Source organism: Amedibacterium intestinale, assembly GCF_010537335.1.
Taxonomy (GTDB): Bacteria; Bacillota_I; Bacilli_A; order Erysipelotrichales; family Erysipelotrichaceae; genus Amedibacterium; species Amedibacterium intestinale.
Genome location: NZ_AP019711.1, coordinates 2,421,565 through 2,479,235, shown reverse-complemented (window position 1 = coordinate 2,479,235; position 57,671 = coordinate 2,421,565). Strand labels below are relative to the sequence as shown.

The window sequence follows — 57,671 nt, the reverse complement described above, 5'->3', positions numbered from 1 at the left end:
TCTGGAATATCCAAACCTTCCCTTAACAGGTTAATACCAATTAATACATCATATTTTCCTTTACGTAAATCGCGAATGATTTCTGTACGTTCAATTGTCTTTACTTCATGATGCAGCCAGGCAACCTTGAAATCCATCCCTTTTAAATAAGAGGTTAAATCTTCTGCCATACGCACTGTTAACGCCGTTATTAATGTACGCTCATTTTTCGCAATACGCGTTTTGATTTCATCTACCAAATCATCAATCTGCCCTTGTGTAGGACGTACATCAACAACTGGGTCTAACAATCCAGTTGGACGAATGATTTGTTCTACGACTTCGCCATGCGTTTTATCTAATTCATAATCTCCTGGTGTTGCAGATACAAATACAGCCTGATGAATGGTTTCTTCAAATTCTTCAAAGCGCATCGGTCGATTATCTAATGCACTAGGCAATCGAAAACCATAATTTACCAGAGTTTCTTTTCTCGCTCTATCTCCATTATACATCCCTCGAATCTGTGGCAAAGACACATGGCTTTCATCGACAACTAATAAAAAATCATCAGGGAAATAATCAAACAATGTATAGGGGCGCTCCCCTGGTTTTCTTCCATCAATATGACGGGAGTAATTTTCAATACCAGGACAAACACCAAATTCTCTTAATGCCTCTACATCATAACGTGTACGCTGTTCCAAACGCTGTTTTTCTAACAGCTTTCCTTCCTCTTCCAATACCTGCAAACGATCTTCCAATTCCTCTTCAATCGTATTTGCGGCACGATTAATAATATCTTGTTTGGTCGCATATCCACTAGCTGGATGTATCACATATACAGAATACGCATTTAACATTTTTCCTGTTAAAGGATCCACTTCACAAATCCTTTCAATTTCATCATCAAACATTTCAATACGTAAAATATACGCATCTGTATGTCCTAGTGCGACCTCTATCACATCTCCTCGTACACGAAAGGTTCCACGTACAAGATCCATATCATTTCTAGTATACTGCTGTGCTACCAGTCTTCCCATCAATTCTTTTCTATCGATGATATCACCAACACGAATACTAAAAAACATATCTCGATACTGTTCTGGATTGCTGGCACCATAAATGCAGGCAACGGATGCGATAATAATCGTATCTTTTCTTTCCAGGACAGAATTGACAGCCGCCATACGAAGCATATCCAGTTCCATATTTGTTGTCGCATTTTTATCAATATACGTATCAGAACTTGGAATATAAGCTTCCGGCTGATAATAATCAAAGTTAGAAACAAAATATTCTACTCGATTGTTCGGAAAAAACTCCTTAAATTCCGAATATAGTTGCCCTGCCAATGTTTTGTTATGGGCAAATACCAACGTTGGTTTATTTACCTGTGCAATTACATTGGAAATCGTAAACGTTTTTCCTGTTCCAGTTGCCCCAAGCAAAACCTGCTGTTTTTTTCCTTCTTTAATTCCTTCCACCAGTTTTTTAATCGCCTTAGGCTGATCTCCAGTTGGTTTATATGCTGCATGCAGATCAAATAATTTTTCCTGCATGTTGTCACCTCCTTATCATACTTATGATACACATATCTTACTCTTTTGTCTCATATTGTACTAGATTTTTCAAAATATTTCCTTACTTTGTACCTAATTCTTCCATATTATATAGAAAGAAAAGGATTTTCTGTTCTTTCTATCTTCCACAGGAAATCCTTTCATATCATATTTTTATATTTACTTTACAAGTTCTATCGCTTTTTTCATCTGTACATCATTTTTCTCTAAATTTGTATTCCATTCTTCTGATATTGTTGAAAGAAGAACATCGATAACCTCACTATCGATATTTCCATCCGCTTTCATACCATGATCTTTCTGGAATTGTTTTAATGCTTCTCCACTTTGTTTAGAGAAATATGCATCACTACGATCAACCTCATATCCTAAAAATTTCAAATACACTTGTACACTTTGTGCTGCAGGATTTACACTGTCTGGTGCATAACTTTCCCCATCTTTTAATTTTGGAGCCCCTGTTGTAAAAGCAGGATCAAGTTTTACTTCTACATCCGGCTTGATTCCTACACCATTAATTTCTTTTCCTTTTGAACTTATCCATTCCGCTGTTGTGTATTTCAACATACTTCCATCAGAGAATACCAATGGATACTGAACGGTACCCTTTCCATACGTATTTGTACCAACGATTGTCACATTATCTAAGTTCTCTTTTAATGCAGCTGTTAACACTTCTGCAGCGCTGGCAGTATCTTCATTCACAAGAAGTATAATTTTATCAAATGTGTACTGTTTTACTTTTGAAATTGTTTTATAGTCATCAATAGATCCATCACGATTTTTCTCTTTAAAAATCACGACATCTTCCCCTAGAAGATAACTTGCAATCTGCTGTGCAGACTGTAAATATCCTCCTCCATTGTTTCTTAAATCTAAAATCAGTTTTTTCGCATCTGCCTGCTTGATTTTTTCCAATGCCTTTCCTGTAGAATCTCCTACAGTTTCAGAAAAACTGCTGATTTCCAAAAGTGCATACTCATCATAGATTTCATGATAAACAGAATCATTTACTTTTTGACGTTCTAAATCATATACCAAATGTTTTCCATCACGAAGCACTTCTATCTCTACACTTGATCCTGCTTCTCCTAAAATAAGTTCTCTTACTTTATCCGCATCCATATCTTTACATACTGTATTTCCAATACGATAAATCTGATCACCTTTTTGTAATCCTGCTTTTTCTGCAGGAGAGTCATTTAAGACTCTTGTAACTCGAAAAGAATCTTCTTTTTCCTCATAATACTGTACACCAATCCCTACAAAACTTCCTTCCATGGAACTTGTAAACGTATTTGACTGCTGTGCATCTAAATACATCGTATGTACATCTTCTCCGGCATTGACCATGCCCTCAATCGCTCCACTCAATAAAGCATCGTCAAAATCTTCCTTATCCTTTCCAAAGTAAAATTCCTTGCTCATGATATTATAAATTTCAGAAAACTTCGCAAATGTCTTATCACTTAAACCACGTTGTTTATTCAATAATTCATTAACACCAAACCCTCCAAAAAAACAAACAAAACAAATCGCTATTACCATTGCCTTGCGCATTTTTCTTTTTCGATCTGCCTGTATTTCATCTGGCCAGCGATGTCTTACCAGTTTATATTTGACAACCTTTTTTCCCATGATATTCACCTCGACGTTTATATGATTTGACTCATATTATTAATCATATCATATTTCTATGCTTTTTATAACATACACTTCCATTATTTTACAAACATGCAAAAAACATATGGAAAACCCATATGCTCAGACCGTTGACAAAGTCGCTCTTTGAGCAGACTTTGTCATTCGGTCTTTTTTTATCCCCACTTTTGTATAAAAAACAGGTGATTTTAAGCTATCATTTACCAAAAATCACCTAGTAAAAGGAATCTTTCTACCACTTTTTTTAAATTGGTTTTATATATTTTCAAAATATATAGTTTGTCAACAACCTGAACATATGGAAAACCCATATGCTTTTGTTCTTATTCAATTCCTTTAATTTGCTTGATACCTTCATTATCCACATAAGATATATGAAGAACATCCCCTTTCTTCAAGAAAACCAAAGTATCTTCGTAACGACTTTGGAAAGCTACTTTAAAAATATCCTTGGATTCACTTTCAATATAATACCATGTTGTACCTTCCAGATTTACCTTTTCCACAGCAGAAACTGTAATGTCCGCTTCTTTTAACTGATCTGGATTTATGTTTTCATTGGAAGAACCTAATACGTTTAACATGGATTTTGCTAAAGACTCAAAGCTTTCATCACTGCTAATCGTTGCGACTTTCTGATAATCAATCGCAGATACCATTGCATACATTTTAATCAATCCATTATCCTTCAAAGACATTAAATAGACTGGATTACCATTTAAATTAATTAACAGTGGGAATGTAGACTGATAACCATAATTTTTTACTTCTGCTTCTGCACTCTTCATAGCACTTGTTTCATTTGCTCCCGCAGTTGCGATTTTCATTGCTTCATGAGTACGCATATTAACTAATACAAATCCAAGATTGGATTCATCAGAGTTTACAGAAGTAATTCCAGAATATAACCAGATATCTCCATCTTTTTCTAAATAATTATATCCTTCAGAAGTTACAGTAACCCCTTTTTGTCCAAATACAGAGTTAATAAATCCATCCTGTAAACTTCCATTGTCATCAAGTTCCTGTACAAGCAGAGATTCAGGGAAAACACGATCAGCCCAGGAAGGAATATTTCCAGCTTCATACTTCGTACTTTCTCCTGTAATAGGATCAAGGAAAATAGCTCCTGTTACCTGTTTTTTAGCTCCTACACCTTTATATGTATACGTTGAACAAATATACCAGGGATGCCCTTGTTCATCAATTTCAAAAGAAGGAGAACCAAAGATTTCTGTAGGATGCTGGAAACGAATCTTACGCATTAAATTTTCATTAAACATAGCGGATGGTACATATTTCATTCCACCTAAACCTAAATCTTTTAATTTTACAAGTTCTGTTTTTCCATTTGTACTGTCAACAGTTATATATGCAGGAATCCCATTCCCTCTATTTTTAAAGTATTTGATAATTCCATTATATGTCAATGGTGTTACACGATATACGCTATCTTTATAAGATATTTGCGTATATTCCTGACTTACATCAAACTGTGATACCCACTCTGTCATATTTCCCATAACTTTATCCCCTAAACGAATAGAACTATCTCTATCAATGATTGGGGTTTTTGTAAAATCTACTTCGGGTACTTCACTAAACTCAACATTTTTTATATTAATACGATTTGCATATTCTTTCGCATGAAAAACTTTTACATTTATTCCATACATAACACATGGAAAAAGAATGATAACTGCGATTGCCACAAGGCATACCCTTGTAATTGTTTTCCATTTTTTATTATCCTCACCAGCATTTACTACATTTCTATGAAACATAGAACCAAAATCTCTTGCCCCCTGAATCCCGCGAATCGTTAAGCTAGATAACAGCAAGATTATCAGTAAAGGTCCAAATCCAAAAATCAAAAACCTCCAAAATTCAGGTGCATGCCAGTTGAAAGGAGGCAATGCAACATAATAATAAATACCAAGATATAAAATATACAACGGTATAAGATATAGACTATATTTTTTCATAAATTGTTCCTCTTTTCTTATATGCTCTACTATATCACATTCCCTATTTCTTGAACAGAAAAAAGCCGTAAATATCATAAAGATACTTACGGACATTTCTATAATTCTAATAAAACGATTTTATTCTGCTTTCTTGTTTCGTTCATATCAATCAAACGCTGATTAGAAGATCCTCTAAATTTTAAACGGATATCTTTTAAATCTTCTTCGAATTTTCCATCTACCAAGACATCAAGATAAGAAAGCATTTCATCCGTCACTTCACAATGTCGTTTTCCACCTTCAATTAAATCTTTTTCCAGTGTAAAACCTGTATAGCACCAAATGTTTTTTTCTGGATATTCTTTCTTCACTCGACGGACTAACTTTATTAGTTCTTTCTGATTTTCTATTTCAAAAGGTTCTCCTCCAAGCAATGTCAATCCCTGTACATAGCTGGGGTAAAGTGCTTCTATGATTTTATCTTCTGTTTCTTTCGTATACAAACTTCCATAAGAGAAATCCCACGTTTCTTTCTGAAAACATCCCTCACAGGCATTGGTACACCCAGATACAAATAAAGTCACTCTTACTCCGCTGCCATTTGCGATATCACAAGTTTTTAATGCGCCATAATACATATGTTATACCTTATAGATGCAGAACACGTTCTTTGATTTCCTGTGTTCTTCCCTGGTTCCAAAATTGTGTACCAATGTAACCACAAGTTCTTCTTGCTACATTCATCTTATTTTGATCACGATTGTGGCAGTGTGGACATTCCCATACAAGTTTTCCATTCTCATCTTCTACGATCTGGATTTCTCCATCATATCCACATATCTGGCAATAATCACTTTTTGTATTTAACTCTGCATACATAATATGATCATAAATATGCTGCATTACCGCAAGTACCGCATCAATATTATCTTTCATATTAGGAACTTCTACATAACTAATAGCTCCTCCTGGTGAAAGTTTCTGGAACTGTGCTTCAAATGTTAACTTATCAAACGCATTGATTTCTTCTGTTACATGCACATGATAACTATTTGTTATATAGCTTCGATCTGTTACACCTTCGATGATACCAAAACGTTTCTGTAAACATTTTGAAAATTTATACGTTGTAGATTCCAAAGGTGTTCCATATAAAGAGAAATCAATATTTGTTTCTGCAGCCCATTTTTTACATACGGCATTCAAATATTCCATAACTTCCAATGCGAATGGAGTAGAAGCAGGATCGGTGTGCGGTTTTCCTGTCATATAACGTACACACTCACACAAACCAGCATATCCTAAAGAAATTGTAGAATATCCGCCATACAGCAGCTTATCGATTTTTTCTCCTTTTTTCAAACGAGCCAAAGCTCCATTCTGCCAAAGAATAGGAGCTACATCAGAAGGTGTTCCTTTCAAGCGGTTATGACGAGCCATTAACGCACGGAAACATAATTCCAATCGCTCATCCATCAGTTTCCAGAAATCATTGATATCACCATTTGATGAGCAGGCAACATCAACCAGGTTTAAAGTTACAACACCCTGATTAAAACGTCCATAAAATTTATATTTATCATTTTCATCTTTATATACCGTTAAGAAAGAACGACATCCCATGCATGTATAGCAGTTTCCTTCTTTTAACTCTTTCATAATTTTTTCGGAAATGTAATCCGGAACCATTCGTTTTGCTGTACATTCTGCCGCAAGTTTTGTTAAGTGCCAGTATTTTGTTCCTTCACGAACATTATTTTCTTCCAATACATAAATCAGTTTTGGGAAAGCTGGTGTAATATAGACACCCGCTTCATTTTTAACACCTTGAATACGCTGATGCAGCATTTCTTCAATAATCAATGCCAAGTCATCGCGTGTCTGTCCATCTTCTACTTCATTTAAATACATAAACATCGTAATAAATGGTGCCTGTCCATTCGTTGTCATTAACGTAATGACCTGATACTGAATGGTTTGTACCCCTTGCTTGATTTCACGTTTTACTCGAAGCTCTGCAATTTCATTAATCACATCATCACTGACATCCAGCCCAGCTGTCGTCATTTCATTTCGTACATCTCTGCGGAATTTTTCACGACTGATCTGTACAAAAGGAGCTAGGTGTGACATCGTAATGCTTTGTCCTCCATACTGACAGGAAGCAATCTGTGCAATTGCCTGTGTCGCAATATTGCAGGCAGTTAAAAAACTATGTGGTTTTTCAATCATGGTTTCCCCAATAACTGTCCCATTTTGCAGCATATCTTCCAAATTCACTAGACAGCAGTTATGCATATGCTGTGCAAAATAATCTGCATCATGGAAATGAATGATTCCTTTTTCATGCGCATCTACAATATCTGTTGGCAATAAGAAACGTTTGGTAATATCTTTACTAACTTCTCCTGCCATATAATCGCGCTGCACACTGCTGATGGTAGGATTTTTATTAGAGTTTTCCTGTGCAACTTCTTCATTTTCCAGTTCCAGTAAGCTTAGAATCTGCTTATCTGTTGAATTAGACTTACGAACCAGTTCTCTTTTATAACGATACGTAATATAATTGTTCGCAACCTTAAAGGCCTGCTGCTTCATGATTTCTTCTTCTACCTGGTCTTGAATTTCTTCTACAGTAGCACTTCTTCTAAGCTTTTCACAATGCGCTTCAACATTTTTAACAATTGTGTTAATTTGTTCCTTGCTCATACGATAAATTAACGTTACACTATCGTTTGCCTTTGTAACCGCATCTTCTATCTTTCTGGCATCAAACTCTACTTCTTTCCCGCTGCGCTTAATAATGTTCATCTAATCTCCCTTTCCCTTCCTGACATAAATTTATGTTCCTTAAAAGATTCCTCTTTTATAATTTCCAACAAATTATAATCCAAAAAGAAAGAGAAATAAAGAGTTATACACGTTTATTTTTTCACATAGCTAGTGAAGAGTCACACAAGTATGTTTCTATAAAAAAAGAAAAAAATATAGATTTGTTTTCATCCTAAAAAGATATGAAAAACAGTAAAGATTATTATCTTTTCAGCTATTATCCTCCCTGCACAAAATCACAATTCTATTTGTAAAATGAAAATCTTTCATACAAAATTCATAGAAATAATCTCTTGTTTCTTCCTTTTTTGTACATTCAATAGATAGAAAAAGCACATAATTCACATTTGTAAGCAGATTTTCATAAAAATATTTTTTAAAATTAGTTGAACTTTCCACTATTTTATACATACAAAAAGCCTAAAGCACACTGCTTGTATGCCTCAGGCATTAAAACACTTTATTATCAATTCGGATTTTTACTGATATTCAGCACTTTATATCCATTTGCTTCCAAGTCTTTTTCCAGCGCATCTGTCTGGAATGTATTAATACGAATAATCATATCCGTAAATCCGTTTTGCTGATTGTATACACCAAGATGTGTGATATTACAATTATTTCTTACAAATATTTCTGACAGTGCTCCAATTGTACCTAACTCATCTTTTACTTCTACACACACGCGACTTCCACTTTCTCTATAGCCTAAAATATCAAGAAAAGCAGACATAACATCATTGCTTGTTAAAATTCCTACTACATCATTTTCATCATTTACAACCGGCAAACAGCCAATATCATGCTTATACATCAATAAAGCTGCATCTTCTAAAAAACGATCTTCATGCACTGTGATGACATCACGAATCATGATGGCATCTACACTTGTTTTGGATAATAAATAATTTAACTCATAAATACTTAAACTTGTCGCCTTGCTGGCTCCATTTTTTGAAATCATGCTTTCTGTCACAAGTCCCACCAGTTTTTTTCCTGATACAACAGGAATACGATGTAGATTTTTTTCATTCATAATATCAACAACCTGTGAAATTTTACTATTCACATCGATGCATACCGGTTGTTTTGTCATTCGATTTTTTACATACATATCCTTATCCTCCTAAATAAGCCTTTTGAATTTCTTCACTATGTGCAAGTTCTTCTCCACTGCCGCACATCACAATATTTCCAGTTTCCATCACATATGCACGATCCGCAATAGACAAGGCCATTTTCGCATTTTGTTCCACTAAAAGAATCGTTGTTCCCTGTGCATTGATATCTTTGATAATAGAGAAGATTTCCTTTACAAGAATAGGCGCCAGTCCCATGCTTGGCTCATCCAGCAACAAGATTTTGGGTCTTGCCATCAAAGCTCTTCCCATAGCCAACATCTGCTGTTCTCCACCTGATAAAGTAGATGCATCCTGCGATAATCTATCTTTTAATCTTGGAAAACGCTGATACACCATTTCCAGATCCTTTTTAATGCCATCTTTGTCTTTTCGAAGATATGCCCCCATAAGCAAGTTTTCATAAACACTCATTTCCGGAAAAATATGTCTTCCCTCTGGAACCTGTGTAATTCCTGCTTTTACGATATGTTTTGCATTTGCCTTGTTTAAGGATTTCCCCATAAAAAGAATATCTCCACCTGACTTTTTCAATAAGCCGCTAATTGTTTGAAGAAGTGTTGTTTTTCCAGCACCATTTGCCCCAATCAAAGAAACAATTTCACCTTCCTCAACTTGCAGGGAAACACCTTTTAATGCCTGAATAACTCCATAATGTACACTTAAATCTTTTACTTCCAGCAACATATCAGATATCCTCCCCTAAATATGCCTTAATTACCCTTTGGTTCTTTTTGATTTCTTCCGGCAATCCATGGGCAATGCATTTTCCATAATCCAATACATAAATACGCTCACAAATTGACATTACCAAAGACATATCATGTTCAATCAAAACGATCGTCACATGAAATTCTTCTTTAATTTTATGAATCAGTTTTGTTAAGTCTGCAGTTTCCTGTGGATTCATTCCTGCTGCCGGCTCATCCAAAAATAAAATTTTAGGGTTGGTAGCCAAAGCACGCGCAATCTCTAATTTTCTTTGTTCCCCATAAGGAAGATTGCTGGCAAGCTCATCTCTTTTTTCATATAAGCCAACAACTTTCAATAATTCCTCTGCTTCTTTTTGTACTCTTTCTTCTTCTTTATAAAAAGCAGGAGTTCGAAAGATTGCCTGAAACGTTCCATACTTAATATTTTTATGCATCGCAATCTTTACGTTTGTACAGACACTTTGTGTTTTAAATAAACGAATATTTTGAAAAGTTCTCGCAAGTCCCATACGTGTAATTACATACGGCTTTTTCCCGCCTATTTCCATCATTTTTCCATCGACATTTAATTGAATAGATCCTTCACTTGGTTCATACACACCTGTTAAAAGGTTGAAAAAGGTTGTTTTACCTGCCCCATTGGGTCCAATTAAACCAATAAGTTCTTCTTCCTGGATTTCCATATGAACATTGGATACCGCACATAAACCTCCAAAGTTTTTTGTTAATCCACTAACTTTCAGTAAACTCATCCTTCAACACCCCTTTCTTTTTTCTGCTGCGCAGTTTTTTAAATAATCCAGATAATGTAAATTCTTTTGTACCTAGTAAGCCTGAAGGTCTAAATACCATGATAACTACCAAAGCAGCCCCATAAAGAATCATACGAATATCGGAGAAAGACTGTAAAAACATATTGATAAAGCCAATAACAATTGCGGATAAAATGGATCCTGTATAACTTCCCATTCCACCAAAGACTACAAAAATCAGTACATCTACAGATTTTGCCCAGGTAAACAAGTCTGGTTTTATGACATAGAAATTTGATGCATATAATGCACCGGCAAGACTGGCAAGTACAGCTCCTATGACAAACGCAATCGTTTTATATTTGGTTGTGTTAATTCCCATCGCTTCAGAAGCTATTTCATCTTCACGAATGGAAATACAGGCACGTCCTGGTGCACTTCTTGAAAAATTCAAAACAATTAAAATAGAAATAATAACGCATGCAACAAGCAAAGGCCAAGTTGTTAATTTGGGAATACCAAACAAACCAGCAGCCCCATTGGTAACTTTCATATTCAATACTACAATACGTACGATTTCTGAAAATCCTAAGGTTGCGATTGCTAAATAATCACCTTTTAGACGAAGGGTAGGAATCGCAACAACAAGTGCAACCAGTGAACTAATAAGTGCCCCGATCAATACGCCTAATAAAAATCCCAGCATCGTTGGATTACGAAGGGTAACGACTGCACAGGAATAAGCACCGATACACATAAAACCGGCATGCCCTAAAGAGAACTGTCCTGTAATACCAATAATCAAGTTTAAGGATACAGCCAAAATAATGTTAATACCAATGGTAAACAAGGTTGCCTGATAATAAGCAGTAATCACATTTCCCTGCATCAATAACGTGATGACAGTTAACACAATCGTTGTGAAAACGATCCAGCATAAGTTTAGTTTCGAAAATATATTTTTCATACGCTTACACCTTCTCTTTCTTATTTTTGCCAAGCAATCCTGCAGGCTTGATAATTAAAATTAAAATCAAAATTGCATATACCACTGCATCTTTATATAAAGAACTTCCATAGGCTGTCACCATCGTTTCCGCAATACCAATAAAGAATCCTCCAAACATTGCTCCTGGAAGAATTCCAATTCCACCAAAGACTGCCGCAACAAATGCTTTAATACCTGGAACCATCCCCATTAAAGGATTAATAGAATTATAATAAATACCAACCAGTACGCCAGCCGCTCCTGCAAGTGCACTGCCAATCGCAAACGTAATGGAAATCGTTGTATCTACATTGATTCCCATCAGTTTTGCAGCATCTGCATCGGTTGATACTGCACGCATACTTCTTCCAATCTTTGTTTTTCTTACAATAAATTGTAAAAGAACCATTAAAACAATCGTAATTACCAAAATATAAACCTGCTGCATTTTAATTTGAACACCAAATACAGCAAAACTTTCATTTCCTAAACTTGCAGGGAAAGGTCGAGCACTAGGTCCCATGATTTTCTGTGTTCCATATTCCAACACATAGCTGACACCAATGGCAGTAATCAATGCCGCAATACGTGTCGCATTACGTAAAGGCTTATAAGCAATTCTTTCAATGACAACACCAATCACAGCACACATTGCCATAGCAATAATCAATGCCGGAAAAAATCCCAAATGGAAATAGGTAATTGCGCTAAAGCCAATAAAAGCCCCTAGCATATAAATATCTCCATGAGCAAAATTGATCAATTTAATAATTCCATATACCATCGTATATCCTAAAGCAATCAATGCATAGATACTCCCAATCGATAGACCATTTACTACTTGCTGCATGAATTCTGTCATAACTTCACCCCTCATCATCTATAAAGAAACAGGAGAAAGACAGCATCTTTCTCCTATTTAACTTTTCCTTTCTATTTATTAGGATCGACTTCTACCGCTTCTTTCTGTTCACCATCAACAACTTTAACAACCAATGCTGCTTTTTTAGGTGTATGTTTTTCATCAAATGTGAATGTTCCAGTTACACCTTTAAATTCCATCTTATCTAACACTTCTTTTACAGCATCATGATCTTTTGTACCAGCTTCTTCATAAGCCTGCATCATCAAGTTTGCCGCATCATAAGCAAGTGCAGAGAACATACTTGGATCTTCTCCATATTCTTTTTTATAAGCTTCAATAAATGCTTTCAACTCATCAGAAGCATTCACTGTTGTATAAGCTGTTGTAAAATATACATCATTCAAATATTTTTTATCTCCAGCCAATTTCACAAGGTCGCTGGAATCAAAACCGTCTCCACCAATGATTGGAACATTAATTCCCATTTCACGTGCCTGTTTAATAATTGTACCTACTTCTGTATAGTATCCTGGAATATATAAGGCATCGCATCCTGAATTTTTAATTTTTGTCAAAGAGGCATTAAAATCTGTATCTTTTGACTGATAGTTTTCTTTAATTACGATATTTCCTCCCTCTTCTTTAAATTTACTTTCAAATGCTGCAGATAATCCTTTCGAATATGGTTCTGAATTATCCATTAATACAGCAGCTTTTGAAACTTTCAAAGTTTCTCTGGCGTATACTGCCATCGCAGCTCCCTGATAATCATCTTCAAAGCATACACGATATACATTTTCATACACATCTCCATTTTGTTTTGTAGTAACTCCACTACCAGTAGCACTTGGAGAAATTACAAACACATTTGCATTGTTAGCTACATCATAAATTGCCAAAGAAGCACCTGTAGTAGCAGGTCCAACAAATGCATCCACTTTATCTTCTGAAACCATCTTTGTGGCAATATTGGTAGCTTCTGCATTATCAGATTTATTATCCCCTTCTACACCAACATATTTGAATTTATTTCCTTCTTTCGCATTAAACTCTTTCATCGCAAATTTAATACCATTTAATTCGGTATTCCCATATGTTGCAGCAGCTCCAGTAAGTTCAAAATTCAAACCCAGTTTTACTTCATTGCTATCTGAACCAGCATCCTTCCCATCGGATCCACAACCGGCAAACATGGTAACTGCCATACAGGAGGCAACCCCCATCATCATAAACTTTCTAAATTTTCCCATATCCCTCTCTCCTTTAACTTTGATTTTTATGGGTTCATTATAATACCGAGATTACATTTTTTCAACACTTTTCTGCAACTTTTTCACATATTTTGAAAATACTTATGTAAAATGTTTCAAACGTTTTTCTTTCTTACATTCTATATTCAATCTTTGTTATTAAACAAAAAAAGACTCCAAAGAGTCTTAAATGAAAATACCTAAAATAGCACCTACTATATTTAAATAAACGCGTAAAATGGACGAAATTGCATGATTTAATGATGCATCCAAAACTCCAGTAAATAGAAGCAGCAGCAAACCTAAAGAAAAATACATTTCATACTGCATTAATTTAAAGTATGTTTCTTCCGGAAGAATTCCCATTAAAACCTTGGAACCATCAAGAGGAGGCAAAGGAATCAGATTAAATACCCCTAACCCAATATTCATAACCGCTGTTGTTTGGAATAATACATGTAAATAAGAAGCAATCACACCATGAAATCCTAACACAAGAAGCAAACCATCCAATAAAATAAACACAAAACCTAATACTAAATTTACCAATGGCCCAGCAACTGCCGTCCAAATCATCCCTTGTTTTTTATCCTTGAAAAAATATGGATCAACTTGTACTGGTTTTCCCCAGCCTACATGAAACAGCAGTAAACAAAGAGTTCCTGCAGGATCTAAATGACGAAATGGATTTAATGTCAATCGTCCATTTTCTTTCTGTGACAGATCTCCCATCTTATATGCTGCATATGCATGTCCAAATTCATGACAGGATAAAGCGATAAAAATAGCTGGTACCGTATAAATTAAATCCGAAATCAGTTCACTAATATTAAACATGAACACATCCTCCATTCAATAGAAATCAGTATAACAGATTCCGATATAATCGTAAAGAGAGGAAAGAAAAATCATTTTCAACAATATGCATTCTATCTATTACTCATAGGCTTTATTAATGGTATGAATTACATAACCAATACCATTTAACACCCATGATAAAACAGTCCATATACATGTAGAAACCAGTGCACCAAACGTATCGATATATACATCTGTCATACTAGAAGTTCTTCCTCCGCTAAAGGCTTGATGATATTCATCCGCAAACGCAAAACAGAAACAAAAACCAATTGTCAAAATGAAACGCAAAGTCTTATTTACTCCTAAAATTGCCAAGGTTATATACACCATCATAGCTAGACAAAAATATATGGAAAAATGTGCTAGTTTTCGAACATTTGCATTCCAGTCGCTGCCATAAGGAGAATACATAATCACTTTGTATTTAATTTTCTCAGAAAGCTTTAACCCTTTCTCACTTGTTTCCAGCTTTGTTTTTACTTCTTCTTTTATTTTTTCTGTAACCATTTCACTTCTCATTTGGGAATCAAAACCATTTTCTGATGAAAAAGAATATATAGAAAACATCACAATTCCGCTAAAACCTAAAAATAAGATTGCAGCTAAGATTCGCATACCCATATTTTTTTTCTTCATCATTCATCACCACACTATGTGCCTTATTGTAAAACGAAGTCTTTCTAAATACAAGAGCATCAAAAAAACTTCATAAAATATTAAGAAGAAAATCCATTGCCACATCAGTTATCAATCACAGATGTGTACTGATTCCTTCTAAGTTAATACTAGCAAAAAATACGGTTTCACCTATTTCTTATCTTTTATTTTGAGATAATTATGTTTTGCATAAAATATTATTTATTATTTGTAATAGCATAAACTGTATTACTATCTTTAAAAAGTATGAGATATAATATATCAAACCCTTTGTTTAACTCTACTTGTTGCCATGTATATTCCTTGTCCCAATCAATAGAATTTTCTTTTGAAATACCCATATGTTTAAGCAATTCATTCACATTCTTCTCCATTGCTTCATCTTTTGTTTTCGTTATCTCTTTTAGAAACTCTGCATTTGTATTTTTTACTTGATAAATTTCATAACTTACTCCATCATTATGAAACCCTTCTTTTGTATCTATATCATAAAGCAATTTTGTATCCTCTAACTGAATGTTAAATGTTTCTTTTATCTGATTTTGAGGTGTAGTCATTTTTTTTGAAAGATAAAAACCACCACCTAAAACTAATGCTAACGCAATTGTCATCGTGATTAGAATTTTTCGTTTCATTTGATTATTACCTCCAATTTATTCTGTGTATTACTTTTATTGAGCTAATCAACTGTAACAGAAAACTTTGAATTTTTAATGTATATATTTCTAAAGAATTCTTAAATTGATTATCTCCTCAAGAGTTTTACTCTTAATAGTTTTTAAAGGGTGTGAATGGATTTTTATGGAACGAAAACAAAAAAAGGAGTGTTTTCACACTCCCAAAAGTCTTATTTTGTTTTGTTGATGATATCTGTAAAGCTTTCTACTTTCAAGCTTGCTCCACCAATTAATGCACCATCGATATCTGGCTGAGCCATATATTCAACGATGTTTTCTGGTTTAACAGATCCACCATACTGTACACGTACTGCATCAGCAGCTTCTTTACCATACATTTTTTCAACCTGGTCACGAACGATGTGGCAGCAGTTCTGTGCAATTTCTACAGAAGCGCTTTTTCCTGTTCCGATAGCCCAGATTGGTTCATAAGCAATAACGATGTTTTTTACACAGTCAGCGCAAAGGTCTGCAAGACTTCCGCTTAACTGATCACGAATAACTTTTTCAGATTCTCCAGCATCATACTGAGCTTCTGTTTCTCCAATACAAACGATTGGAGTAATACCAGCTTTGATCAGGCGTTTTGCTTTTTTGTTTACCGTTTCATCTGTATCTCCAAACATTTCACGACGTTCAGAATGTCCAATGATACAGTATTTCACACCGATTTCTTCCAACATAGGAACACTAACTTCCCCTGTGAAAGCACCAGAGTCTTCAAAGTGGCAGTTTTCAGCTGCAACGATTAAGTTTTTCGCAAGTTTATTTGCTTCATTCAATGCCAAAAAGCTTGTACCTACACCATATGTAGCACCATCATGGCAAACAGGATCAACTGCTTTAATGAATTCAACTGCTTCCGCAATTGTTTTATTCATTTTCCAGTTTCCAACAATAATTGGTTTTCTCATGTTTCTTATCTCCTATACTCTTATTCTTATTTTTCAGAAATTACTGCAATACCAGGAAGTTCTTTTCCTTCCATGTATTCCAAAGAAGCTCCTCCACCTGTTGAGATGTGAGAGAATTTTTCTGCAAATCCCAACTGAATAGCAGCAGCAGCAGAGTCTCCACCACCGATTACTGTAGTAGCTCCTGGAAGTTCAGAAATTGCTGTACATACTTCTAATGTACCTTTTGCGAATGGTTTCATTTCGAATACACCCATTGGTCCATTCCATACAACTGTTTTAGCACCTGCTAAAGCTTCTTTGTATAGAGCTACAGATTTAGGCCCAATATCAAGTCCCATGTAATCAGCAGGAATATTTTCATTATCTGCAACAACTGTATTTGCATCTTCTGCAAATGCATCTGCACATACATGATCTACTGGAAGAATTAATTTTCCATTTGCTTTTTCCAAGTATTCTTTAGCCAATTCAATTTTATCTTCTTCAACTAAAGATTTACCAACATTGTATCCCTGTGCTTTCAAGAATGTATAAGCCATTCCTCCACCAATCAATACTTTGTCAGCTTTGTTCAACAAGTTATCAACAACTGCAATTTTATCAGAAACTTTTGCTCCACCGATGATCGCAACGAATGGACGTTCTGGTGTATCAACAGCTGCACCTAGCATTTTCACTTCTTTTTCTACCAGGAATCCTAATGCATTAGGAAGAATAGAAGGAATACCAGCAGTAGATGCGTGTGCACGGTGAACACTACCGAATGCATCTTCTACGAATAAATCCCCTAAGCTAGCCCAGTATTTAGCTAATTCAGGATCATTTTTGCTTTCTCCTTTTTCATAACGAGTGTTCTGCATAACAACGATTTCTCCATCATGTAATGCAGCTACAGCTTCTTCTAATTCAGCCCCTCTTGTAACTGGTACAAAAGTAACTTTTGTATCTACAAGTTCACTTAAACGATCAGCTACACAACGCAAATCGTTTTTAGCTTTATCTTCTTCTGTTTTAACTTTTCCAAGGTGAGACATCAAGATTACTCTAGCTTTGTTTTCTACCAAATATTTGATTGTAGGTAAAGCCTGAATAATACGGTTGTCATTTGTAATTTTTCCATCTTTTCTAGGAACGTTGAAATCACAGCGAACGATAACGCGTTTTCCTGCAACGTCCAAATCTTTTACAGTTCTTTTTGCCATTGCAAAATCCTCCTTATGTATCGGCAATATTATACCACTCAAACAAACATTCGTAAACGGATTTTCTCATTTTGCTAAAAATATCACAAATATAGAAAGTCATTACACGATAATTAAGCACAGTTATTATCGTTTCCAATTTATTTTCAAATTTAGACAATTCAAAAAGAATACTCCCTATTAAAGTCTCTTATAAAAACATATCTTGATACTCTTTTGGTGAAACACCCACCAATTTTTTAAACATTTTAGAAAAATAACTTTGGCTTTGAAATCCGCAGCAAAAAACAACTTCTTTGATACGAACATGTGCTTTCAACAAATTCTTTGCTTTTTCAATCCGACATTCATTCACTATGTCCGTAAAACTTTTCCCTAGATTATTTTTTATTATTTTACTTACATAGAACGGTGATACAGAAAATACTTTTGCAACCTCTTCTAAACTAATTGGTTTTTCATAATGCTGTTCAATATAATCAACAATTTGACGCACTAAACTACTGCTCTCTTGTTTTTTACTACTTCGCAATGGATAAAATAAACTATTAAAAATTTGTACCAATTGCAATGGCAAAGTATGTGTATATAATTCATTTTCAATAGAAAGCTTTGGTATTTGCCCAATTTCAATATTCTCTTTAAAATCTTTCTGTAATTCTTTTACAACTGCCTGTAACATCAAATTAACTTGTTCTTCAATTACCGCTAAAGGATAAAGCATTAAATATTGCGCATAATTACGAATTTCTATGTAAATAATATCATCTTTATAATTACGAAAGGCCTCAGTGCAAATATGAACAAATTGTTCCCTCTTCTCATCCATTTCTGTTTTACTCTTACTCATGTTGTTATAATTTATTTTTATACGCATATTTAATGGTTGGCAATCCCGCAAAGCATGTACATAAGAATCATAAAATTTAACGCAAGACTCTACACAACTACCAATACCTACAAAAGCCATTGGTGATAATGCTTGTGTAATAACCTGTTCAATTGCCTGTATATCCTGTATACCGAATACCTCACTGTAAAAAACAAAGAAAATATAATTTGAATTAACATAATCATGAATACAGCAATAACCTAAATCATAAATTGCCTCATGTATTTGCTGTATTTCTTCTAGCTTTACATTTTTTGGAGAAACAATAAAACATAATCCACTATTGACACGTAGATTTAGATCTTTAATATATTTTTGAATTTCCATTTCTCCTCGACGTGTTAAAATAGCATAAATACATCCTTTTTCCAAGATGGGACGTATATTTCCATACCGCTGAAACAAAGTAGATATTGCATCTTTCTGATTTTGTTGAGTTTTCACAAGTCCAATAGCTTTGGCAATTGTTTTAATGATTTGTGTCGGTGTAACTGGTTTTAAAATAAAATCTTCTATACCTAGCTGTATAGCTTTTTGTGCGTAAGAAAAATCATCATAAGATGTTACAATATAAAATATCGTTAACAAATTTTCTTTCTTTAATTCTTCAATTAACTGTAAACCATTCATACCCGGCATCTCAATATCACTTAATACAATATCATGATGAAATCGTTTATATAACTCCAATGCTTCAAGTGCATGTGCCGCAGCATATACTTTAATTGTATCTTTAAAATATCCTTGTAAAATGGATATCAGGGACTGTCGTTCAATTTCTTCGTCTTCAACAATCAAAACTGTACATTGTTTTTCCATATGTTCACCTGCTCTTATCGATTTATTTTTATATTAACTGAAAAACCACAACCAAGTGAACTATCAACCGTAGTATATACTTGATCTTTTAATAAAATTTTTAATCTTCTTGTTACATTATATAAACCTAAATGCTGTTTAGTATCATCGTAAAATTGTGACAGCATCATCTGCTCACATACCTCCTCACTTACACCTTCTCCATTATCACTAACACATAAATATACATAATTTGCATCATACGTAACAGAAACAACAATTTCCCCATCAGAAAGACAATTTTTCAATCCATGTTTTAAAGAATTTTCTATCAACGGCTGCAATATCATTCCAGGAATAACGATATTGGGTACATCTTTTTGTACTTTAATATAAAACTCAATACGCTCTCCCAACCGTTTTTTCTGAATAGCAACATAATTCTTTACTGCTTCAATTTCACTGTGAATATCACTCAATTTATCTTGCTTATCTAAACTGTAACGAAGCAAAGAGCTTGTCTTTTGAATCATTTCACTACTTACAAGAGCATTTTCCATGAGTGATAATTTATAAATCATGTTTAATGTATTAAATAGAAAATGCGGATTAATTTGATTTTGCAGCATCTTCATTTCACTTAATAATAACTGTTCCTCTTTTCTTAAATTATCATTCTCCATCAATAACAACTTTTTCTCTAATACCGCATTTTCTTTTGTCATTGCGATTTCTTTTTGTACCATATTCGCAATTTCTTCTAACGCATTGCATATTGCATACATTTCTTTATTCGTATTAGAAATTTTTGTTAAATCATAAGTCCCTTCTTTTATTTTGTTAATATTTTCTTCAATTTCATTTAAAGGTTGTTCAATTTCTCTTCTTGTTAAACGAATATAATAAAATAAAAAAGATAAAAAGATGATGGTAAAAAGAAACAATGTATAAATACTATACTGTTTTGATTTACGTAACTTCTCATTTTGTAATTCCATATTATTCGTCAATAAAGAATAGCTGTCTGCGCTGGTAGATTTAATTACATCATAAATGTTTAATAAATTATTATAAGCATTCTCATATTCAATATTATTTTCTTGATATATAGAATAGGTTTCTTCTGCTTGTGTTACATATGTATCTAACATATTTTCTAAAAGATGAATACGCCAACCTTCTTCCATCAAATTCGCATTCTGCAATGTCAATAAACTTTCCTTTGCTCTTGCAATTTCTTTTTCATAGGCATAATACGCATCTTTTGAACTTCGATATAAATAATCAATAAAATGCTCATTTGCCTGCTCCAGTGAAGTATAGAACTGCTGAATTTGATCATATTGATGAAATGCATCACTATATTTATTCATTGAAGAAAAATTCAATCCAATATAAAATGTAAAACCAACTAATGTCACAACAAAAACGATACTATGAAAATGTGCTAATTGTTCTTTTAATGTTTTTTTTACACTACTTTTCATATGGATAATCCTTTGCTTCTTCTTTTGTAAGCATTTGTATATCTACATCGAATCGTTCTTTCTTTGAATTGTCTTCATTTTCCCAATAAGATTTTAAATATTTTACTGTTTTATAACCATAATCATAAAAAGGTGTAATAATACTCCCTGTGATTCTGCCCTTCTTTAACAATTGTATAGTAGGCTGCAAATCATCAACTCCATAAATCAACATATTATCTGATTTATGCAGTTCTTTAGCACTTTCGTAACAAGATTCTACCGACTCACTTGCTAAACTTATAGATACATTGACATTTTCGTATTTTTCAAAAGTAGAAACCCATTCTTTTCTTGCTCTAACTTTATCTGATTTAGAAGATGTTACATCTACAATTTCAAAACCACCACGATGTTTTAAAAATACTTTTTCAATTTCTTCAATTTGTTGTGCAGCAATCGGAAAACTTTCTTCTGCGACTTGAATTGCCATAATAATTGGCTCATCTTCGCCCATTCTTTTTTCAATATCCGCTAATAATAACTCCGCTTGCTGTGTAAAGTTTTTACCAAAAAATGCAGTTCTAGCACTTGCAGGCATATCGTTATCTACCAAAACAACAGGTATGTTATTCTCTTTTGCTTGTTTAACTAATTGTTCATCTATAACACCCTGTGTAATAATAGCATCAGCTTTTGCAATTATACCTCGTTCCATGGTATCGTTCATTGCTGCTGTATCAATTGTTGCAGGACCAATCCAATCACAATAGTATCCTTCCTCATTACACGCATCAAATAAACCTTTTGCACTTTTTTGCCAAATAGGGTGATTTTCTAATGGTGCTACAAATAATATATATGTGAATTCTTGTAATTGTGATTTTGTGTTTGTTTTTGAGCATCCAAAAAGCATAAATAAAGTACATATTACTATAAACAAAACCTTCTTCATAACTCCCTCACAATCCTTAAACATGTATAATATTATAACATTGAATTATATTTCTTACGATTAAAACTATTTATTATTCTTAATTATAAAAATCGGGTGCTAGATATACAAAATACTTTATATCAACCCTTTGCTTATATACATACAATATTCTATAAATATGATTTGTTAGAAAACAATAAGCTAACAAAAACAGGTACTGGAATGATTGAAAAAATTAAAGATTATTATGATACTATTTTGAACAAAGCAAAAGAAAGTCTTATTATTGGCTGTCTTTTTGCTATTTAAAAATCAATTTTAAGACTGCTCTAAAAAGTTTGATTCACTGCGATATCTTATCTTTAATCATTTGAATAAATTCGTCATTTTTTCGCAAAGATATATATAATTCAGTCTGATTTGTTGCTATATAAATTCTATCGAATGAATTTGCTGATGAAGCGATTGGATTATGACTTTTCTTTATTTCTTTAATATCCTTAATATAAATTTTTTGTTTACCGAATCCATAATAAAACATGAAGTAATCATCAAATAATTCAACCCTATTTCTTAGCATAAATGGAAGAACAATTAAATTCCCACAATAATAAAGTATTAGTAATGTGATTATTACAAACTTGTTGCTTATGTTTAGTTCTTTACCAATTAAAAGAAGCGGTAATAAATTATAAATCAAAAATGACATTACAAACCATATCGCATTTTTACCTTTAAATTGTTTCATGATGATTCCCTCCATAAATTATGATTTAACTATTATTTATATATTTTGATTATACTATTTTTTAAATTTTAATAACATATATTTACGTTAAAAACATTGCTCACAATTTAACTACAGGTCATTTTTTATTCAAATTTATATTTTGAATATTACCTACTTATCGCATTATTCTAATCTTTCGCGGGTATTAGCACCCGTTGTTTATAATTAAGAATATTTATTATTTTTAACAATTTTTTATCAAATCATTTTTACATAAAAAAAAGAAGAAAAGCATTTATGATAAATGAATTTCTCCTTTTTTAATATGTTAGTTTTCTTTACGTTTTTTACTTAATACTACAAAACTTGCAAATGATAACATAGATAAGAATGCGAATGGCATTACAGTATTTTGTACACCCGTACTCACAGAATCTTTATTACCTGTTTCGTCTTCAGCATTATTCTTATCTTCATCTGGTTTTGCTGCTTCCAACTCGGCAATTGCTTTTTCCAAATGTGCTTTTAACATATCTACTTCTTCTTGTGTTAAATCACCATTCTTCAATTGTTCCGCAATTTTATCGGCAGTTTCAATCAATTTATTGTATGATTCCAATGTACATTTGTTTTTATCTAAACCATATACATAATCCAATAAACCTTCAACAATTGTTTTATCTGCTGCCTTAACTAAACTTTTCGCTGCAGTTTCAACATCACTTCTTAATTCTGCAAGACGTGTCTGGCTTACTTCACCTTCTAATTCTTTCATTACTTCAGCACATACATTTGCAAACTTTTTCCAGCTTGTCTGTGTATATGCAGTCTCCTTATAAGATGCTATCCAATCCATTAATGACTGTACTTGTTCTTTTGTTGCTTTTAGAACTAAGCCTGCTCTTGCATTCTGTAATTGTGTATATGCATTTTCTACTTGCTCCAATGTTGCATTTTCAACATTTAAAATACCATGTGCAGCTTTCAATGCTTTATTAAAAATTTCAGCTGTATCACTCATGTATAAGCTTAAATCTAATTCATCCAATTTATTATCTTCAATATATTGATTTAATAAATCTTTTGATACCTGTACTTTTTTTACTAAAGAAGCTTTTGAAGCCTGCAGTTTTTCTACCATTTCAGTAACTTCTGCTTCTGTAACATCCGCTTTCTTTAATAATTGTTCAGCTTCTTTCACAACCTCTATTAAAGCAGCATAAGAATCTTCTGTATAGTCTTCTTTATGTAGATTTGCAATACTATCCAACTCTTCTTTAATTAAAGTAAGATTGCCTGCTTTTACTAACTTATAAAATGCTGTTTCCAATTCTTCTAATGCTGTATCTAATTCTGTTTGTGTACTATTGTTATCTGCATTAATAGCCTGAGCATTATCCAATGCTTCTTTAAATACTCTATAAGATGCAATTGTATAATCTTCTTCTTTTACGTCTAAAGATTTAATAAATTCATCAAGTGCAGTATGATCTGTTCCATATTTCTTGTCTGTCAATAAAATGATTTCTGAAATTTGTGGAGCATGATTTTCTTCCCATTCAAATTTCACTTCAAATAAGTTATCCCAGAATGGCAAGTAAATTTCAGTAAATGCAGTATCTAACATGCCTAGCTGTACCCATTCTTTTTCTTCTGCATTACCAACCAATCCCATTACTTTCGCATGACTTGGTGTTCCACTTTGCACGATATTAAGTTTTTTTACTCCAAGATTTTCAGAAAGCTTGTAGCTTATATATCCTGCTTTTCCATCTGCTGGTTTGTAAGAAGTTGTTAAGTTTCCATCAAACATATTGTTCGGTCCAAACCCCTGTGCTTCTATAGTATTAGAAGTAAAGCTTGGATTGTTTTCTGTTGGAACATATTCACCATCATTGATAAAAATTTCATTAAACACAATTGCACGATTTTCATTAGATGCAGTTGCTTCTATTTTTAAATAACGTGCTGTTTGAGGCTGTTTTAATGTTCCTGCTATTGAAACTTTGTTTGGATAGGTTGAATTTGCTTTATATCCTGCATCAGAGTCTATACATTTTACAGCAGCATCATTTTTATTTTCAACTCCATCTCCGATTGTAATCACTTTTGTCCAATTCTCCAAATCATTGGAAATTGAAATTTCTCCATCTCGTAAATAATTTACTGCACTGTCTTGACATAATATTTCTAATTTTGAAATATTTCTTTTCTGTCCCAAATCATAGATTGCATATTCACCTTTGTTTGGCAATGTTCCAAATTCTGTTGTTGTATCAACGTTACCGTCAAATGCTGCACCATTATTACGACTATCTTCTGATTCTCCCCATCCTGGCTGAATACCAAATGTTGATTCTTTTAAGTATGGAGCATAAATCTCATTAGATAGAACTTCTAATTTATTAATACTAAATGTAACTGCATGATTACTGTGATTTATCAAACGAATGTAACGTGCTGTTACCTTATCGTTGTTTTTCTTATTTGCTGAATAAGCATTCCATTCAACATTATTATCAGAAATTTCAAGAGCAATATCATCTGCATTTACCAAATTAGCAGTTATTTTTTGAATATCACGAATTCTAGGTAACATTACTCCGATAAATTCGCCTGTCTGCAATGTAATATTTTCACAGTTTTCAATAGCAGCACGATCATCGTTCAACTCCATTGTTAAGTTTTGCAATTCGTCACTATTTGTAAATACTTTATCACCTTCTTCGATAATACTTACTTTAAAATCTGCCATTTTCAACCAAGTGTGTTTATCTTCTTTATTTCTAAGTCTTACATAGCGAGCTTCTATTCCATCAAAGTTCTCTTCAACAATTTTTTTATTTTCTGATTGTTCGTATGATTTAAATTCTGTATAAGTCTTTCCATCTACAGAATATTCTAAAGCATAATTACTCCAGAAATCCCCCTCGTATCCCATAATGAAACGTACATTATCGATTGGATACACTTTACGTAAATCAAATCCTACATAATCATCTGCCAAAGACATATCACCAGTTCTTGTCTGATACCACACAAAAGTATCATCTTTATCATCTAGCAATCGATCTTCACCATTTCCATTATAAATTTTATATTCATTTGTTCGGATTAATTTTAGGTTATATCCTTCTACTTGCTGAATAGCTTTCCCATTGATATAAATACCACGAATAGATAACCAGATATCCGGTGTATCCTGTGTACAGATAATACGAATACCTTTCATCTGCAAATCCAAATCACTTACAGAGAATTCTAATGCCTTATTGCCTTTTTCAGTCCCTTCAATATCTTTCCATTCTTTACCATCTTCTGTATACTGAAGTTTTGCTTTTGCAAATGTATTTTTATTGTTAGTAGCACTATCTGACATCAAGAATTTCACTTCATTCATAGTAATAGGCTGTGTATAAGTAACTCCGATATAATCTCCTGCTTTTGCAGAGTTTGGTGTTTTCCATTGTGTATATGTCGTATCACTGTCATCTAACATATTTTGCATAGGAGAAGATGGTGTATCCGTACGGTTTGTAATAGGTGTAATAATTTGCTTTGTTGGATCAACCATTGTGCTAACTTTAATAGATAAGTAAGATTCCATTTCTTTAATAAATGGTACAATGTGCTGTACACCTACCTCAGCATATTCTAAATGATCAACATAATTGAAACCATATGTTTTTGATTTTGTAAATGCTGCCTGACCTTTTGAGAAATTTTCTAAAATAACAGAACTGTCATTACCTGTATTTAATTCTTTTATAGCAGTCAAATATGCTAATGCAGCTTCTGTTGTATCATCCCAACAGTTTAACCAATAAACAATTTGATCTCTAATATTTTTATCTCCTGCTTGCTGACGATAAACTTTTGCAGCATTTTGCAATACTTCAAATTCACGAATTAAATCATCGATTTTTGCAACATCAATACTCGCATCCACACTTAATAAATCTTTTACTTCAGTTAAACGCTCACGAAGTTCAATAGATTCATCTAATGCGACAACACGACCATCCATTGCCTGATTTATCATATGTTTTGATAATTCACGCAATGCGTTAGATGCATCTGTTTCATATGGTCCATTATGATCAACATATTTAAATGCATCGTTCCAAATTTGATCAGCTTCTTCCTTACTGTCCCACATATTCCAGCTATATGCAGCATTTCCAAAAATTGCTACTTTACTTGGTTCTGACTGCTGCATAGGATTCAATACAATACCTTGAATATTTTCTGGATTTACTTTTGGATGTAAGAAGTTAGAATAACCACCCATAATCAAATGTTTCTTAGAATTATCTGTACAAGGCCAGTTAATCCACATGTATGGTCCACGTCCTGCTTTACTTGTAAAAGTATCCGTAAAACTTTGTGATACCTCTCCCCATATTTTTCCACCAGTCATTACAATCTGTACATTTTCTGGAAAACGTTTATAATACTCTTCTCCATTATACATATATTCCTGTGTACAAAATGGAAGTGTTAATTTTAAATCTGGATAAGTCTCTTGCATTTTTTTTAGCCACGCAGTCATGTCTTCCAATGTTTTAATATAGTTTTCTCCACCAACATTTTTTGCATCATCTGCAAGAATAGCAATTTGACGTACTCCAGCTTTAATTACTTGTTCAAATTTATTCTGCATAATTTTTAAATCTTCACTATAATGTTCATCAGAATCATAACGAATTGGATTATTCATATATGGATGCAATGCATATACAAAACGTGTTTTTGATTTATTTCCTGCTTCTGCCAATGGTTTAATTTTTGTATCAATTTCTTCTTGAGAATATAGTTCTCTCCATTTTGCATTGTGTTTTGGATCATCTTTTGGAGCATAAAAATAAGAATTCAATTTATAATAACCACTCCAAGTCATCAAATTTATACGATCTTGTGTAGACCATGGATTACCATAATAACCCTCAATGAATCCACGACTTGCAACATTAGCATAATCTTTTACTGTAAAAGTTCGTACCTGATTATTTTTTACTTGTTGAAATACATGATATAACGTAGTTATTCCATAAAATGCTGCATCACTATCTTTCCCAAGTACAACAATTTCATTGTTTTTATTTACATTTAAATAATATGCATCAATTTTTTGATACAAGTCTTCATTTTGCGGATAGTTAGCTTCAATATAACTGCTTGCTATATCTTTTGTTCCTTTTACCCCTACAAATATATTTGTCAAGCCTTCTTGAGCTTTGTTATTTTCTTGTAACTTCAAATCTAAAACATTTGCAACTTCTTGCATTCTCGCTTTAGTTTCTGCATCAATTGCACTATCATAAACGACATTTAACGTATTAGATAATGTAATTTCTTGATTTTCATATGAAACATCTTGTGGTTTTGGATAGATTTCATACTTAGTCAATTCTTCTGCCGCTTGTGTAATTTGTACATTTCCAAGAATACCTGTACATACTAACATACAAGCTAAAAACATTTTCATTGTCTTTTTTATCATATTCTCTTTCATCCTTTCTATGATTATCACATTTAACTTTCATAAATGTGACACAACGTACTCTTATTATATATAAAGAAAACTGTAAAAATATTGCACTTGTTATAAAAATCTTGCAGTATATATTCCAAAATTAAATATAAAAAAAACCATTACTTCACTTTATATGAAATAATGGTTATATATTTTATAATTTTCTTATTTTACTTTCGCATCAATTGTATTATCTTTTACCACAACATCGTGTGCTCCACCTTCTACAATACTTGTCGCAGAAACTAAAGTAATTTTTGCTTTCTGCTGAAGTTCTGGAATTGTCAAAGCGCCACAGTTACACATTGTATGTTTTACTTTGCTCAGTGTTAAATCCACATTATCTTTTAACGCACCAGCATAAGGAACATAAGAATCAACACCTTCTACAAAGGAAAGTTTATTACTTCCTCCCATATCATAACGCTGCCAGTTTCTTGCACGTGCACTTCCTTCTCCCCAATACTCTTTCATATATGTACCATTGATAGTAACTTTTTTTGTTGGAGATTCTTCAAAACGAGAGAAATAACGCCCAAGCATTACAAAGTCAGCCCCCATTGCCAAGGCAAGGGTAATATGATAGTCATGTACGATACCGCCATCACTGCAGATAGGAATATAAATACCTGTTTCTTTAAAGTATTCATCACGTGCTTTTGCTACTTCAATTGTCGCAGTCGCCTGTCCACGTCCAATTCCTTTTTGTTCACGTGTGATACAAATACTTCCTCCACCAATTCCAATTTTAATGAAATCAGCACCAGCTTCTGCCAAGAAACGGAATCCTTCCGCATCTACAACATTTCCTGCACCAACTTTAACACTGTCTCCATATTTTTCACGAATCCATTTTAAAGTCAATGCCTGCCATTCACTAAATCCTTCACTGGAATCAATGCATAATACATCCGCACCAGCTTCCACCAATGCAGGAACACGCTGTTCATAATCACGTGTATTGATACCAGCACCTACGATATAACGTTTGTCATTATCCAGCAATTCATTTGGATGTTCTTTATGAGAATCATAATCTTTGCGGAATACAAATGCCACCAAATGCTGTTCATCATCAATGATAGGCAACTGATTTAACTTATGTTCCCAAATCATATCATTTGCTTCTGATAAGCTGCATCCTTCTTTACCATAAATTAATTTTTCAAACGGAGTCATGAATTCAGCGACTTTTGTTTGTAAATCCATGCGTGATTCACGATAATCACGGCTTGTAATAATACCTAAAAGTTTTCCTTCAGCAGTTCCATCTTCTGTAACTGCCATGGTTGCATGTCCTGTTCTTTCCTTCAATGCTAAAACATCAGCTAATGTAGCATCTGGACGAATATTGGAATCACTGAAAACAAAACCAGCTTTTGTCATTTTAACACGACGTACCATTGCTGCTTCATCTTCTACTGTTTGTGATCCATAAATAAAAGAGATTCCACCTTCTCTGGCAAGAGCACAAGCCATTTTTTCTCCTGATACAGACTGCATGATTGCAGAAACCATCGGAATATTTAAAGAAAGAGCTGGTTCTTCTCCTTTTTTAAATTTAACAAGCGGTGTTTTTAATGAAACATTGGCAGGTGTACACTCTGCACTGGAATATCCTGGTACCAGTAAATATTCACTGAAAGTACGGGAAGGTTCTTCAAAATAGTAAGCCATAAATCCATCTCCTTTTTTCTTTTTGTTCTCTACTTTCCTAATTTAAAATCGTTTAGATTTTAATACATTATAAGGATAATAAAGTTTGAAGTCAATAAGCAAAATGAAAACTTTTCAATGAATTATAGTAGAGTTTGTTTTTTTATTTAATCAAATCTATTACATTAAATAATCAAAAGTAAATATATTAATGTATATAATTTCCACACAGAAATTTAAAAACATATGTCTTACCTAAAATATATATGGTGATATATTAGTTCATATCCTTTTTCTTCATTACAATTCTTCCCATTATTTGTAAGATTAGGATATAAACAGATAAAACGACTATTCCTGAAAAAAACGAATAGGAAGTAGTTCCAGCAACGACCTCTACTGCATTTTTATAACTAAACGGATCGAATAGATACCCAACTGCCGTATTCGTAATTGGGGTTGTTGCATAAAGCAGAAGACATAATGCCAAACTGATACACAAACCAATCGTTTTTGACTTAATCACTATATTAATGAACATAGTCATTGAATTCAAAAACAGAATAAACAGAACAAGCAGTACTAATGCAAACAACAAAAACAGACCTAAACTCATATAGTCTAAAGACATATCTGGAGATCGCAGTGCTGTCCAGTTCATATTGTCTCCACCATATAATGAATGACGAACAAGTCCTGAATAATGTTCACTGGAATACATTCTTCCCATATCTACCATTTTTTCCATATCTCCAATATTGTTAAATGCCATCTGAAAAGAATGAAGTCCTTCTTTAAATGTCAAGGTTGGATAAAAAATCATTTTAAACTTGTCAAAAGCCCCCAAACATACAGAAATCAAAACGCTTGGCAATAACAGCATGATAAAAGATACGCAACTTGTGGATATGGTTTTCACAAACATATATCGCTTTCGCATATGTGGACTGCTGATAATCGTTTTTATTGTCCCCATTTCCTTATCTTTGGATATACTGTCAAATCCCAATAAACATATAAGAATAACACCTAAAAGAGGTACGATTTCATTGAATGTATGAAAGAATATACTAACACTATCTACCTGATAATGATTGATTGGTGCCAATCCTTTATCCAGCAATGTATCAAATAATCTTATACAGTACTGCGTATCAATAAAGGAAGCTATACTTAAATCCGCATTTGTTGTATTGCTTACATCTGTACTATCATGTGCCAAATCCGGAACTTTTATGTGTGTTAGATTTCTTTTTTCGATAATTTTGTCTACTTCATCGTTATACTGTGAATAATATGCATATTCATCTTTGTACTTATAATCTGTAAGCTGTGTATGACGATACAAATACACGCCATTTAACAAACTTAATTCATTATATGTTTTCCAGTCTTTTTCTCTGGCAGCAGCCTGGGCTTTTTTTATAACACTTTTCCATTCTTTTATGGCAGCTCTACGTTCATCTTCATCACCATAATATATGCCTCTTTTCGCATCTATATCTAGAAAGCTGTCATAAATCTCAAGCATATAATACTGTTCTTTTAACAAATTCATTCCATATATTTCCTCTTCTAGAGATTTTTGATAATTGTTAACAGAATAAGCAATCGTCATTACAAAAACAAGCAAAATTAAAATCTTTGTTTTACTTGCTTTTAATAAAAACTTAATTTCATACCAAATATACTTCCACAAGTTTCATCACCCATCTTTCAAATCCAATTTAGAAAATCTAATCACGGAGAGTTTTATAAAACATGCAATCAATACAATATTTACTGCACCAATGCCAATAAGATTATTTTTCTGTTGAAGCAGCTTACTTACATAAATTTGAGATATAAACGGTAGCTCCACTATATGCACATTTGATAGTCCAAACAAAGCATAAATAAAGTAAACACACAACAAGATACAAGAACCTATTGCGATGAGCGTTGTCTGTTTTTTCGTATAAAGCGAAAAATAGAAAAAGGATACGATTAGGGTAATAATACTTATGGTGACCATAGCTCCTAATTTAATTAGGTATTTGCCACATGGAGTCGTTAAATTTTTTCCTATGATATAAGGATACTGAATATCTCCGATACCATTTAAAAAACTAAAAACTAGAAAACCTATGCCAAGTGATAAACCAAGAAGAAACAATGAAAAACTAACCACTGTAATAATTTTTGCAAGTATGATAGTCGTTCGTTTATAAGGTGTCGTCATATAAAATTTATAGCTACCCTGCTCCATTTCTTTTGTATAACAATCAGATATAAAAAGATACAGCAGCATGATGACAAAAATATAAAGTATTCCATCAAATGCTCTTGCAAGATAATTGAAACCATTCATTTCATAAGGACTAGAATACAAAAATGATAAAGATGGATTTTCTTTTAACTCTTCTTTATTATTATCCAAAAGTTTCTGCATGATATAAATTTCTTTTTGAGATTCTTCAACTTCTCTTTGCGGAGTTGAAAACTGATAAAGCATGCCCGTATATTCCTTATGAATCGCATCTATAAGTTTTTGATTTCTTTGAATGCTGAGCTCTGCAATCTTTTGATCTTCTCCATATACTGTATTTACATTATGATAATATCCAGACAGTAAACGAGATGCCTCTGTTTCCCATGCCCAATAATCATATTCTTCTTTTAACTGTTCCCATTCTTTTGAAGATTTATCTAAACCCGTCATTTTCTTTTCCAGATCATCTCTCATCAACATTGCACTATCTGCTTCATCTTCCAAATAATCAAGTCTGTGTTCCATATATTGCCTGTCTAAAGACATGTTTTGAATACCGATAAACAGAAATAATACGATACATGCCAATATCATTAACCAGTTTTTCTTATTTCTAAACAGTTTATAATATTCTATAAATAGTAACCTTTTCATCTTAACCACCATATATAGAAGAATAAATACTTTCAATGCTAACGACTTCTTTTTCAATATCTTCTATTTCAACATCCGCTTCTACTAGTTTTTTTATAACTTGTTTTAATGGTTGTTCCTGTGATAACAATACGGAAAGTACATTCATTTCTTTTTCTTGTACAGCAGCACCTGTTTCACTTATGATTTGTTTTGCTTTATGATTGTTATTTGTCCTTAGCTGATACCGCTCATTCTTATACAAATCATTTTGCATAGGAATTATTTCCCCATTGCGTATACATACGATTCTTGTTGCGATTTTTTCAATTTCTCCTAAGATATGTGATGAAAAAAGGATGGATACATTTTCTTTTTCTACTAAGTTTAGAATTGTTTCTCTAAGTTCCATCACTCCTTTTGGATCTAATCCATTCGTCGGTTCATCCAAAATAATAAGTTTCGGTTTATTAAGTAACACAATCCCTAAAGCTAGACGCTGCTTCATACCTAAAGAATAATGTTCTACCCTTCTATATAAAGCATCTTTCAGATTTGTAAATTCTGCAATCTCCTTAATCCTTTGTTTAGAAACTTTTCGCAAGGCTCCAAAAATCTTTAGATTATCATACCCTGTCATCTCTAAATACAACCCAGGATTTTCAATTAAAGATGACTGGCACTGCAACGCCTTATCTCTGTCTTTCATTAAATCATAACCACATATTTTTATTGATCCAGAAGAAGGAAAAATAAGGTTGTTTATACAGCGCATCGTTGTACTTTTTCCCGCACCATTAGGACCTATAAAACCAATAATTTCTTTTTCATAAATCGTTAAATTAATATCTTTAAGAACATGATGGTTTTTAAAATATTTATTTAACCCTTTTATTTCCAAAACTTTCTCCACTTTCCATCACTCCTTTGTTATATATTATAATATTTTTAATAAGAATTATAGTTTAACTTATGGAATTATGCATCTTGATTATTCCCCTTTATTAGTATCTCTACTAACTGAATTTCTTAATTTAATTCTTTTCAATCCAATCGAAGCATATAAAAAAATGCAAGTCATCATCAATAACTTACATCTCTATAATATAGATTTGATTTTTTATCTTCTTTGCACAGAACAATAGATGTAACTTTCGAATTTTTATCTAAACTTCCTACATATAAAGATCAACATTACATGTATGTAAGGATTCTGCTTATTTTACAATATTATTTTATTACAATCCAATTTCCTTTTCGGTTTGAGCCAATTCTTTCAATGACTTTTTTCTTTTGCAATGATATAAATGCTCGTTCTATCGTTCTTTTTGTTACACCAATCTTTGAAGCTAATTCATCTGCCGTATACTCTGAATCTTCAATCAATAAAGAAATGACCTTCTTCTCCGTTTTGTTCAACGAAATATTGCCGACATTATTGCCGACATTATTACCGACATTTTCACTTTTGATTTTGTCCAAAACGACATCATCAAACGGAATTGTACAACGAATGTAGTTGTTTTCAATCTCAAAAACTTCTTCTCCATATTTTTTCACGATGGTTGGAATTCCATGCCCAGTGTGTTCTGTAAGACCCATATTTAAGAAAATTCGCATGAGTGTAGCATTCCTTGGTTTACTGATTCCATCAAAGAATTGCTTCTTTGTCATTCCGCTTGGTAAACCACCATGAGATAAAATTTCTAAGCGATTGTCAAACATAGAAATTTGTGGCTCTGTAATTGTCCAATCATTATGAACTAATGCGTTCAAAATTGCTTCATTCACACAGTCATAATCAAATAAATAGGTATCTTGTCTTGGTCTCACCGTTGTATCAGAGACACAAATGTTTTCTGCTTGAAGTCTGTTCTTTATCTTTTCATAAGAAGTGATAATACATCTATATCCATAATCGCTTCTTTCAGAAATTGCAGCCTTATCATTTCCTTTAAACTTCACAAATATCAAAGGAATGTTGTTTTTATCTGCCAATAATTCCGCCAAAAGATTATATTCACCATTTTGATTTTTTAAATTCAAGTTAGCTTCAAAGTTACTGTCATCTAAATGATAACCTTTTTCGCTGTAATAAATTTTCAATTCTTTAAATGACAAGTCGGACATAGTTGCTCGTTTCTTAAGCATATACTCTGAATCGACAAATTTATTTTCATATCGAATGCGAATTTGTTCCAGTGTCATTTCTCGACAAGTTGTTCCGACTCTGATTGTACAACCAACAGAAGAAAAGCCATATTTCTTTTGACAATAGATGTGCTTAATTCCTTTTGAAACATTAACAACGATCAATGTCTTTCCATCTTCAAAACGAAGTTCCGAACTTACTTCGTCTTGTGGATTTGGTTCAATTTGTGTTGTGATGATATCGGATATTTTCTTGAAAGTTTCATCAATCTTATCAACACCAACTATAGTTCCATCATCTTTAACACCGATGACAATTGTTCCACCGGAAGCATTTAAGAATGAAACTATTTCCTTGCAGATGATATCAGTATATTTTTCTTTTAGTTCTAAAGTTTCTGATTCAATATATTTTGGCATTTCACTTCACCTCAAGTTGTATCATACATATTATACCGACAAAAGTCAATTATATACCGACATTCAAACCGACATTGTATAAAACGGATTTATTATCCATATATTCATTAAATGTATAAATATTTTCTGCTCCTACAATATCGGTAAGAAAGTTTCTAAAAGCAGAATTAAGCGGTATTGAAACAAATAAAAAAAGTCTTTTCTTCGGTCTCGAACAACATACGTAAAACAAATTTCTATTTCGTTCATATGACGCCTCTTTACCTACTGGTATTGGAACTTTCCCCGTTATCATAGGTGCATAAGTCTCAAATTGGTATTGGTTCCATCCTTTACTAATAACAAAGACAACATTATCGTATTCTTCGCCTTTAACACCATGTTCTGTCGAAAACTCTGCTTCAGGGTATAAAAATTCAATTGCAGCCCTAAATTGACTGTAATCCAAATCTAAAACTTCACGGATTGTTGCATTCAATCCGTAGATAGTGTCAGGGGCATCGAAATATAGATGGTAGTATCCATCAACCAATGACGGAATAGGAACTAACTTTGACTCTACAATAGTATTGATAACATCAATAGCTTTCCCATCACGAGCTTTCTTGAGCTGTAATTCAAACTCTTTCCATTTTGTTTTCTCAGATTTTTTTGTGATAGGATAGCGTCTAATTCCTAGTGTATCAAACAGAAGCTGCATATTCAATGTACTTAACGCTTCATATATCGGTTCAACGGTATTCATGAAGAATAGTAAAAATGGGTCTTGTTTATCTCGAAGTCCATCATCAATAATAGCTAATAGGCGCTCATATCCTTGCTGGGTAGCAAGAACTTTATGTGTTATCATCAAAATCTTGATATTTTCCTCTTTCGGCACATTTTTCTTGATACACTCTGACAATTGATACAGTCTGGATTTTAGTTCTTCTGGCGGAAGATCATCTTTGAATGTACGATCCGACCTACGAACCCCAGGATAATCATCACAAGTAACAACAACAACTTCACCCTCAAAATTATCTATTGCAGACTGTTGCGGCAAATCTGGACGGATGTCATTTAAAAGTTTCACAATTCTGGGAGCAGATCTAAAGTTTGAACCTTTTTTGATTTTCTCAAGATTGCTGTGTTCAATCGCGCCACAAGCATTATTAGTTTGATAAATAGTTTGCCACGCATCTCCAAAAAAGCCAAATTGTGGTCCCACTCCTTTAGCGATGAAGAAATTTATAAATCGGTCGACAATTGGTTTATACGAGTCTTGATATTCATCAATCAAGATTAGTGGAAAGCTATCAGAAAAGACACGTCGAAATTTAGCATCCAATGAATAATCAACTACGAATTCTATCGAAATCGTTTCAACATCTTTATAAAGATCCTCATAGCTCAATTTTTTCTCCATAAACTGCAAAAACAGGTTATGGAGATTCTCTCGTTTTGGCAAAGGATAATCATTATAGGAAAAGGCTTTTCCTTCTAACACAGTATTGATGCAACTATTACAAGAAGTCTTTGCGGTATTATTACGACCAACGATTAGAGTTGTTTTTGCATCAACATCCAATTCTGCATCAATAAGTAATCTATAGTTTTTAATCTTTATTTTATTATTTTAGATAATTGCATTTTAACCATCCTTTCACTAATTTTTGAACTTTAACAGTATTCCATCGGCCTAATCTTTTCTTCGAAAAATCAATTTCATCTTCTGATAACTTGTATTTATATACTATTGCTTACCTATCACTAAAATAGACTTACTCTATTCAATATTTAATTATTAATAGAATCCTAAACTTAAACATTTTCAAATACTAGTTTCGAAAAGTTAACTTTAGTAGTCAAATATTAAATCATTTGAAAATGCCTAAACGCATCTTTTATTGCTTCTTCTTTCTCTACTGGACAAATTGGCTGATTTAAATCCACATTTTTCGGTTTATTATAATTTTCTCTTTCTTTAATTCCACACTTTTCTTTTACTTGTGCTATATATAGACTTGATACCTTAAATCCATATTTATCAAAAACATATTGTTTAATATTACTGTAAGTGGATTTACATTCTGAAGATGTCAATTCTATTTCTTCTGCATGTAATTCAATTTTGATATGTTGTTTTGTCTTAAGTTTGGAAAGTAAAGCGATTGTCTCAACATGTGTTGAATGTATAAAATTGGGAGTAGAAAGCCATAATTCTCCCACTCTGAAAACCATTTTTTTAACTTATAATATATACCATTTATGCCAAATTGCTATAATCAACCGAAAGATTTCTCATATTTTAATGTCTTCTTATAAATTTATAACCAGAAAATGTATCATATCATTTAAAGTGTGCTATAATATACATGCAAAGGGTTGGTAACAGCCAAAGAAAAGCAGGAGTTGGTAGCTCCTGTTTTTTTACGTATCACCACCTAGAAGTAGTTAGACTACTTCTTTAACTCCTTAACTATCATATAGAGCATTACCATAGTAATGATAACATTTATATCTATATTCATTCGCAAAGGGCTGGCAGTGATACATCAGGTTAGTATTTTCCAAGGATAAATATCTCCCATTTGTAATTATACTATACAGCTATATTAACATTGTAATCATATTAGAATATTTATCTAATTTTTATATCATAAAAGTATTTTTCATTATGAAATTCATCACAATTTCTTAATGTCTTGATTATGATCTCTGTATAAACAAGATATCCTCTTAGAACTCCTTCAAGTTGTCTAGGTGTAAAGACGTTCTGGTCTGATCCGTATGTACGGGTAATGAATACCTGTAAAGAGTTTTTCATCCCTGCTAATTTCATTTCTACATCCTCTAACATACCTTTTCACGAACACCTTTTTCTTTGTTTTCCATCAAAAAAAGCCTGACTTCGTGAAAATCAGGTAAAATAATCAATTATTACCAGTTGTATCCCATTTTTCTGGAGTTCAAAATCAGACTATGGAAAATTGTCTAAAACGCTTTATTTATCAGGTTAATTGTTTTTTACAAGCTATACTACATTTTCTATGTGACTCGAATGCGCAAAAGAGATATTGATTTTGCATGATAATCCCTTGTTGAAATCTGCATTTTTAAAAATCCAGATATACAAAGTATTTATTTCTTTGGCTTTTTCTCTAATTCTAACAGATATTTATCAAAATCAGACATAAACAATCTATCCTGCACAATTCGATATTTTTCAAATTCTGATTCCGCTTTTTCCTTTGCAATTTCTGTCGTGATTTTTCCTGCGTTTTGAAGAACTTCTCTATCATCAGCCATCAAAAATAAATCTAATCGTTTGGACCAATCTTCCATTGTCATAGGAATGTGTCTTTCCGCACGGTCTTCGGCTAAATCAAGATATGCAGATACAATACGCTCTAAAGAACGCATTTCCTTTTCACTCAAATAATTTTTTTCAATACTGACATCACTTTTTACAATTTTACCTTCCGGTGCAGATGCCCATGTCGTTAAGCCCATATGTGGCTTGTCTGCATCCGCACGTTCATAAATCAGCTCCGCTGCTGTATGTCCATGAACTGCATAGTGCATCTTATTTTGCACTTTAGCAAAAAAATCTTTTGTTGTTTTTGCTGTACGATCATAATCAAGTGCTGTAGCATATATATCTGTTATTTTCTGATAAAACCTACGTTCGGACAAACGAATTTCACGTATCTGCTCAAGCAAACGGTCAAAATATTCTGTTGTGAGCACCGAGCCACCGTTTTTCAGGCGTTCATCATCCATGACCCATCCCTTGATGGTGTAGTCCTTCACAATACCATTGGCCCATTTGCGGAACTGTACAGCTCGCTCATTGTTTACTTTGAACCCAACAGCAATAATCATTTGAAGATTATAATGCTTTGTATCACGAGTCACTTGACGAGAACCTTCCGTTTGAACTATTCGGAAATTCCGAATAGTTCCAGCCTCTTCTAATTCGCTGTCTGCAAAAATTTTTTTAATATGTTCATTAATCGTCGGTAAACCAACGTCGTACAATGTGGACATCATCTTTTGTGTCAACCAGATATTTTCATCTTCATAACGCATTTCAAGACTGTCTTTCTGATTCCCGACAGATGCAACATAAGTCAAATATTCAGCTGCACTAGAACGTATTTTTACTTGGCTTTCCTTTTTTCCCAAATCGAACACCTCCGTATCTAGCAAAACAATCATATTCTTTAAAACAATTCAATTATGTCTCTACTAAAACAAAACTTTTTTACTGTGTTCAGTATACTAAAGATCACATTACTTTTCTATACAGATTAAATGATAACTATTCTCTTAATATTAAAGATATCTTTCATTAATTTTCACGAACACTTATTACTGCTGATTTCATAAAAAAGCCTGACTTATTTCTAAAATCAGGCAAAATTATCAGTTATCTCATTTTCTAGAGTTTAAAATTAGACTATGGAAAAGTGTCTAAAGCGCTTTATTTATCAGGTTATTTGTTTTTTATAAGCTGTGCTACATTTTCTATGTGGTGACTAAATGGGAACATATCAACAGGCTGTACCTTTATACAATGATATCCACTATCTTCTAAAATACGAAGATCTCTTGCCAGTGTAGCTGGATCACAAGATACATAAACAATTCTTTGTGGTGACATTTTCACAATACTGTCAAGTGTTATCTGATCACATCCTTTTCTTGGAGGATCAACCACAATAATATCTGGTTTCATATTTTCTTCACTTAATTTTTTCGCATAAGAAGCCGCATCGCTGCATACAAACTCAATATTAGAAATGCCATTGTTTAATGCATTTTCTTTCGCATTTTTTATTGCCTGCTCCACAATTTCAATTCCAATCACTTTTTTAGCTTTCTGAGCTAAAAACATACTGATTGTTCCTACACCACAATACATATCCAATATCGTTTCATTTCCTTTTATTTCACAGAATTCTAAAGCTTTTCCATATAGTACTTCTGTTTGAACAGGATTTACCTGATAAAAGGATTTAGAAGAAATATGGAATTTTAAACCATGAATCGTATCTGTAATAAAGGATTGCCCATATAACACTTCTTCTTCCTTACCTAAAATAACATTATCTTCTCTTGTATTTAAATTCAATACAATACTTTTAACAAATGGCAAACGATCTACCAGTTCTTTTACCATATCTTCTTTATGTGGAAAGTTTTTCTTGCGAGTAATCCATACAACCATTACTTCTCCTGTATGAAATCCATCTTTAATTAACAAATGACGAAAAACGGATGCATTTTCATAACTAACTAATAACTCTTTCATAACAGCAAGAACGGTATTGATACGTTCACTTTGAATCAAGCAGGTATTCATATCAATAATTTCATTTGAATTGATACGATAAAAACCAGTCTGTACAATATTATTTTTTAATCCAACAGGAATCTGTCCTTTGTTACGATAGTATAACTGATGTTCCATTCCCAAAACATCTTCTACTTTTAAATCCAGTTTCGCAATACGATCGATAACATCCTGTACTTTCTGTTTTTTATAACGCAGCTGCTCTTTATATGACATATGCTGCAGCTGACATCCTCCGCATTGTTTTGCGAGTGGACAAACAGGTTTTACACGTTCTGCACTTGTTTTATGTAAGTTTAATAAACGAGCATAACCATAGCTTTTCTTTACCATAGTTATGACCAGTTCACCTTCTTCATTTTCCAGCATGCCTTTCACAAACAATGGAAATCCATCAATTTTTACGACCCCATGACCATCTTTGGTGTAACCGCAGCATATTCCATTCACATGTTCATTCTTTTTCATATTCCCACTCCTTAAAAAAGGGCATACGCCCTTTCTTCTTTATTTTGATTGTCCTGCTTCTTTCTCCAGCTCTTTTTGCTGCTTCAACAATGCATTTGCATCCTCTTTGCTGCGAGCAGAACTTAGAGTATCGGTTACTGCTTTCTTACTGGAAGCATTTTTAATTTTTTCTTTATATACCCATCCATCTGTAGAATCATCATCTTTTGGAATAAAGTTATATACATGAATATCCAAATCATACATTTTAACATCATCTTTATTTGTAAAATATGTTTCTACAGGAAGAATCTGCGTAGTTTTTTTATAAGCATCGTTTAGTACGCTGTCTACATCGCTTTTTCCACATGTATCTTGTAAATCAATTGTTATACGTAATGTCGCACTTGTCAAATTAATTTCTACATTCTCGGCTTTATCATATTTTAAACTTGATTTTACCTGATCAATTTGATTTTGCTCAATTTTTTCCACAAGAGCATTATCAAAACGATTACCAACAGTTGGCTTTCCTTTATTTTCTTTTGTTGAGAAATAAATATATCCAAGCATTAACAAGGGAATTAAAATAACTACAGTCGCAACAATATAAAGAATATTGCTCTTTGTATTTTTTTGTTTCACCTGTTTGCTTTTTTTATTACTTTTTGCCATTTTATCACCTCTGATGGTATTCATTGTACTAAATTTTATCTTAAATTTCTATCTTTTCTTAAGTTCTTCTTGAATAAGTTTATTTGTCATTGCAGGATTTGCCTGTCCTTTGCTGGCTTTCATAACCTGCCCAACAAGGAATCCAACAGCACGATCTTTTCCATTTTTAAAATCTTCAATGGACTGTGGATTGTTATCTAAAACCGTATTGATCATCGCAAGAAGTTCACTTGCATCACTCATCTGTTTCATGCCTTTTTCTTCTACGACTTTCTTTGGATCTTTTCCTTTCATAATTTCTTCAAACACAACTTTTGCCTGTTTTCCACTGATTTCCTGCGCCTCTACCATGTTGATCATATCCGCAAGATATTCTGCTTTACAAGGATTATCTGCTGGTTTGATATTTGCTTTGTTTAAAGCTGCAGAAAGCTCTACAATTACCCAGTTAGCTGCTTTCTTATACGCTTTTGTATGCTTGATAACTTCATCATAGAAATCAGAAAGTTCTCTGTTAGAAACAAGTACATCTGCATCATATGCACTTAATTCGTTTTGTCCCATATAACGAGCTTTTCTTTCATCAGGAAGTTCTTCCATATTTTCCTGAATTTCAGAAATCCATTCATCACTTAAACGAATTGGCGTAATATTAGGTTCTGGGAAAAATTTATAGTCTACATTTCCTTCTTTTTTACGCATCAAAATGGTAGTTTTCTGTGTTTCATCATAACGGCGAGTAGCCTGTTCAACTTTTTCTCCATTTTCTACCAGCTGAATCTGTCGTTCTACTTCCGCATCAATTGCTTTTTGTACATTGGAAATAGAGTTTAGATTTTTCACTTCTGTTTTTGTACCAAAAGCTGTACTTCCAACTGGTCGAATGGAAACATTGACATCACAGCGCATGCTTCCTTCTTCCATTTTAACATCGCTGACTCCTAAATAGTACAATAAAGTTCTTAACTTTTCGACATAAGCAGCAGCCTCACTTCCACTTCGCATATCCGCTTCACTTACGATTTCTACAAGCGGTGTACCTGCACGGTTAAAATCAATCAAAGTCCCTGCATCACTATGGAACTGTTTTGCTGTATCTTCTTCCATGTGAATTCGATTGATACGAATATCTTTCTTGCCATCTTCTGTTTCAATTGTTATGCATCCATTTCTTCCAATTGGATGAAATTGCTGCGTAATCTGAAATCCCTTTGGAAGATCGGAATAATAATAATTTTTACGATCAAATTTCACAAGTGGATCAATTTCACAACGCAAAGCTGTTGCGGCTTTTACAGCTAAACGAACAGCTTCTTTGTTAACACAAGGAAGTGTTCCAGGATGTCCTAAATCTACCTCATTTACACATGTATTTGCCACTTCTCCAAAAGCTACCGGTGCTGAGGAGAACATTTTTGTTTTTGTTTTTAATTCACAGTGAATTTCAATTCCTATTACGGTTTCGTATTTCATGCGTCTACCTCCACATCGTTTCCTTTTAATCCTGTTTCTTCTTCAATTGCTTTTGCGATATTAAACATTGTCTGTTCATCAAATGCTTTTGCACTGATATTTACCGCAATTGGCATACCTTCCACAAATCCACATGGCAGCGTCATACTTGGATTTCCAGAGAAGTTTCCCATAACCATATGGTTTTCCGCAACTGTAATATCTTTACTTAAATGCTCATCTTCACTTGCATCGCTATATGGTGCAATACTAGGTGCAGCATTGGCAATTATCACATCATAACTGCTTAATACTTTATTCATTTCTTCCACAATTAAGCGACGCACTTTCTGTGCTTTACGGAATACTTTTTCTTGATTTTCTTCATATAAAGAATAACTTCCGATGACAAAACGCTTACGAACATAAGAACATAATCCCTTTGTTCTGGAATTGATCATTACATCTTCTACGCTTTCTCCATCTTCTCTCATACCAAAACGAATACCATCTAAGTTTGAATGATTTGCGGTAGCCTCGGCATTCGCAATAATATAGTAAACCGGCAAAATTGCATGCATCAAAGTTTCATCTAAATAGACTTTTTCTACAATTGCGCCTCTTTCCTCTAATTTTTTCATTAATGCATCAAAATTTTCTTTCATTTCTGCATTTTGAATTGCATCCTGCACATTTCCAAATACCGCAATACGTTTTCCTTTGATGTCACTGTTTAGATTTTTAGAATATGCTTCTACCTCTTTATAAGAGCTTGTCATGTCACGATCATCTCTTCCAGCCAGCACTTCCAATGCTAAAGCTGCATCCTCTACCGCACTTGTAAAGTATCCAACATGATCAAGGCTGCTTGCATATGGAATGATACCATAACGAGAAATTCTTCCATATGTCGGTTTTACACCGATAACACCATTATATGCAGCTGGTTTTCGTACACTGTCTCCTGTATCTGTACCAATCGCAAAAGGTACGATTCCTTCTGCTACAAGTACTGCACTACCTCCAGAACTTCCCCCTGAAATACGGCGAACATCCCAAGGATTATTTACTTTTCCAGTATGCGCATTTTTATTTGTACCACCCATACCTAATTCATCCATGCTTGCTTTCGCAATGACAACAGCTCCAGCTTCACGCAGTTTATCTACGATATGTGCATCATAAACAGGCACATAGTTATCTAAAATTCGAGAACTTGCTGTTGTACGAATTCCTTTTGTATTCACATTGTCTTTTAAAACAATTGGCATACCATATAGTGGCGCTTTTTCATCCACATCTTTTAATGCTTCGATCTGTTCTTTAGGATCTATAAAAGTAACAACTGCATTTAATTTATCCTGGGATGCCTTTGCTTTTTCAAACGCTTGGTTTATACGTTCTTCTACGCTCTGTTTTCTTGCTTTTTCAAAATCCATCTTACTTCACCACCTTAGGTACATGTACATGACCTGCTTTTGCAGATTTTACATTGCTTAATGCTGCTTCCTGAGAAATGACATTTTCTACTTTGTCTTCTCTTAAAAATACAGTTTCTGCTTCAAATGGGTAAATCATTTCTTCTACATTTTCTGTATCAATTTTATCTAGCACCTCGATCTGTTCCAAAAGTTCCTTGAATTCTTCCTGCAGTTCACAAGCTTCTTCATCACTTAAATCGAACATGATATCGTGTGCCAGTTTCTTAAAGTACTCTGCACTATATTGTTCCATACCTATTCTTCCTTTCTTTTATAAAATCACAGCGGATACTTCACTGCTTCCTTTATTTCTGGAAACAACCGCAAGCAATTCATTATTGTTGTTTATAGTCACTTTCACACCATAATTTTTTCCATCAAACATTGACATTGATGTATTTACCATTTGTACAACGGCATATGCCTCTGCATAACTTTTCGCATTGATGGACACTTCCATGGATAAAGAATCAAGTTTTTTATCTGTAAAATGACCTTCCCCAATAATGGATGTTGCATCCGGTAAAACATTTAATATATTTTTCTTTAATTTTGAAAAATTCGTCGCTACGCTTCCATCTAGCTCGGAAGCGTTTTTACTTGGAAATAACGCCCACTCTTCTGAAATGGATTTAAATTCCCCTACAGTTTTCGATTCAAAGTATGCTTCATCCAGAAAAACTCCAGGAAGAGAATTGTTTACTCCACCCTCTTTATATAATACCACATAAATCGGTGTTTTCTGCCCAATTTCTGGATGTGTTTTTCTTAAGTAACTCACAATTTTTCTAGCAGCATCTTCCCCATATGTTTTTAACATTTCATCTGTTATAATATCGGGATTTTCACTATCTCCAATTTTACTATTTAAAACAAGCGCTAAAGAAATTCCTTCTAGATCATTGGAGCGATACCAGTCCATCTCAAAAATATCTAATAAAACTACATCGGAAGAAGTAATTTCTTTTTCTCCGGCATCCGTTTTAAACCTAGATCCAACTTTGGGATTCATTCCATTAGGATTGGTTTCGCTCGTACGTCCTAATAACCCTTCTCCATCACTTGTCGCATCAAGTGCACTGTATGTTAAAAACTGTCCTTCACGATATACATATGTATCAGGATCAAAATGTTTTTTGCTTAACTCCATTAAGCCTTTGCCAACCGTAAAAGTTTCTGTTTGATTTGTACTTAAAATTGCATGAGAATGGCGAGCTGTACTTGCTTCATAAGGCAACAATGCCGCATAATCCCCTTCTGAGACTGCTTTGGTTTCTTCCAGATTTGTCGATTGTTTCTTTGTATCATCCTTGCAGCCACTCATTGCCACTACAAGAAAAACAGCCATAATACTCGCTAATATTTTTTTCATGATGCTTTCACCTCCTGTAAAAAGGTTTCTTCATCCATTACCTCTACACCTAAATCTCTTGCCTTAGTAAGCTTACTGCCGGCAGCTTCTCCATACACTACCAAATCCGTTTTCTTAGAAACAGAACCACTGACATTTGCTCCTAAAGACTCCAACATTGCTTTTGCTTCATTTCGTGTCATCTGTGTAAGTGTTCCAGTTAATACAACTGTTTTTCCAGTAAAGAAACTTTCCTTAATTTCTTCTTTTTCACTGTCCATACGAAGTCCAAAAGCTTTTAAATGGTCAATAAGTTCCATATTTTTCTCTTCTCTAAAAAATGCAACGATACTATCCGCCGTAATTTCTCCAATATCTTTAATCGCAACGAAAGCATCACGATCAGCTGCCATCAATGCATCCATCGTCAAGAAATGTTTTGCTAAAACCTTAGCAGCTTTTTTACCAACCTGACGAATTCCTAATCCATAAATCAAGTCCTCAAGAGGATTCTCTTTACTTTTTTCAATCGCATCAATCATTTTCATAAAGGATTTTTCTTTAAATCCTTCCATACTTAAAATTTCTTCTTCATGATCTTTTAAACGATAAATATCTTCTATCGTATTTAATAATCCTTCCTTGTGGAAAAATTCAATCTTTTTATCTCCTAAAGTATCGATATTCATCGCATCTCTGCCTGCAAAATGAATCATACTTTCCACAACACGAGCTGGGCAATCCTGATTAATACAGTAATGTGCCGCTTCATTTGGAAGTCGAACCAGCGCTCCTGAGCAGATTGGACATTGTGTTGGAAAATGATAAATTCCTTGCGTTCCATCTCTTTTTTCTACCAAAGGACGAACAACTTCCGGAATAATATCTCCAGCTTTGCGTATCACAACATCATCATGAATACGAATATCTTTTTCTTTGATCATATCTTCATTATGAAGCTGTGCCGCAGATACTGTTGTTCCTGCTACACGAACCGGTTCCAGCACTGCATTCGGTGTAACACGCCCTGTTCTACCTACCGTTACCACAATATCTAAAAGCTTGGTAACAACTTCTTCTGCAGGAAATTTATAGGCAATGGCATAACGAGGAGCTTTTATTGTGGTTCCTAAAACATTCCATGAAGAAAGTTCATTTACTTTAAGAACCATACCATCAATTTCATAAGGAAGCTCTTCTCTTTTTTCCTGAATTTCCTGTATAAACTGCCATGCTTCTTCTATTGTCTTGCATACCTTGCGCAATGGATTTACCTTGATATGCCATTTTTCTAAAGTTTCCAGTGCTTCTTCATGCGTCTGTATGCCGAAAGATGCTGCATCTTCTAAATAATATAAGAACGCATCCAGCTTTCTTTGGGCAGCTATTTTACTGTCTAACTGACGAATACTTCCTGCAGCCGCATTTCGTGGATTCGCAAACAATTCTTCACCATTTTCTTCTCGTTTTGTATTCAGCTCTTCAAAACTTTTTTTCGGCATGTACACTTCTCCACGTACTTCCACTTCCCCTTGTGCATCAATATGCATAGGAATAGAAGGAATCGTACGCACATTGTTTGTAACATCTTCTCCGACAAGTCCATCCCCACGTGTAACAGCCTGATGAAAACGTCCATCTATGTAATGCAGAGAAATTGCCAAACCATCCATTTTCAATTCAACCACATAACTGGCATCTGGTTTAACCGCACGCACTCTTTCATCAAACGCCTTTAAATCTTCTAAATTAAACGCATTTCCTAAAGATAACATACGATTTTTATGTTCAACTTTTGTAAAAGCATCCAAAACTACACCACCTACACGCTGTGTAATGGAGTTAGGATCTTTATATTCTGGATTTGCATCCTCTAAGGCAACAAGTTCCTGATAATAGCGATCATATTCCTGATCAGAAACACTTGGCTGATCTAAAACATAATATTCATATGCAAAGGCATCCAATTTTCTACGTAATTCTAATATTCGATTTTTAACGTCCATCATGCCCTCCTATTTTTTCTTTAATGCCGGATGATCGATCATAATTTTACGAATTCCAAATTTTTTATCAAAGGCAATCGTAGCCAGTTTATCTTCCAGCTTAATAACCACACCATCACCAAATACATCATGCGTAATTAAATCCCCTTTTCGAATCTTTCCTTTTTTTACAGGTTTATTTTCTGCCTGTGTGTTTTTTGTTTCAAAAGAGGAATGCATGGAAAGAAAATCGTTTCCATTAAAGGTATCTGTATCACTTGTAAAAGTGTTTCGTGGTTTAGCACCAACTTCTTCTATGTATTCTTCTGGTATTTCTTTTACAAAACGTGAAGAGGTTTTTACTTTATCCAATACAAAACTATAACCATAAGAATCTGATAAAAACAAGCGTTTCTTTGCACGTGTAAAGGCAACATAAGCAAGTCGTCTTTCTTCTTCCAGTGCTTGTGCTCCCCCTTCCGCAATACTGCGCTCACTTGGGAACACCCCTTCACATAAGTTGTATACAAACACATGATCAAACTCCAGACCTTTTGCGGCATGAATGGTCATCAGCTGTACACAATCCCTTTGAGAAGTATCTTCTTTATCTGTATACAAAGAAATCTCCTGCAAGTATTCTTGTAAAGTTCCTTCTGGATATGCCTCTACATAATCTGATATATCACTGATAAGTTCCTTGATATTTTCCAATCGCTCAATTTCCTTATCTTCTCTTAGCATATGTAAATATCCGCTTTCTTCTAAAAGCTGTTCCAAAAGCTGATCGATGGAAATCTTATCCACCTGTGCTCTATATTTTTCAATAAGCTGTACAAAAGCCTGCAAGCTTGTTTTCGCTTTTCCTTTTCCAATCTCATAATTTTTAATGATTTCATACATATTGGTATCATCATGCTCTGCCTGTGTTTCAATAAGTTCCATTGTCTTATTTCCGATTCCACGCTTTGGCAAATTAATGATACGTTTGATCGCAAGATTTTTATACAATTCTTTTGGATCTTCTGGATTTGAAGGTGTCAATAAACGAAGATAACTTAAAGAATCCTTGATTTCTGCACGATCATAGAAACGAATTCCTCCATAAATACGATAAGGAATACGAAAATCCAGCAGGCATTTTTCCAACCCTCTTGATAAATAATTGGAACGATACAAAACCGCAATATCTCCATAAGAAATACCTTCCTGTGCGAGTGTGCGAATCTTGCTAACGACCCATAAAGGTTCATTCGCATCATCCATTGCGGAAAAATGAACAATTTTATGTTCCCCTTTTCTTTCCGTAAACAATTCTTTATCAATACGATTTTTATTATTTTTTATTAAAGCATTCGCTCCATTTAAAATTTGCTGTGTAGAGCGATAATTTTCATTTAAGATAACGGTTTTACTATCAGGAAAATCCTTTTCAAAATTCATGATGATATCAACCTGTGCACCACGCCATGTATAAATCGTCTGATCAGGATCTCCTACCACACATAAATAACTGCCATCTTTTACCAGCATACGAATAATATCATACTGCAGCATATCCACATCTTGAAATTCATCTACATGGATAAAAGAAAATCTTCTCTGCCATTTTCTTCGCACATCTTCTTTTTCTTTTAAAATCTTATGTGTATACAGCAATAAATCATCAAAATCCAAAGCATACATTTCTTTTCTTCGCTTTTCATAAAATGCATATACATCGGCCTTAATTTGCTCTGCATCCCAAACCCCTGCACTTGCTTTTGCCATATCACAATCTACAAAGTTTGTTTTATTTCCGCTAATATAGGCAAGCATACTGCTGTAACTATATGCTTTCACATCGATATTCATCTGTTTATATGCATCTCGTAAAATACTTTTTTGATCATCACCATCTAAAATCGTAAAGTTTCTAGGATATGCAATTTCTAATATATCTTCTCTTAATAAACGCACACAAAAAGAGTGAATTGTGGATATTTGAACGGCCTTTCCTATATCCCCCAGCATACTTTCTACACGCTCTTTCATCTCTTTTGCGGCCTTATTTGTAAATGTAATTGCCAGAATCTTATTCGGCAATACATGCAATTCTTCTACCAGGTATGCAATTCTGGTCGTTACCACACGGGTTTTCCCACTTCCGGCTCCCGCAATAATACGAAGATGAGAATCTACACACTGTGCAGCCTCTTTTTGCTGTTTATTCAATCCATCTAAAAACGACACAAAATCACCTCCGGTTTATTATACTATACTTTTAAGTTGTTTTCCTAATATATTACTAAAAATTCAGAAATTTAAAATTGGCAGAATACAGGTTTTATACTATAATAAACAAGCTTAAAAAAGAAAGAAAAGAGTTGAAAATATGACAAATAAAAAACCAAAACGTTACTATACCAGAACCATTGATCTTATCTTTTTATTTATTTTATTACTGGTTGGAATTTATATGCTATATAATGCACTGACGTTTTCCATTCTTCCCAAAAAATGGATTCTTATAGGGGTTATCTTTTTCCTGATGATTTATATCACATTATTTCTTCTTAGTCTTCGAAAGACAAAGCGATGGATCATCATAACCAAACGAATCTTTATCCTGGTTTTATGTGTGCTTCTGTGTATTCCTGCCTTCTTTCTTCAAAAATCAAAACAGACATTAAACCAGATGTTTCAGATGGAAGAAAAAGAATATACAGAAATCAAGATCATTACCTCTAAAAACAGCTCTATCACGTCATTGGATGAACTTGCTTCTCATCGTGTTGGTTTCCAAAAAGGAAGCGATATAGAAAACAGTGAATACGCTAAAACCGAAATCAAAAAATCAGCAGATATTCAAATGGTAGAAGAACTTGATTATACAACATTGATTTCACAAATGATGATAGGAAATATAGATGCTTTAGCTATTAGTGATAATTATTACGATATGTCTAAAAACAATATTGATGGATTTGAAGATAATATTAAAACGATTGCGACTCTTAAAAAGAAAAATCTAAAAACAGAAAAGAAACAAAAAGATATTTCCAAAGAACCCTTTGTTGTGTATATAAGCGGTTTAGACAATATGGGTTCTCCTGATCAGCAAAACAGAAGCGATACCAATATTTTACTTATTGTGAATCCAAGAGCTAATCATATTGATATGGTGTCTTTGCCAAGAGATGGCTACATTCCAAATACAGCTTTGCATAATGAAAATGATAAGCTGGCACATACAGGAATGTATGGAATCAGTGCAAGTGTTTCCTCTATTGAAAACTTTTTTGGTATTCCTATTGATTATTATGCACGTGTAAGTTTTAATTCATTAATTGAAATCGTAGATGCAATGAACGGTATTGATGTAGATGTAGAAATCAGTTTCTGTGAACAGGATGAAAACAGAAGTTTTAAAAAAGAAGATTTGATTTGTCTTGAAAAAGGGGAACAGACACTGAATGGAAAACAGGCGCTAGCATATTCTCGACATCGAAAAACACCTGGCTATGATAATCCAGGAAGAGAGCGTGCACAGCGTCGCATCATTAATGCTATTATTGATAAATTAATAAGTCCTAATGCATTAACCTATGTAAATAGTCTGCTGGATATTGCCCCAGACTATGTACTTACCGATATGCCAGCCTCTCAAATCGCAAAATTTATATCTTCAGAGTTAAACAATCCACAGCCATGGACAATTTCTTCTATATCAACTGACAATGGTGTTAATGATTCTCGCTTTACTGCCAGTATACCAAAGGAAGAAGGTACTTCCAGTGTCTATTTATTTTCAAAAGAAGATGTACAAGCTGTACATGATGCTTATGAAAGTGCCCTGCATCCATTAGAAATGAAAAATTTCCAATTTAATATCAATACCATAGATGGAAATACATCAAATATAAATGATGATCCAAACATTGTTTGGGATACAATGGCAATAACACCGCAATACTAGGAATGTAACCCTACATTCCTCAGACCGTTGACAAAGTCGCTCTTTGAGCAGACTTTGTCATTCGGTCTTTTTTTATCCCCACTTTTGTATAAAAAACAGGTGATTTTAAGCTATCATTTACCAAAAATCACCTAGTAAAAGGAATCTTTCTACCACTTTTTTTAAATTGGTTTTATATATTTTCAAAATATATAGTTTGTCAACAACCTGAGGAATGTAAACCTACATTCCTTTTTTCTTTTCTTAACGAATTTTCATAAAATAGCCATATATAAATAGATTTAAATAGTTTATAATAAATATAATTTATAAATGGAGTGTGTATATGAGAAAAGAAAAACGATTTTATATTATAGATATGATTTTAATGCTTCTTATGCTTGGAATTGGCATTGCTGCCTTTTATGTTGCCTATCTTTTTGGACTTCTTCCTCAAAAATGGATTACGATTGGAGCAGCACTAATTGGTGTTTTATGGCTTATTTTTTTACTTTTATCATTTAAAAAAATGCCTTTATGGGTTCGTATTCTTCGAAGATGCTTTGTACTTCTTCTTTGTGTTCTGCTTGGTTTTAGTGGCTATCTGCTGCATAAATCGCATCAAACTTTAAACAAGGTATCCAGTACAACTATGAATAAGGACGGTACAATTTCTAAAAAGAACAAATTATATATCGTATCATTAAAAGAAAATAAATTTAATAATATTAATGATTTACAAAATTCTGCAATTGGTTTTCAAAATGGAAGTGATGTAGACAATGCCTCTTTCATGAAAGAAGAGCTAAGAAAAGATATTTCTACTTATAGTGAAACAGAAGCACTGGACTATACAACCCTGTTTACAGACCTTGAAAATAAAACGATTCAAGCTGTCGCAATATCTGACACTTATTATAATATTGCTTGTGCTAATCAGGAAGGATTACAAGACAAGCTCACTATCCTTGAAACCTATGAGCGAGAAATCAAAGAAACTAAAGTTCAAAAAGACATCACAAAAGAAACTTTCACCGTCTATGTGAGTGGCTTAGATAGTATGGGTTCTCCAGATCAGCAGACAAGAACAGATACAAATATCATCTTAATCGTAAATCCACGAGCAAACCATATTGATATGGTTTCTTTGCCAAGAGATGGCTATATGCCTAACACTGCAGTCAATAATTTAAATGATAAATTTACACATACTGGTTTATATGGAATTGACACAAGTATAGCATCTCTTGAAAACTTCTTTCAAATTCCTATTGATTACTATGCCCGCATCAGTTTTAATTCTCTCATTGAAATCGTAGATGCTCTAGGTGGCATTGATGTAGATGTGGAAATTAGTTTCTGTGAGCAAGATGAAAACAGAAGCTTTAAAGAAGAAGATTTGATTTGCCTTGACAAAGGAGAACAAACATTAAATGGGAAACAGGCGCTAGCATATTCTCGACATCGAAAAACACCAGGCTATGATAATCCAGGAAGAGAACGTGCACAGCAGCGCATCATTAAAGCAATTATCAATAAATTAATGAATCCTGCAACCGCACTAACTTCCTTTAACGAATTAATGGAAATCGCTCCAAATTATGTTATGACCAATATGCCAACTTCCCAAATTACAAAATTTGTATCACATGAGCTGGAAAATATAAAACCATGGACCATCAGCTCTATTTCCAGTGACAATGGAACTTACAGTTATCAATACACTGCCAGTCAGGGAAATGAACAAAAATTCGATGTATATTTATACAATCAGGAAGAAGTACAATGGATATTAAATGCATATGATGGCGCAAGTCATCAGCTGGAAATGAAAAACTTTAGTTTTGATTTGAATGATTTATATAAAAACAGTCCTAAAGTAAATGATGATCCTACTATTGTATGGGATTATATGGCGAATGAACAATAGCATTAAAAAAACGTATCTATCTCGATACGTTTTTTTAATGGTTATCCAGTCCTTCCCCTATAATATAGAAACTAATGATGATATCCTCTTATTTTTTATGTTCCTTTATGATTTGTTTTATTTTTAATTCATATGGGGAGTCTTTCAAATCCTTTTGCGCACTTTGTAAATGTTCCATGGCTTTTGGTGTATCTTTCTTATTTAAATACTGAAGACCTAATAAATAATGAAACATCCCTCTATCGATACCTTCACACTGTTTTACCTGTGCTTCCATATCATCAATGTATTCAATACTTTTATCAATTACAATAGCAGACATAATCTTACACTGTGTATATATTTCTTCATTTCCACATTTTTGAATACGCTGCAGCATTTCTTCTGTCTTTTGCTTATTCTTATCATCAATATAGAAGTAAAAAGCTTTCAAACTGATATCGATATCCTGCTTTTTGCTCATACGCAACGTTAATATTAAATCAAACTGTTCTTTAATTTTCTTTTCATCTCCCATTAGAAAATATGCATTTAAACGCATGTATTCTCTGTTAAAGGGAGCATAAAAAAGTTTTGTCGTAAAAGAATCTAAACGCTTAAAAAACGTATCAAAATCCTGTTTCTGCATATCTTTTAATAATTTATTAAAGATATTGTTTTTCAAAAAAGTACTACCTACAAAACTTACTACAATGATAAGCGTAAAGATAATCCAAACCATCATTTCCAAGCTATACACCTTCCATTCTGTAGTAAATTGTACTATATCTTTAAAGTTTTTTCATCTCTTATTTAAAATTCCTTAAACGAAGTGCATTACTTACAACAGATACAGAACTAAATGCCATAGCTGCTCCTGCAAACACAGGTGATAAAAGAATATGGAAAATTGGATATAAAATACCAGCCGCAACAGGTATTCCAATCGTATTATAGAAAAATGCCCAAAATAAATTTTGTTTAATATTACGCAAAACAGAATGAGATAAACGAAGTGCTGTTTCTACATCACGTATATCTTCTTTCATTAATACAATATCTGCACTCTCTATCGCAACATCGCTTCCACTTCCAATAGCAATTCCTACTTCACTTTGTGTTAAGGCAATTGCATCATTGATACCATCTCCTACCATTGCGACTTTCTTGCCAAGCTTTTGTAATCGTTTCACTTCTTCTGCTTTATCCTGTGGCAAAACTTCCGCTATAACATTCGTAATTCCTGCCTGTTTCGCAATTGCAGTTGCAGTTCTTGTATGATCTCCACTTATCATATATACTTCTTTTCCACTTTTTGTTAAGCTTTCTACCACATCACGCACATGATCTTTTATTTTATCCGCAATAGCTAACATACCAATGACCTGCTGATCATAAGAAACCCATACAACACTTTTACCAGCTTCCTGGCATGCTTTCTCAGCTTCTAAATACATAGAAACATCAAGACCTTCTTCTTCCATCATACGTCGATTTCCCGCCATCAGTTTCTTTTCAGACAACTGGGCGTACACACCTTTTCCATTCACTGTTTGAATATTTGATAAAGATGGAGCTAATATATGTTCTTCCTCTGCTTTTTGTAAGATGGCAGTTGCAAGAGGGTGTACACTTCCCTGTTCCAAAGCTGCCGCATAAGCTAACACCTGTTGTTTATCCTGCGCAAATACATCGGTTACAAGCGGTTTTCCAATCGTAATGGTTCCTGTTTTATCAAAGACCACACAATCGATATGACTAGCTATTTCCAAAGCTTCTCCACTTTTAATAAAAATACCTAGCTGCGCTGCTTTTCCAGTTCCTACCATAATGGCAGTTGGTGTAGCCAGACCTAATGCACAAGGACAGGCAATGACTAGTACACTTACAAAAATCGTTAAAGAGAAGGATACATCTTTTTGAATAAAATACCATATAAGCGCCGACACAAATGCAATCCCCATCACAATTGGTACAAAATACATAGAAATACGATCCGCAATTCTTGCGATTGGTGCTTTCTTGCTTTGTGCATCTTCCACCATACGAATAATTTTTGAAAGTGTCGTATCCTCATTATCAACACTGCAGCGCATCAACAATCTTCCATCAAGATTCATCGTTCCTTGATGTACTTCATCCTGTACTCCTTTTTTCACCGGCATGCTTTCACCACTCAGCATGCTCTCATCTACATTGCTTTCTCCTTCTACAACAATTCCATCAACGGCAATATGCTCTCCTGCTTTTACAACCAAAACATCGCCTACAACTACTTCATCTACAGAAATTTCCATTTCTTTACCATTTTTAAATAAGGTAGCAGTCTTAGGACGAAGCTGTAATAACGCCTGAATGGCGCCTGTTGATTTTTTCTTAGAAATAGCCTCCAAATGTTTTCCAAACTGTACCAATGCGATAACCACACCAGCTCCTTCAAAATACAGAGAATGAACTGCATGCACATTTCCATTGGCAATTGAGAATAAGGAAAAAACAGAATAAATATATGCACTTCCTGTACCTATCGCAACTAAAGTGTCCATATTCGCTGCCCCATGAAGTAAAGAGCGTATACCTCGATAATAAAATTTCCAGCCACTTATCGCAATGATCGTTGCTAGTACAAACTGAATAAATGCAAAATTAAAAGGGTTTGTTTTATAGGAAATAATATTCGGTAAAGGAAGTTCAAAACTTCCAAGCATATGTGACATACCGATATACAACAATAGAAAAGCAACGATCAAGGTTCCATAAATATGCACGTTTTCATAATCTTTTTTCTTTGTTTCTTCCTGCTGTTGTTCCTGATGAATTCGAGCATCAAACCCACCTTTTTGAATCACTTGAAAAATTTCTTCCAGCTTTATTTTCGTTTGATCATATTCTATTTCTGCCTGATTCAACAATAGATTTACGGATACATCTAAAATTCCTTCTGTTCTTTTTAAAACTTTTTCAATACCAGCACTGCATGCTGCACACTGCATTCCTAAAATATCACATACCACTTTTTTATGATACGATACATCTTTTTTATCCTGCAGTTTCTCAAGCTCAAATCCACCTTTGCTTACTGCTTCTTTCCAGGCATCAAAGTTCTCTTCTTCTGCCTGTATCAAAACTTCTTCCATCACCAGATTTACCTGTGCTGTTTCAATTCCTTCCTGCTTTTTTAATATTCTTTCTACTGCAGCAGAACATGCAGCACAATGCATGCCACTAACATGATACTTAAATTCCATAATCAAAACCTCCTATTTCATCAGTTTTCCTAAAACATCTTCGATTTCCTTTAATTTCTCTTCGCTGTCACCTTGTTGCATTGCCTGTTTTACACAACTGTGCAAATGTCCACTAAGGATATGAAGGTTTGCTTTCTTTAAAAGTGCTGTAGAAGCTAAGATCTGATTAGAAATATCAATACAATATCTTTCTTCTTCTATCATTTTTATAATACCTTCCAGCTGTCCTTTTGCTGTTTTTAAGTTTTTTAATGCCTTTTCTCTTTCTGGTGTCATTTTATACCTCCCACACCCCCTATGGGTGTTGTGCAATCATTATAATATTTGT

The 57,671-nt window shown here is 33.5% G+C and carries 43 protein-coding genes (1 of these 43 running past the window's edge); 2 read left to right on the top strand and 41 right to left on the bottom strand.

Going from position 1 to position 57,671, the window contains the following annotated elements; translation table 11 throughout:
- From uvrB to A9CBEGH2_RS12095, 38 genes are all read right to left on the bottom strand, one after another.
- On the bottom strand, positions 1–1,544 hold the 5' portion of the coding sequence (uvrB, locus tag A9CBEGH2_RS12280) for an excinuclease ABC subunit UvrB (RefSeq protein ID WP_163052432.1). The gene continues 433 nt to the left of window position 1, outside the view; only the first 1,544 of its 1,977 coding nucleotides appear in the window; the start codon lies at positions 1,542–1,544; the stop codon falls past the left edge of the window.
- Between the two features lie 180 nt (positions 1,545–1,724).
- On the bottom strand, positions 1,725–3,203 hold the full coding sequence (locus tag A9CBEGH2_RS12275; protein WP_232057290.1) for a S41 family peptidase: 1,479 nt from the start codon (positions 3,201–3,203) through the stop codon (positions 1,725–1,727).
- Between the two features lie 347 nt (positions 3,204–3,550).
- A complete protein-coding gene (locus A9CBEGH2_RS12270) occupies positions 3,551–5,212 on the bottom strand; it encodes a hypothetical protein (RefSeq protein ID WP_163052430.1) in 1,662 nt (553 codons plus the stop codon).
- Positions 5,213–5,310: 98 nt separating this feature from the next.
- A complete protein-coding gene (gene nrdG, locus A9CBEGH2_RS12265; RefSeq protein WP_163052428.1) occupies positions 5,311–5,832 on the bottom strand; it encodes an anaerobic ribonucleoside-triphosphate reductase activating protein in 522 nt (173 codons plus the stop codon).
- A gap of 10 nt (positions 5,833–5,842) precedes the next feature.
- On the bottom strand, positions 5,843–8,005 hold the full coding sequence (nrdD, locus tag A9CBEGH2_RS12260; protein ID WP_115715663.1) for an anaerobic ribonucleoside-triphosphate reductase: 2,163 nt from the start codon (positions 8,003–8,005) through the stop codon (positions 5,843–5,845).
- 487 nt (positions 8,006–8,492) lie between these two features.
- Positions 8,493–9,140 (bottom strand): CBS and ACT domain-containing protein, encoded by a 648-nt coding sequence (locus A9CBEGH2_RS12255; RefSeq protein ID WP_115715665.1) that lies wholly within the window; start codon positions 9,138–9,140, stop codon positions 8,493–8,495.
- A 4-nt stretch (positions 9,141–9,144) separates the two neighbouring features.
- Positions 9,145–9,849 carry an ABC transporter ATP-binding protein gene (locus A9CBEGH2_RS12250; protein WP_115716103.1) on the bottom strand — a complete coding sequence of 235 codons (705 nt, stop codon included), beginning with the start codon at positions 9,847–9,849 and terminating at the stop codon, positions 9,145–9,147.
- 4 nt (positions 9,850–9,853) lie between these two features.
- Positions 9,854–10,630: an ABC transporter ATP-binding protein gene (locus A9CBEGH2_RS12245; protein ID WP_115715666.1), complete on the bottom strand. Its 777-nt coding sequence runs from the start codon at positions 10,628–10,630 to the stop codon at positions 9,854–9,856.
- On the bottom strand, positions 10,611–11,597 hold the full coding sequence (locus A9CBEGH2_RS12240) for a branched-chain amino acid ABC transporter permease (RefSeq protein ID WP_115715667.1): 987 nt from the start codon (positions 11,595–11,597) through the stop codon (positions 10,611–10,613). The genes A9CBEGH2_RS12245 and A9CBEGH2_RS12240 overlap by 20 nt, the downstream gene beginning before the upstream one ends.
- Positions 11,598–11,601: 4 nt before the next feature.
- Complete coding sequence (locus tag A9CBEGH2_RS12235) at positions 11,602–12,480, bottom strand: branched-chain amino acid ABC transporter permease (RefSeq protein WP_115715668.1); 879 nt, start codon at positions 12,478–12,480, stop codon at positions 11,602–11,604.
- A 71-nt stretch (positions 12,481–12,551) separates the two neighbouring features.
- Entirely contained in the window at positions 12,552–13,733 is a 1,182-nt protein-coding gene (locus tag A9CBEGH2_RS12230; protein WP_118276956.1) for an ABC transporter substrate-binding protein, read from the bottom strand.
- A 186-nt stretch (positions 13,734–13,919) separates the two neighbouring features.
- Complete coding sequence (locus A9CBEGH2_RS12225) at positions 13,920–14,570, bottom strand: site-2 protease family protein (RefSeq protein ID WP_232057289.1); 651 nt, start codon at positions 14,568–14,570, stop codon at positions 13,920–13,922.
- Positions 14,571–14,669: 99 nt separating this feature from the next.
- Positions 14,670–15,230, bottom strand: a complete 561-nt coding sequence (locus A9CBEGH2_RS12220; RefSeq protein WP_232057288.1) for a VanZ family protein — start codon at positions 15,228–15,230, stop codon at positions 14,670–14,672.
- A gap of 218 nt (positions 15,231–15,448) precedes the next feature.
- Complete coding sequence (locus A9CBEGH2_RS12215) at positions 15,449–15,886, bottom strand: hypothetical protein (RefSeq protein ID WP_118276957.1); 438 nt, start codon at positions 15,884–15,886, stop codon at positions 15,449–15,451.
- A 212-nt stretch (positions 15,887–16,098) separates the two neighbouring features.
- Complete coding sequence (gene tpiA, locus A9CBEGH2_RS12210) at positions 16,099–16,842, bottom strand: triose-phosphate isomerase (RefSeq protein ID WP_115715673.1); 744 nt, start codon at positions 16,840–16,842, stop codon at positions 16,099–16,101.
- Between the two features lie 26 nt (positions 16,843–16,868).
- Positions 16,869–18,047: a phosphoglycerate kinase gene (locus tag A9CBEGH2_RS12205; protein ID WP_115715674.1), complete on the bottom strand. Its 1,179-nt coding sequence runs from the start codon at positions 18,045–18,047 to the stop codon at positions 16,869–16,871.
- A gap of 190 nt (positions 18,048–18,237) precedes the next feature.
- The gene (locus tag A9CBEGH2_RS12200) at positions 18,238–19,758 is read right to left on the bottom strand and encodes a response regulator transcription factor (protein ID WP_118276958.1); all 1,521 of its coding nucleotides are present in this window, start codon (positions 19,756–19,758) and stop codon (positions 18,238–18,240) included.
- Positions 19,759–19,772: 14 nt separating this feature from the next.
- The gene (locus tag A9CBEGH2_RS12195) at positions 19,773–21,224 is read right to left on the bottom strand and encodes a sensor histidine kinase (RefSeq protein WP_163104899.1); all 1,452 of its coding nucleotides are present in this window, start codon (positions 21,222–21,224) and stop codon (positions 19,773–19,775) included.
- Positions 21,214–22,158 carry a substrate-binding domain-containing protein gene (locus tag A9CBEGH2_RS12190; RefSeq protein WP_158572221.1) on the bottom strand — a complete coding sequence of 315 codons (945 nt, stop codon included), beginning with the start codon at positions 22,156–22,158 and terminating at the stop codon, positions 21,214–21,216. The genes A9CBEGH2_RS12195 and A9CBEGH2_RS12190 overlap by 11 nt, the downstream gene beginning before the upstream one ends.
- Before the next feature lie 325 nt (positions 22,159–22,483).
- On the bottom strand, positions 22,484–22,888 hold the full coding sequence (locus tag A9CBEGH2_RS12185; protein WP_158572220.1) for a PH domain-containing protein: 405 nt from the start codon (positions 22,886–22,888) through the stop codon (positions 22,484–22,486).
- A 310-nt stretch (positions 22,889–23,198) separates the two neighbouring features.
- Positions 23,199–28,373: a beta-N-acetylglucosaminidase domain-containing protein gene (locus A9CBEGH2_RS12180; RefSeq protein WP_163052417.1), complete on the bottom strand. Its 5,175-nt coding sequence runs from the start codon at positions 28,371–28,373 to the stop codon at positions 23,199–23,201.
- Positions 28,374–28,571: 198 nt separating this feature from the next.
- The gene (locus A9CBEGH2_RS12175; RefSeq protein WP_115715675.1) at positions 28,572–30,083 is read right to left on the bottom strand and encodes an IMP dehydrogenase; all 1,512 of its coding nucleotides are present in this window, start codon (positions 30,081–30,083) and stop codon (positions 28,572–28,574) included.
- 256 nt (positions 30,084–30,339) lie between these two features.
- Positions 30,340–31,761, bottom strand: a complete 1,422-nt coding sequence (locus A9CBEGH2_RS12170) for an ABC transporter permease (protein ID WP_115715676.1) — start codon at positions 31,759–31,761, stop codon at positions 30,340–30,342.
- 6 nt (positions 31,762–31,767) lie between these two features.
- On the bottom strand, positions 31,768–32,967 hold the full coding sequence (locus A9CBEGH2_RS12165) for a DUF2705 family protein (protein WP_157964961.1): 1,200 nt from the start codon (positions 32,965–32,967) through the stop codon (positions 31,768–31,770).
- A gap of 1 nt (position 32,968) precedes the next feature.
- Positions 32,969–33,859, bottom strand: coding sequence for an ABC transporter ATP-binding protein (locus A9CBEGH2_RS12160; protein WP_115715678.1), 891 nt, complete (start codon positions 33,857–33,859; stop codon positions 32,969–32,971).
- Positions 33,860–34,176: 317 nt separating this feature from the next.
- Positions 34,177–35,517 (bottom strand): RNA-binding domain-containing protein, encoded by a 1,341-nt coding sequence (locus tag A9CBEGH2_RS12155; protein WP_115716105.1) that lies wholly within the window; start codon positions 35,515–35,517, stop codon positions 34,177–34,179.
- A 49-nt stretch (positions 35,518–35,566) separates the two neighbouring features.
- Positions 35,567–37,087: a DEAD/DEAH box-containing ATP-dependent helicase gene (locus tag A9CBEGH2_RS12390; protein ID WP_197739434.1), complete on the bottom strand. Its 1,521-nt coding sequence runs from the start codon at positions 37,085–37,087 to the stop codon at positions 35,567–35,569.
- Between the two features lie 284 nt (positions 37,088–37,371).
- Positions 37,372–37,728: a 23S rRNA methyltransferase gene (locus A9CBEGH2_RS12555; protein WP_232057287.1), complete on the bottom strand. Its 357-nt coding sequence runs from the start codon at positions 37,726–37,728 to the stop codon at positions 37,372–37,374.
- A gap of 412 nt (positions 37,729–38,140) precedes the next feature.
- Entirely contained in the window at positions 38,141–38,359 is a 219-nt protein-coding gene (locus A9CBEGH2_RS12140; protein WP_115715681.1) for a hypothetical protein, read from the bottom strand.
- Positions 38,360–38,640: 281 nt separating this feature from the next.
- Positions 38,641–39,687 carry a virulence RhuM family protein gene (locus A9CBEGH2_RS12135; RefSeq protein WP_318264398.1) on the bottom strand — a complete coding sequence of 349 codons (1,047 nt, stop codon included), beginning with the start codon at positions 39,685–39,687 and terminating at the stop codon, positions 38,641–38,643.
- Positions 39,688–39,997: 310 nt separating this feature from the next.
- A complete protein-coding gene (gene rlmD, locus A9CBEGH2_RS12130) occupies positions 39,998–41,326 on the bottom strand; it encodes a 23S rRNA (uracil(1939)-C(5))-methyltransferase RlmD (protein WP_118276969.1) in 1,329 nt (442 codons plus the stop codon).
- Positions 41,327–41,365: 39 nt separating this feature from the next.
- Entirely contained in the window at positions 41,366–41,980 is a 615-nt protein-coding gene (locus A9CBEGH2_RS12125; protein WP_115715684.1) for a hypothetical protein, read from the bottom strand.
- Positions 41,981–42,028: 48 nt separating this feature from the next.
- A complete protein-coding gene (gatB, locus tag A9CBEGH2_RS12120) occupies positions 42,029–43,453 on the bottom strand; it encodes an Asp-tRNA(Asn)/Glu-tRNA(Gln) amidotransferase subunit GatB (RefSeq protein WP_115715685.1) in 1,425 nt (474 codons plus the stop codon).
- Positions 43,450–44,871: an amidase family protein gene (locus A9CBEGH2_RS12115; protein ID WP_118276970.1), complete on the bottom strand. Its 1,422-nt coding sequence runs from the start codon at positions 44,869–44,871 to the stop codon at positions 43,450–43,452. The genes gatB and A9CBEGH2_RS12115 overlap by 4 nt, the downstream gene beginning before the upstream one ends.
- A gap of 1 nt (position 44,872) precedes the next feature.
- On the bottom strand, positions 44,873–45,166 hold the full coding sequence (gatC, locus tag A9CBEGH2_RS12110; RefSeq protein WP_115715687.1) for an Asp-tRNA(Asn)/Glu-tRNA(Gln) amidotransferase subunit GatC: 294 nt from the start codon (positions 45,164–45,166) through the stop codon (positions 44,873–44,875).
- An 18-nt stretch (positions 45,167–45,184) separates the two neighbouring features.
- Positions 45,185–46,285: a CamS family sex pheromone protein gene (locus A9CBEGH2_RS12105; protein WP_118276971.1), complete on the bottom strand. Its 1,101-nt coding sequence runs from the start codon at positions 46,283–46,285 to the stop codon at positions 45,185–45,187.
- The gene (gene ligA, locus A9CBEGH2_RS12100) at positions 46,282–48,270 is read right to left on the bottom strand and encodes an NAD-dependent DNA ligase LigA (protein ID WP_118276972.1); all 1,989 of its coding nucleotides are present in this window, start codon (positions 48,268–48,270) and stop codon (positions 46,282–46,284) included. Before ligA ends, A9CBEGH2_RS12105 begins: the two co-directional genes overlap by 4 nt.
- A gap of 9 nt (positions 48,271–48,279) precedes the next feature.
- Positions 48,280–50,481 (bottom strand): ATP-dependent helicase, encoded by a 2,202-nt coding sequence (locus tag A9CBEGH2_RS12095; protein WP_118276973.1) that lies wholly within the window; start codon positions 50,479–50,481, stop codon positions 48,280–48,282.
- Between the two features lie 142 nt (positions 50,482–50,623).
- Here A9CBEGH2_RS12095 and A9CBEGH2_RS12090 point away from each other — a divergent pair, with 142 nt between their 5' ends.
- Together A9CBEGH2_RS12090 and A9CBEGH2_RS12085 are read left to right on the top strand one after the other, a co-directional pair.
- On the top strand, positions 50,624–52,207 hold the full coding sequence (locus tag A9CBEGH2_RS12090; RefSeq protein ID WP_115715691.1) for an LCP family protein: 1,584 nt from the start codon (positions 50,624–50,626) through the stop codon (positions 52,205–52,207).
- A 325-nt stretch (positions 52,208–52,532) separates the two neighbouring features.
- Positions 52,533–54,116: an LCP family glycopolymer transferase gene (locus A9CBEGH2_RS12085; protein WP_115715692.1), complete on the top strand. Its 1,584-nt coding sequence runs from the start codon at positions 52,533–52,535 to the stop codon at positions 54,114–54,116.
- 88 nt (positions 54,117–54,204) lie between these two features.
- On the opposite strand, the gene A9CBEGH2_RS12080 is transcribed toward A9CBEGH2_RS12085, so the two are convergent.
- The 3 genes from A9CBEGH2_RS12080 to A9CBEGH2_RS12070 all read right to left on the bottom strand — a co-directional run bounded on the left by A9CBEGH2_RS12080 (position 54,205) and on the right by A9CBEGH2_RS12070 (position 57,619).
- Positions 54,205–54,840: a hypothetical protein gene (locus A9CBEGH2_RS12080; RefSeq protein WP_232057342.1), complete on the bottom strand. Its 636-nt coding sequence runs from the start codon at positions 54,838–54,840 to the stop codon at positions 54,205–54,207.
- Between the two features lie 64 nt (positions 54,841–54,904).
- Positions 54,905–57,343, bottom strand: coding sequence for a heavy metal translocating P-type ATPase (locus A9CBEGH2_RS12075; RefSeq protein WP_118361542.1), 2,439 nt, complete (start codon positions 57,341–57,343; stop codon positions 54,905–54,907).
- Between the two features lie 12 nt (positions 57,344–57,355).
- The gene (locus tag A9CBEGH2_RS12070) at positions 57,356–57,619 is read right to left on the bottom strand and encodes a metal-sensing transcriptional repressor (RefSeq protein ID WP_118277877.1); all 264 of its coding nucleotides are present in this window, start codon (positions 57,617–57,619) and stop codon (positions 57,356–57,358) included.
- Positions 57,620–57,671 lie beyond the last annotated feature (52 nt).

What these genes read in the sequence shown, in the direction of transcription:
- A9CBEGH2_RS12165 (WP_157964961.1), bottom strand. Translation starts at nt 32,967, where the DNA reads ATGAAAAGGTTACTATTTATAGAATATTATAAACTGTTTAGAAATAAG.
- A9CBEGH2_RS12075 (WP_118361542.1), bottom strand. Translation starts at nt 57,343, where the DNA reads ATGGAATTTAAGTATCATGTTAGTGGCATGCATTGTGCTGCATGTTCT.
- A9CBEGH2_RS12225 (WP_232057289.1), bottom strand. Translation starts at nt 14,570, where the DNA reads ATGTTTAATATTAGTGAACTGATTTCGGATTTAATTTATACGGTACCA.
- rlmD (WP_118276969.1), bottom strand. Translation starts at nt 41,326, where the DNA reads ATGAAAAAGAATGAACATGTGAATGGAATATGCTGCGGTTACACCAAA.
- A9CBEGH2_RS12215 (WP_118276957.1), bottom strand. Translation starts at nt 15,886, where the DNA reads ATGAAACGAAAAATTCTAATCACGATGACAATTGCGTTAGCATTAGTT.
- A9CBEGH2_RS12190 (WP_158572221.1), bottom strand. Translation starts at nt 22,158, where the DNA reads ATGAAGAAGGTTTTGTTTATAGTAATATGTACTTTATTTATGCTTTTT.
- A9CBEGH2_RS12240 (WP_115715667.1), bottom strand. Translation starts at nt 11,597, where the DNA reads ATGAAAAATATATTTTCGAAACTAAACTTATGCTGGATCGTTTTCACA.
- A9CBEGH2_RS12185 (WP_158572220.1), bottom strand. Translation starts at nt 22,888, where the DNA reads ATGAAACAATTTAAAGGTAAAAATGCGATATGGTTTGTAATGTCATTT.
- A9CBEGH2_RS12230 (WP_118276956.1), bottom strand. Translation starts at nt 13,733, where the DNA reads ATGGGAAAATTTAGAAAGTTTATGATGATGGGGGTTGCCTCCTGTATG.
- tpiA (WP_115715673.1), bottom strand. Translation starts at nt 16,842, where the DNA reads ATGAGAAAACCAATTATTGTTGGAAACTGGAAAATGAATAAAACAATT.
- A9CBEGH2_RS12155 (WP_115716105.1), bottom strand. Translation starts at nt 35,517, where the DNA reads ATGCCAAAATATATTGAATCAGAAACTTTAGAACTAAAAGAAAAATAT.
- A9CBEGH2_RS12105 (WP_118276971.1), bottom strand. Translation starts at nt 46,285, where the DNA reads ATGAAAAAAATATTAGCGAGTATTATGGCTGTTTTTCTTGTAGTGGCA.
- A9CBEGH2_RS12195 (WP_163104899.1), bottom strand. Translation starts at nt 21,224, where the DNA reads ATGAAAAGTAGTGTAAAAAAAACATTAAAAGAACAATTAGCACATTTT.
- nrdD (WP_115715663.1), bottom strand. Translation starts at nt 8,005, where the DNA reads ATGAACATTATTAAGCGCAGCGGGAAAGAAGTAGAGTTTGATGCCAGA.
- gatC (WP_115715687.1), bottom strand. Translation starts at nt 45,166, where the DNA reads ATGGAACAATATAGTGCAGAGTACTTTAAGAAACTGGCACACGATATC.
- A9CBEGH2_RS12070 (WP_118277877.1), bottom strand. Translation starts at nt 57,619, where the DNA reads ATGACACCAGAAAGAGAAAAGGCATTAAAAAACTTAAAAACAGCAAAA.
- A9CBEGH2_RS12180 (WP_163052417.1), bottom strand. Translation starts at nt 28,373, where the DNA reads ATGATAAAAAAGACAATGAAAATGTTTTTAGCTTGTATGTTAGTATGT.
- A9CBEGH2_RS12085 (WP_115715692.1), top strand. Translation starts at nt 52,533, where the DNA reads ATGAGAAAAGAAAAACGATTTTATATTATAGATATGATTTTAATGCTT.
- A9CBEGH2_RS12175 (WP_115715675.1), bottom strand. Translation starts at nt 30,083, where the DNA reads ATGGCTTACTATTTTGAAGAACCTTCCCGTACTTTCAGTGAATATTTA.
- A9CBEGH2_RS12090 (WP_115715691.1), top strand. Translation starts at nt 50,624, where the DNA reads ATGACAAATAAAAAACCAAAACGTTACTATACCAGAACCATTGATCTT.
- A9CBEGH2_RS12125 (WP_115715684.1), bottom strand. Translation starts at nt 41,980, where the DNA reads ATGGCAAAAAGTAATAAAAAAAGCAAACAGGTGAAACAAAAAAATACA.
- ligA (WP_118276972.1), bottom strand. Translation starts at nt 48,270, where the DNA reads ATGGACGTTAAAAATCGAATATTAGAATTACGTAGAAAATTGGATGCC.
- A9CBEGH2_RS12245 (WP_115715666.1), bottom strand. Translation starts at nt 10,630, where the DNA reads ATGAGTTTACTGAAAGTTAGTGGATTAACAAAAAACTTTGGAGGTTTA.
- A9CBEGH2_RS12255 (WP_115715665.1), bottom strand. Translation starts at nt 9,140, where the DNA reads ATGTATGTAAAAAATCGAATGACAAAACAACCGGTATGCATCGATGTG.
- A9CBEGH2_RS12275 (WP_232057290.1), bottom strand. Translation starts at nt 3,203, where the DNA reads ATGGGAAAAAAGGTTGTCAAATATAAACTGGTAAGACATCGCTGGCCA.
- nrdG (WP_163052428.1), bottom strand. Translation starts at nt 5,832, where the DNA reads ATGTATTATGGCGCATTAAAAACTTGTGATATCGCAAATGGCAGCGGA.
- A9CBEGH2_RS12115 (WP_118276970.1), bottom strand. Translation starts at nt 44,871, where the DNA reads ATGGATTTTGAAAAAGCAAGAAAACAGAGCGTAGAAGAACGTATAAAC.
- A9CBEGH2_RS12220 (WP_232057288.1), bottom strand. Translation starts at nt 15,230, where the DNA reads ATGAAGAAAAAAAATATGGGTATGCGAATCTTAGCTGCAATCTTATTT.
- A9CBEGH2_RS12235 (WP_115715668.1), bottom strand. Translation starts at nt 12,480, where the DNA reads ATGACAGAATTCATGCAGCAAGTAGTAAATGGTCTATCGATTGGGAGT.
- A9CBEGH2_RS12140 (WP_115715681.1), bottom strand. Translation starts at nt 38,359, where the DNA reads ATGTTAGAGGATGTAGAAATGAAATTAGCAGGGATGAAAAACTCTTTA.
- A9CBEGH2_RS12080 (WP_232057342.1), bottom strand. Translation starts at nt 54,840, where the DNA reads ATGATGGTTTGGATTATCTTTACGCTTATCATTGTAGTAAGTTTTGTA.
- A9CBEGH2_RS12200 (WP_118276958.1), bottom strand. Translation starts at nt 19,758, where the DNA reads ATGGAAAAACAATGTACAGTTTTGATTGTTGAAGACGAAGAAATTGAA.
- gatB (WP_115715685.1), bottom strand. Translation starts at nt 43,453, where the DNA reads ATGAAATACGAAACCGTAATAGGAATTGAAATTCACTGTGAATTAAAA.
- A9CBEGH2_RS12270 (WP_163052430.1), bottom strand. Translation starts at nt 5,212, where the DNA reads ATGAAAAAATATAGTCTATATCTTATACCGTTGTATATTTTATATCTT.
- A9CBEGH2_RS12205 (WP_115715674.1), bottom strand. Translation starts at nt 18,047, where the DNA reads ATGGCAAAAAGAACTGTAAAAGATTTGGACGTTGCAGGAAAACGCGTT.